This is a genomic window from Pseudomonas sp. W2-17, assembly GCF_041060445.1.
In the GTDB taxonomy this organism is placed as follows: domain Bacteria; phylum Pseudomonadota; class Gammaproteobacteria; order Pseudomonadales; family Pseudomonadaceae; genus Aquipseudomonas.
In genome coordinates, this window is the sequence record NZ_JAUFNS010000012.1 from 1 (window position 1) to 56,012 (window position 56,012).

General features: G+C 61.5%; 55 protein-coding genes (1 of these 55 running past the window's edge). 36 read left to right on the top strand and 19 right to left on the bottom strand.

Features of this window, described 5'->3' with window-relative positions; translation table 11 throughout:
- Positions 1-655 precede the first annotated feature (655 nt).
- Positions 656-946 (top strand): hypothetical protein, encoded by a 291-nt coding sequence (locus QWI20_RS16075; RefSeq protein ID WP_369306294.1) that lies wholly within the window; start codon positions 656-658, stop codon positions 944-946.
- Here QWI20_RS16075 and QWI20_RS16080 read toward each other — a convergent pair.
- Positions 943-1,515, bottom strand: coding sequence for a TetR/AcrR family transcriptional regulator (locus tag QWI20_RS16080; protein ID WP_369306295.1), 573 nt, complete (start codon positions 1,513-1,515; stop codon positions 943-945). The genes QWI20_RS16075 and QWI20_RS16080 overlap by 4 nt on opposite strands.
- A 93-nt stretch (positions 1,516-1,608) precedes the next feature.
- Between QWI20_RS16080 and QWI20_RS16085 the strand changes: the two genes are divergently transcribed.
- Both QWI20_RS16085 and QWI20_RS16090 read left to right on the top strand, forming a co-directional pair.
- Entirely contained in the window at positions 1,609-2,349 is a 741-nt protein-coding gene (locus QWI20_RS16085; RefSeq protein WP_369306296.1) for an SDR family oxidoreductase, read from the top strand.
- A 64-nt stretch (positions 2,350-2,413) separates the two neighbouring features.
- On the top strand, positions 2,414-3,007 hold the full coding sequence (locus QWI20_RS16090; RefSeq protein WP_369306297.1) for a 2-hydroxychromene-2-carboxylate isomerase: 594 nt from the start codon (positions 2,414-2,416) through the stop codon (positions 3,005-3,007).
- A gap of 43 nt (positions 3,008-3,050) precedes the next feature.
- Here QWI20_RS16090 and QWI20_RS16095 read toward each other — a convergent pair whose 3' ends face one another.
- A complete protein-coding gene (locus tag QWI20_RS16095; RefSeq protein WP_369306298.1) occupies positions 3,051-4,859 on the bottom strand; it encodes an aminopeptidase P family protein in 1,809 nt (602 codons plus the stop codon).
- Between the two features lie 914 nt (positions 4,860-5,773).
- Here QWI20_RS16095 and QWI20_RS16100 point away from each other — a divergent pair.
- The 17 genes from QWI20_RS16100 (at position 5,774) to ssuE (ending at position 25,444) form a co-directional block, all read left to right on the top strand.
- The gene (locus tag QWI20_RS16100; protein WP_369306299.1) at positions 5,774-6,559 is read left to right on the top strand and encodes a hypothetical protein; all 786 of its coding nucleotides are present in this window, start codon (positions 5,774-5,776) and stop codon (positions 6,557-6,559) included.
- Between the two features lie 104 nt (positions 6,560-6,663).
- Entirely contained in the window at positions 6,664-7,785 is a 1,122-nt protein-coding gene (locus QWI20_RS16105) for a DegT/DnrJ/EryC1/StrS family aminotransferase (RefSeq protein WP_369306300.1), read from the top strand.
- Between the two features lie 42 nt (positions 7,786-7,827).
- Positions 7,828-9,342, top strand: a complete 1,515-nt coding sequence (locus tag QWI20_RS16110; RefSeq protein WP_369306301.1) for a lipopolysaccharide biosynthesis protein — start codon at positions 7,828-7,830, stop codon at positions 9,340-9,342.
- A gap of 17 nt (positions 9,343-9,359) precedes the next feature.
- Positions 9,360-10,289 (top strand): glycosyltransferase family 2 protein, encoded by a 930-nt coding sequence (locus QWI20_RS16115; protein ID WP_369306302.1) that lies wholly within the window; start codon positions 9,360-9,362, stop codon positions 10,287-10,289.
- Positions 10,279-10,731, top strand: coding sequence for a low molecular weight protein-tyrosine-phosphatase (locus QWI20_RS16120; protein ID WP_369306303.1), 453 nt, complete (start codon positions 10,279-10,281; stop codon positions 10,729-10,731). Before QWI20_RS16115 ends, QWI20_RS16120 begins: the two co-directional genes overlap by 11 nt.
- Positions 10,732-12,948, top strand: coding sequence for a polysaccharide biosynthesis tyrosine autokinase (locus tag QWI20_RS16125; protein ID WP_369306304.1), 2,217 nt, complete (start codon positions 10,732-10,734; stop codon positions 12,946-12,948). It abuts the gene before it with no gap.
- A gap of 27 nt (positions 12,949-12,975) precedes the next feature.
- Positions 12,976-13,776 (top strand): WbqC family protein, encoded by an 801-nt coding sequence (locus QWI20_RS16130; protein WP_369306305.1) that lies wholly within the window; start codon positions 12,976-12,978, stop codon positions 13,774-13,776.
- 5 nt (positions 13,777-13,781) lie between these two features.
- The gene (rfaH, locus tag QWI20_RS16135) at positions 13,782-14,306 is read left to right on the top strand and encodes a transcription/translation regulatory transformer protein RfaH (RefSeq protein ID WP_192174009.1); all 525 of its coding nucleotides are present in this window, start codon (positions 13,782-13,784) and stop codon (positions 14,304-14,306) included.
- Positions 14,307-14,537: 231 nt separating this feature from the next.
- The gene (locus QWI20_RS16140; protein WP_369306306.1) at positions 14,538-15,539 is read left to right on the top strand and encodes a glycosyltransferase; all 1,002 of its coding nucleotides are present in this window, start codon (positions 14,538-14,540) and stop codon (positions 15,537-15,539) included.
- Complete coding sequence (locus QWI20_RS16145; RefSeq protein ID WP_369306307.1) at positions 15,536-16,789, top strand: glycosyltransferase family 4 protein; 1,254 nt, start codon at positions 15,536-15,538, stop codon at positions 16,787-16,789. The genes QWI20_RS16140 and QWI20_RS16145 overlap by 4 nt, the downstream gene beginning before the upstream one ends.
- A 100-nt stretch (positions 16,790-16,889) precedes the next feature.
- Positions 16,890-18,212, top strand: coding sequence for a hypothetical protein (locus QWI20_RS16150; protein ID WP_369306308.1), 1,323 nt, complete (start codon positions 16,890-16,892; stop codon positions 18,210-18,212).
- A 127-nt stretch (positions 18,213-18,339) separates the two neighbouring features.
- The gene (locus tag QWI20_RS16155; RefSeq protein WP_369306309.1) at positions 18,340-19,461 is read left to right on the top strand and encodes a glycosyltransferase family 4 protein; all 1,122 of its coding nucleotides are present in this window, start codon (positions 18,340-18,342) and stop codon (positions 19,459-19,461) included.
- 9 nt (positions 19,462-19,470) lie between these two features.
- On the top strand, positions 19,471-20,511 hold the full coding sequence (locus tag QWI20_RS16160) for an acyltransferase family protein (RefSeq protein ID WP_369306310.1): 1,041 nt from the start codon (positions 19,471-19,473) through the stop codon (positions 20,509-20,511).
- A gap of 95 nt (positions 20,512-20,606) precedes the next feature.
- The gene (locus QWI20_RS16165; RefSeq protein WP_369306311.1) at positions 20,607-21,830 is read left to right on the top strand and encodes a glycosyltransferase family 4 protein; all 1,224 of its coding nucleotides are present in this window, start codon (positions 20,607-20,609) and stop codon (positions 21,828-21,830) included.
- Between the two features lie 13 nt (positions 21,831-21,843).
- Complete coding sequence (locus tag QWI20_RS16170) at positions 21,844-23,256, top strand: undecaprenyl-phosphate glucose phosphotransferase (protein WP_369306312.1); 1,413 nt, start codon at positions 21,844-21,846, stop codon at positions 23,254-23,256.
- Between the two features lie 166 nt (positions 23,257-23,422).
- Entirely contained in the window at positions 23,423-24,505 is a 1,083-nt protein-coding gene (locus QWI20_RS16175; RefSeq protein WP_369306313.1) for a polysaccharide biosynthesis/export family protein, read from the top strand.
- Positions 24,506-24,862: 357 nt separating this feature from the next.
- The gene (gene ssuE, locus QWI20_RS16180) at positions 24,863-25,444 is read left to right on the top strand and encodes an NADPH-dependent FMN reductase (RefSeq protein WP_369306314.1); all 582 of its coding nucleotides are present in this window, start codon (positions 24,863-24,865) and stop codon (positions 25,442-25,444) included.
- A 10-nt stretch (positions 25,445-25,454) separates the two neighbouring features.
- Here the strand turns inward: ssuE and QWI20_RS16185 are convergent, their stop codons facing one another.
- From QWI20_RS16185 to QWI20_RS16195, 3 genes are all read right to left on the bottom strand, one after another.
- Complete coding sequence (locus QWI20_RS16185; RefSeq protein ID WP_369306315.1) at positions 25,455-25,730, bottom strand: hypothetical protein; 276 nt, start codon at positions 25,728-25,730, stop codon at positions 25,455-25,457.
- 342 nt (positions 25,731-26,072) lie between these two features.
- Positions 26,073-27,443 carry a gluconate:H+ symporter gene (locus QWI20_RS16190; RefSeq protein WP_133776483.1) on the bottom strand — a complete coding sequence of 457 codons (1,371 nt, stop codon included), beginning with the start codon at positions 27,441-27,443 and terminating at the stop codon, positions 26,073-26,075.
- Positions 27,444-27,596: 153 nt separating this feature from the next.
- Positions 27,597-28,520 carry a LysR family transcriptional regulator gene (locus tag QWI20_RS16195; protein WP_369306316.1) on the bottom strand — a complete coding sequence of 308 codons (924 nt, stop codon included), beginning with the start codon at positions 28,518-28,520 and terminating at the stop codon, positions 27,597-27,599.
- A gap of 130 nt (positions 28,521-28,650) precedes the next feature.
- Here QWI20_RS16195 and QWI20_RS16200 point away from each other — a divergent pair, with 130 nt between their 5' ends.
- From QWI20_RS16200 to QWI20_RS16210, 3 genes are all read left to right on the top strand, one after another.
- Positions 28,651-29,352 carry a CoA transferase subunit A gene (locus QWI20_RS16200; protein ID WP_037013408.1) on the top strand — a complete coding sequence of 234 codons (702 nt, stop codon included), beginning with the start codon at positions 28,651-28,653 and terminating at the stop codon, positions 29,350-29,352.
- 92 nt (positions 29,353-29,444) lie between these two features.
- Positions 29,445-30,101, top strand: a complete 657-nt coding sequence (locus QWI20_RS16205; RefSeq protein ID WP_192174022.1) for a CoA transferase subunit B — start codon at positions 29,445-29,447, stop codon at positions 30,099-30,101.
- Between the two features lie 219 nt (positions 30,102-30,320).
- On the top strand, positions 30,321-31,739 hold the full coding sequence (locus QWI20_RS16210; RefSeq protein WP_065986241.1) for a short-chain fatty acid transporter: 1,419 nt from the start codon (positions 30,321-30,323) through the stop codon (positions 31,737-31,739).
- A gap of 226 nt (positions 31,740-31,965) precedes the next feature.
- Here the strand turns inward: QWI20_RS16210 and QWI20_RS16215 are convergent, their stop codons facing one another.
- On the bottom strand, positions 31,966-32,289 hold the full coding sequence (locus tag QWI20_RS16215) for an antibiotic biosynthesis monooxygenase (protein WP_369306411.1): 324 nt from the start codon (positions 32,287-32,289) through the stop codon (positions 31,966-31,968).
- A gap of 7 nt (positions 32,290-32,296) precedes the next feature.
- On the bottom strand, positions 32,297-33,007 hold the full coding sequence (locus QWI20_RS16220; protein ID WP_369306317.1) for a CTP synthase: 711 nt from the start codon (positions 33,005-33,007) through the stop codon (positions 32,297-32,299).
- A gap of 89 nt (positions 33,008-33,096) precedes the next feature.
- Between QWI20_RS16220 and QWI20_RS16225 the strand changes: the two genes are divergently transcribed.
- Positions 33,097-33,975, top strand: a complete 879-nt coding sequence (locus tag QWI20_RS16225) for a LysR family transcriptional regulator (protein ID WP_369306412.1) — start codon at positions 33,097-33,099, stop codon at positions 33,973-33,975.
- A gap of 278 nt (positions 33,976-34,253) precedes the next feature.
- On the opposite strand, the gene QWI20_RS16230 is transcribed toward QWI20_RS16225, so the two are convergent.
- From QWI20_RS16230 to QWI20_RS16245, 4 genes are all read right to left on the bottom strand, one after another.
- Positions 34,254-35,159: an AraC family transcriptional regulator gene (locus QWI20_RS16230; protein ID WP_369306318.1), complete on the bottom strand. Its 906-nt coding sequence runs from the start codon at positions 35,157-35,159 to the stop codon at positions 34,254-34,256.
- A 96-nt stretch (positions 35,160-35,255) separates the two neighbouring features.
- Positions 35,256-35,945, bottom strand: a complete 690-nt coding sequence (locus QWI20_RS16235) for a fumarylacetoacetate hydrolase family protein (protein WP_369306319.1) — start codon at positions 35,943-35,945, stop codon at positions 35,256-35,258.
- Positions 35,946-36,081: 136 nt separating this feature from the next.
- Positions 36,082-36,846, bottom strand: coding sequence for an SDR family oxidoreductase (locus QWI20_RS16240; protein ID WP_369306320.1), 765 nt, complete (start codon positions 36,844-36,846; stop codon positions 36,082-36,084).
- 72 nt (positions 36,847-36,918) lie between these two features.
- A complete protein-coding gene (locus QWI20_RS16245) occupies positions 36,919-37,851 on the bottom strand; it encodes a 2-hydroxyacid dehydrogenase (protein WP_369306321.1) in 933 nt (310 codons plus the stop codon).
- A 367-nt stretch (positions 37,852-38,218) separates the two neighbouring features.
- Between QWI20_RS16245 and QWI20_RS16250 the strand changes: the two genes are divergently transcribed.
- Positions 38,219-39,358: a glycerophosphodiester phosphodiesterase gene (locus QWI20_RS16250; RefSeq protein WP_369306322.1), complete on the top strand. Its 1,140-nt coding sequence runs from the start codon at positions 38,219-38,221 to the stop codon at positions 39,356-39,358.
- A gap of 45 nt (positions 39,359-39,403) precedes the next feature.
- Here the strand turns inward: QWI20_RS16250 and pyrF are convergent, their stop codons facing one another.
- Positions 39,404-40,102, bottom strand: a complete 699-nt coding sequence (pyrF, locus tag QWI20_RS16255; protein WP_163022158.1) for an orotidine-5'-phosphate decarboxylase — start codon at positions 40,100-40,102, stop codon at positions 39,404-39,406.
- A gap of 175 nt (positions 40,103-40,277) precedes the next feature.
- On the opposite strand from pyrF, the gene QWI20_RS16260 reads away from it, so the two are divergent.
- Complete coding sequence (locus QWI20_RS16260) at positions 40,278-40,445, top strand: DUF2897 family protein (protein WP_065986232.1); 168 nt, start codon at positions 40,278-40,280, stop codon at positions 40,443-40,445.
- 116 nt (positions 40,446-40,561) lie between these two features.
- Here the strand turns inward: QWI20_RS16260 and QWI20_RS16265 are convergent, their stop codons facing one another.
- Positions 40,562-41,392 carry a substrate-binding periplasmic protein gene (locus tag QWI20_RS16265; RefSeq protein ID WP_369306323.1) on the bottom strand — a complete coding sequence of 277 codons (831 nt, stop codon included), beginning with the start codon at positions 41,390-41,392 and terminating at the stop codon, positions 40,562-40,564.
- Positions 41,393-41,939: 547 nt separating this feature from the next.
- Here QWI20_RS16265 and QWI20_RS16270 point away from each other — a divergent pair.
- Complete coding sequence (locus QWI20_RS16270) at positions 41,940-42,482, top strand: exonuclease domain-containing protein (RefSeq protein ID WP_369306324.1); 543 nt, start codon at positions 41,940-41,942, stop codon at positions 42,480-42,482.
- A 90-nt stretch (positions 42,483-42,572) separates the two neighbouring features.
- The gene (locus tag QWI20_RS16275) at positions 42,573-42,860 is read left to right on the top strand and encodes a pyrimidine/purine nucleoside phosphorylase (RefSeq protein WP_192174033.1); all 288 of its coding nucleotides are present in this window, start codon (positions 42,573-42,575) and stop codon (positions 42,858-42,860) included.
- A gap of 21 nt (positions 42,861-42,881) precedes the next feature.
- On the opposite strand, the gene QWI20_RS16280 is transcribed toward QWI20_RS16275, so the two are convergent.
- Positions 42,882-44,660, bottom strand: a complete 1,779-nt coding sequence (locus QWI20_RS16280) for an ABC transporter transmembrane domain-containing protein (protein WP_369306325.1) — start codon at positions 44,658-44,660, stop codon at positions 42,882-42,884.
- A gap of 172 nt (positions 44,661-44,832) precedes the next feature.
- Here QWI20_RS16280 and QWI20_RS16285 point away from each other — a divergent pair, with 172 nt between their 5' ends.
- The gene (locus tag QWI20_RS16285; protein ID WP_369306326.1) at positions 44,833-45,009 is read left to right on the top strand and encodes a PA1571 family protein; all 177 of its coding nucleotides are present in this window, start codon (positions 44,833-44,835) and stop codon (positions 45,007-45,009) included.
- A 54-nt stretch (positions 45,010-45,063) separates the two neighbouring features.
- On the opposite strand, the gene pdxB is transcribed toward QWI20_RS16285, so the two are convergent.
- Positions 45,064-46,212: a 4-phosphoerythronate dehydrogenase PdxB gene (pdxB, locus tag QWI20_RS16290; protein WP_369306327.1), complete on the bottom strand. Its 1,149-nt coding sequence runs from the start codon at positions 46,210-46,212 to the stop codon at positions 45,064-45,066.
- Between the two features lie 88 nt (positions 46,213-46,300).
- Positions 46,301-46,555, bottom strand: a complete 255-nt coding sequence (tusA, locus tag QWI20_RS16295) for a sulfurtransferase TusA (protein WP_369306413.1) — start codon at positions 46,553-46,555, stop codon at positions 46,301-46,303.
- A gap of 231 nt (positions 46,556-46,786) precedes the next feature.
- On the opposite strand from tusA, the gene QWI20_RS16300 reads away from it, so the two are divergent.
- From QWI20_RS16300 to QWI20_RS16325, 6 genes are read left to right on the top strand one after another with little or no spacing between them, the layout of a single operon-like run.
- Positions 46,787-49,729: a monovalent cation/H+ antiporter subunit A gene (locus tag QWI20_RS16300; protein WP_369306328.1), complete on the top strand. Its 2,943-nt coding sequence runs from the start codon at positions 46,787-46,789 to the stop codon at positions 49,727-49,729.
- Positions 49,729-50,073, top strand: coding sequence for a Na+/H+ antiporter subunit C (locus QWI20_RS16305; protein ID WP_065986226.1), 345 nt, complete (start codon positions 49,729-49,731; stop codon positions 50,071-50,073). The genes QWI20_RS16300 and QWI20_RS16305 overlap by 1 nt, the downstream gene beginning before the upstream one ends.
- Positions 50,070-51,749: a monovalent cation/H+ antiporter subunit D gene (locus QWI20_RS16310; protein WP_369306329.1), complete on the top strand. Its 1,680-nt coding sequence runs from the start codon at positions 50,070-50,072 to the stop codon at positions 51,747-51,749. Before QWI20_RS16305 ends, QWI20_RS16310 begins: the two co-directional genes overlap by 4 nt.
- Positions 51,746-52,234 (top strand): Na+/H+ antiporter subunit E, encoded by a 489-nt coding sequence (locus QWI20_RS16315; RefSeq protein ID WP_369306330.1) that lies wholly within the window; start codon positions 51,746-51,748, stop codon positions 52,232-52,234. The genes QWI20_RS16310 and QWI20_RS16315 overlap by 4 nt, the downstream gene beginning before the upstream one ends.
- Entirely contained in the window at positions 52,231-52,509 is a 279-nt protein-coding gene (locus QWI20_RS16320; protein WP_192174041.1) for a K+/H+ antiporter subunit F, read from the top strand. Before QWI20_RS16315 ends, QWI20_RS16320 begins: the two co-directional genes overlap by 4 nt.
- Positions 52,506-52,871, top strand: coding sequence for a Na+/H+ antiporter subunit G (locus QWI20_RS16325; RefSeq protein ID WP_369306331.1), 366 nt, complete (start codon positions 52,506-52,508; stop codon positions 52,869-52,871). The genes QWI20_RS16320 and QWI20_RS16325 overlap by 4 nt, the downstream gene beginning before the upstream one ends.
- A 105-nt stretch (positions 52,872-52,976) precedes the next feature.
- Here QWI20_RS16325 and QWI20_RS16330 read toward each other — a convergent pair whose 3' ends face one another.
- On the bottom strand, positions 52,977-53,444 hold the full coding sequence (locus QWI20_RS16330; RefSeq protein WP_192174043.1) for a hypothetical protein: 468 nt from the start codon (positions 53,442-53,444) through the stop codon (positions 52,977-52,979).
- A gap of 404 nt (positions 53,445-53,848) precedes the next feature.
- Between QWI20_RS16330 and QWI20_RS16335 the strand changes: the two genes are divergently transcribed.
- Entirely contained in the window at positions 53,849-54,085 is a 237-nt protein-coding gene (locus QWI20_RS16335) for a DUF2789 family protein (protein ID WP_369306332.1), read from the top strand.
- Between the two features lie 97 nt (positions 54,086-54,182).
- Here the strand turns inward: QWI20_RS16335 and QWI20_RS16340 are convergent, their stop codons facing one another.
- Together QWI20_RS16340 and QWI20_RS16345 are read right to left on the bottom strand one after the other, a co-directional pair.
- Positions 54,183-55,646 (bottom strand): DUF2235 domain-containing protein, encoded by a 1,464-nt coding sequence (locus QWI20_RS16340; RefSeq protein WP_369306333.1) that lies wholly within the window; start codon positions 55,644-55,646, stop codon positions 54,183-54,185.
- A 250-nt stretch (positions 55,647-55,896) separates the two neighbouring features.
- On the bottom strand, positions 55,897-56,012 hold the end of the coding sequence (locus tag QWI20_RS16345) for a methyl-accepting chemotaxis protein (protein WP_369306334.1). Its footprint extends 1,507 nt past the window's final position; 116 of the gene's 1,623 nt are visible here — the last part of the coding sequence; its start codon lies beyond the right edge, outside the window; its stop codon occupies positions 55,897-55,899.

A 56,012-nucleotide genomic window follows, 5' to 3' on the forward strand; every position in this document is an offset into this window, starting at 1 on the left:
TCAGTTGTTAAAGAGCGGGTGGTTAAGATCTTTCGTCTCAACCGAGGCGCGCATTCTACAGCGTCTCTTGTTTCTGTCAAGCGGTTATTTTAAGAAGTTTTCAAAGTTTCCTCATCAACTTCAACCACTTGCGCTTCGTTCGACTTGACGTCTCACATCAGCGGGAGGCGAATTCTACAGCGTTACAACCTGCTGTCAACTGCCTTTTTCACCGCTGTCGATTCAAACATCTGAACCGAAGCATTCCTCGCTGCTTACTTCGTCCAACTCGTTGATTATCAAGGAGTTTTCCGTTTCGTCTGCGCCGGAAGTGGGGCGAATTATAGACAGATCCAGAGGGGCGTCAAGCACTTATTTCAACAGGCTGAATAATCACTGTTATTTGGCACCTTTGCTGCTTAACAGGCCTCTATCCATAGGTTCTTATAGGAGCGCGCGCTTCTTTAACCGCGCTCTATAGGGATTCAGGCAACACCCGCTCGCACAGCCATCGGCGTGATACACGATGTCACTGGCATTTGTCTCACTATTGAGCGATGTTTAGCCGGCGCGCCTTGACATGGTGCCGCCCCTCCACATGGACGTGACCGTTGGTGGCAGCATGCGAATTCTGGATAGTCACTGACCGCAACGTGTTGGTCAGGTAAGGATATGAATGAAGTACTTTTTAATGGCACTGGCAGCATTGGCGGTCGCTGGATGCGCAGCGACGTCTAAACCGGTCATGGGTAAACGTGGTATCCACATCAATTGCTCGGGCCTGTCGTCCTCGTGGGAGCAGTGCTATGAGATGGCGACCAACTCCTGTGTGTCCAAGCAATTTAGGGTGATCGCCAAATCCGGGGACGGCGCCGAAGACACGGGGGGCTATCCGCTCGGTCTGAATCCGGCCGGCTATACCAGCCGCAGCATGATCATCATCTGCAAGAGGCCGACTAACCCCTAGTCGGCTACCGACAGCGCATCCACCTGCTGACACAGCAGGTCGTGGCTGGCGTCCACCACGCGTTGCTGGAGCTCGGGCGTCGCCATCATTCGCGCGACCGTCAGAGCACCAACGCACTGAGCAATGGCTGCCCACGCCAGATCTTCGTCCCCAAGCACTTCAGCCCACGCCTTTTGTAATTCGCACAAGCAGTGCTCGGCGCGCAGGCGAGCCGGTCCTTCTGCGCGGGCAATTTCGGCGCCCAATGCAGGAATGACACATCCACCTGCAGGATTCTGTACATGCGCCAGTGTCAGGTAATGCCGCAGGCACTGCTTGATTCGGTCCCTGGTCAGCGACTCATCGACACCGAGTAACGCCAGGCTGCGGGTCAACTCGCGCTCAACCACCGCCTGAAACAAAGCATCCTTCGAAGAGAAGTGACTATAAAAAGCCCCTCCGGTGAGCCCAACGGCTTTCATCAGACTGTCCACTCCCATGGGCGCGAAGCCTTTCTCCTTCACCAGAGCGGCGCTGCTGTCGAGCATGGCGCGCCGGGTTTGCTCTTTATGGTCGACCGAGTAGCGCATTGTTTCCCTCTTTACTTGAGTGAGTGCCTTGACGCCCTCACGACCCTAGCATAACGTCCGTTAAGTAAACGATCGTTTAATAAAGGTATCGTGATGACCCTTACATCGAATAACAAGAAGGTCGTTCTGGTTGTGGGTGCGGGCGACGCAACAGGAGGCGCGATTGCCAAACGCTTCGCCCGGGAGGGTTACGTGGCGTGTGTCACTCGCAGGAGCGCCGACAAACTTCAGCCTCTAGTGGACTCGATTCGGCAGAGCGGCGGCGAAGCCCACGGGTTCGCCTCGGACGCGCGCAAGGAAGATGACGTGGTGGCGCTGATTGAGCGGATCGAAAATGAGATCGGCCCTATCGAAGCGTTCGTTTTCAATATCGGCGCCAACGTGCCGTGCAGCATTCTCGAAGAGACCGCGCGCAAGTACTTCAAGATTTGGGAGATGGCGTGCTTCTCCGGATTTCTGAATGCCAGGGAAGTTGCCCTTCGTATGGCCAAACGCAAACGCGGCACCCTTCTGTTTACCGGGGCGACTGCAGGGGTACGCGGCGCTGCCAATTTCGCGGCCTTCGCCGGCGCCAAGCACGGGCTACGAGCACTGGCGCAAAGCATGGCCCGTGAACTGGGGCCGATGAACATCCACGTGGCTCATGTGGTGGTGGATGGCGCGATTGACACTGACTTCATCCGCACGCAGTTTCCCGAACGCTACGCGCTGAAGGATGAGGACGGCATTCTCGACCCTGAACACATTGCAGAAAATTACTGGTATCTGCACAGCCAGCCCCGGGACGCATGGACGTTCGAGCTGGACCTGCGCCCCTGGAACGAACGCTGGTAAGCCCCGGCATCAGAGAATCACATGGGCGCACCTCCGCATCCATATAAGAAGAAGGAATGCAACGATGAGCCAAAGCGTGGAGTTTTACTTCGATGTGGGTAGCCCGACCAGTTACCTGGCCTACACCCAGTTGCGGAAGATCTGCGACCAGACGTCAGCGACCCTGATCTATCGGCCCATCTTGCTGGGCGCAGTGTTCAAGGCGACAGGCAATGCATCGCCCAACGACGTGCCTGCCAAAGCGCGTTACTCCATCAAGGATCTGGCACGCTTCGCCAAGCGCTATCAGGTTCCCCTCACCTTCAACCCCCACTTCCCGATCAACACGCTGGGCCTGATGCGCGCGTTGACTGCTGCGCAAATTCTTCAGCCACAACGGTTCATTGAATTGCTGGAAATCACTTTCAGGGCGATGTGGGTAGAAGCGCTGGACTTGAACGACCCTGGGGTGTTGTCAGCAGCCCTCACAAGGTTTGGCTTTGATCCGGCAGAAATCCTTGGCTGGGTCAGCAACCCCAGCGTCAAGGACCAGCTGAAAAGCAACACCGAAGCGGCGGTTGCACGAGGCGTGTTTGGCGCCCCGAGCATGTTCGTCGACGACGAGCTCTATTTCGGTCAGGACCGACTCGATTTTGTCCGGGAAGCGCTCACCGAGTAACCGCCTGTAATACCACCGCCCAACAGGACGGTGGCGTTCAGGGTCAAACCGCCGCTGTCCGGCCTTCCAGCCAAGCCAACGCGACGCCCTCCACGAGTGGACTGAGGCGCTGCCTGACCTGGGCGTGGTATTCGTTCAGCCATTCACGCTCGTCTTGGGTCAGCAGACCGATTTCCAGGCAGCGCGTGTCTATCGGACACAGCGTGAGGGTCTCGAACTTCAGAAACTCGCCGAACTCGGTCTTGCCCGCCGCCTGATTGATCACCAGGTTTTCAATGCGCACGCCCCACTGCCCCGGCCGATACGTCCCCGGCTCGATCGACGTGATCATCCCCGGCTGCATCGCGGTTTGCGGCGTGGCGGCGGCTTGATACGCAATCACCTGCGGGCCTTCGTGCACGTTCAGGAAATAGCCGACGCCGTGACCGGTGCCGTGGCCGTAGTTGACGCCCTCGGCCCAGATCGGTGCGCGAGCGATGGAGTCGAGCAGTGGCGAAAGAATGCCGCGCGGAAAGTGCGCACGGGACAACGCGATGACGCCCTTCAGAACGCGCGTGCAGTCACGTTTCTGTTCAGCGGTCGGCGTGCCGATGGGCACCATGCGGGTGATATCGGTCGTGCCGCCCAGGTATTGACCGCCGGAGTCGATCAGCAGCAAGCCATCGCCTTCGATTTGCGCGTGCTCTTCTTCGGTGGCGCGGTAATGAGGCATCGCCCCGTTACCATTGAAGCCGGCAATGGTGGCGAAACTCTGGGACACGTAGCCCGGCCGACGGGCCCGCGCCGCGCTGAGTTTCTCGTCGATGGTCAGCTCGCTGACGGGATTTTTGCCCAGCGCTGAATCCAGCCAGGCAAAGAACTCGCACAGCGCCGCGCCATCCTGCTCCATCGCCTGGCGGATGTGCTGGGTATCAGCAGCGCTTTTCTGCGATTTGAACAGGGTCGTCGGGTTCAAGCCTTCGACCAGCGTCACTTCGCTGTCGAGATAGTCCAGCAGGCCACAGGTGACCCGCGCCGGATCCACCAGCAACCGCGCGTCCTTGGGCACGTTGCGCAGCGCAGTGCCGATGCGGGTGTATTCATGCAGGGTGATGCCGTCTTGCTCCAGGGTGCTACGCAGTCCGGCGTCGACTTTCTCGGATGCGACAAACAGGTTGATGCTGTTCGGGCCGATCAGGGCGAAGGAGATGAACACCGGGTTGTAGGAGACGTCGGCGCCACGCAGGTTAAACAGCCAGGCGATGTCGTCCAGGGTCGCGAGAAAATGCCAATCCGCGTCGCGCTCGGCCATCACCGTGCGCAATCGAGTGAGTTTGTCGGTACGGCTTTCGGTGGCGTGGGGCGCGGCGTGCTCATAGATTGCCTGGGTCGGCAACGCAGGGCGGTCGTTCCACAACTCCGTCAGAGGGTCGAGGTCGGTGCGAAGGCGCGCGCCTTTTTCGTACAGATTGGCAGCCAGCGTGCGCGACGACGCCACGGCCAACACCGCGCCATCCACCGCGACGACGGAATCCGCCTTGGCCTGCTCGGCGAGCCATTCAAGTGGGCCGGTCTGGCCGGGCTGCACCTTGACCAGCTCGATGCCGCTGCCTGCCAGCTCCTTGCTCGCCTGCTCCCAGTAACGGCTGTCTGCCCAGAGGCCGGCGAAGTCCTGGGTGATGATCAAGGTGCCGACGGAACCGTGGAAGCCGGACAGCCACTGCCGCCCTTGCCAGTAACCCGGCAGATATTCAGAGAGATGAGGGTCGGCCGACGGCACCAGCCAGGCGTCGATGCGCTCACGGCTCATCAGGGCGCGCGCCTGCGCGAGGCGTTGCATCGCCACTCCAGTGGTTTTCGACTGCGTATTCATTGAATCTCCTGGTGACCCGAATTGTTTGCATCGCAGACCCGGATAATGGAGCAGCGATCAAGGCTGAGCAACCGCAGCGCCGCATCCACCCTTGACCGCAGTAATGACGCACCGGGGCCACTGCATGGCGCACTGATGAAGTCTTCGGTCATATCAACCACCTCACGCGAGTCGATGTATATATAACCGAACACAGTTCTATCTATAAAACTGCAACACTGCTGTGATCGCTTAATTACAAACTTACCTCTCACTTGATTAGTTACCCTCCGCCCAAGTACGCGCGTATGACGGGATTCAATAATCGAGCGCCATAAAACCGTTACCCCCCGTCCGCGCCCAAGTTCTGACGTTGGAAAAACGTCTTCCCAGTTATTTTCGACAGCCAAATGGGCGGTCTCCGGCTGTGCCTAAAAAGCGTCGCGCACCACGACAGGGCAATGATGTTTTATTGACTCCCTTTAAAATCAATCACTTAGGTGTGCCAACGATCCGCTTATCAAAAAATTAACAGAATGATGGCGAAATAATTTGACAGAAACTCTGCCTCCGCCGATATATAGGCACGTCCAATGTTTTCCTGTTTTTGCAGTGCGGCCCTAGAGCCGTGCGCCGAGAGCATTCCGACTTAATTACCCTGACACTGCCCAAAAAGTTGACGATTCAAACGGTGTGAAATCAGCGCCGGTGGGCAGTTTTTGGTTCAAAGAAAGGTTTTTTCGAATTACTGAATGTGCTCGGTGGGGCGGTAGCTTTGCCCAACGCTTTTGTCAGCCAGTGCTGAATGAAGTCACCGTTTGAATGCACGCCTAATTAGTACAACGGCAGGATCTGCAGATTCGGGCGGTAGCGTGCCTGAAGCGCAATTCACCCCGCTGCCCTGCACTCCTCACTCTCTACGAGGGCCTGATGCAATGCCTTTATCTTTCGACATGGATGAGCAGCTGGTTCAGCGACTGGCTGACGAAATCGATACCCACGGCTTTGCAAAACTGAACGCGGCCGTGCCTGACACGGACCTGCAGCAGTTGCGGGCCTGGACTGACGAACAGGCGCAGAAACACCAGGGCGAATATTTTGCCTACCACGGTGAAGCGGCACTGAGCGAAAGCCTGCTGGCGAGTTACTGGTCCGACCCGCGTTTCAAGACTCTGCTCGGTCGCCTCTATAAGCATGCGGCCCGCCGCGACGCTGCCAGTGACCGCATTTTCCCGGTGCTGCGTTGCGTGCAGGGCAATCAGGGCAAGCGCGAATCCAACAGTTTCCACTACGACGCCAGCCTGGTGACCGCGCTGATCCCGGTGTTCATCCCCAGCGAAGGCGAAGGACGCGGCGATCTGATGCTGTTTCCGAACATCCGCCGGGTGCGCTCATGGGTGTTGTTCAACGTGATCGAGAAGGCCCTGCTGCAGAACAAGATCACCCGCGGCTGGATCATCAAAGGCATGCAGCGCGACTGGCTCAAGCCGTATGTCCTGCGCCTGGAGCCGGGCAGCGTTTATTTCTTCTGGGGCTATCGCAGCCTGCACGCCAATCAGGCCTGCCGACCGGACGTGAAGCGCGCCACCGCCCTCTTCCACTTCGGCGACCCCCATGCAGGCAGCCTGGCCACCCGGTTGATCCTGAAAATCAATCAGGGCCGTGCGCGACGGATGAGTGGCAAGGCAGGCAGCCCGCCGCCGGCATCCACCCCCAATTGATTTCGCTCGAACCTGGCGTTGGCGGTCTGGCCTCAGACCGGCGCAACCGCGTCACTGCCCAGAAAGCATTTTTTAAAAGCTTTGCATCTGAAATGGAGAATTCGATGATCAACGTCACCAAGACTTACCTGGGCGATATCGACAAGTTCAAGGGCTACGTCGAGGGCATTTATGCGCGCGGCTGGCTCACCAACCACGGGCCGCTGGTGTGCGAGCTCGAACAACGGTTGAAAGACTACCTGGGCGTCAAGCACGTCATTCTCACCAACAACGGCACCCTCGCCCTGCAAGTCGCCTATCGCGCGCTGGGTTTGAGCGGCAGCGCAGTGACTACGCCGTTCAGCTTCGTGGCCACCAGTAGTTCATTGCAGTGGGAAGGCATTCGCCCGATCTTCGCTGACATCGACGCGCAGACCTGGAACATCTCGCCCGACCACATCGAGAGCCGCATCGTCTCCGACACCACCGCCATCGTCGGCACCCATGTGTTCGGCAACCCGTGCGCCGTTGAGCGCATCGAAGAAATCGCCCGTCGCCGCAATCTGAAAGTCGTGTACGACGGCGCCCATGCCTTCGCCGTGCGGCACGCCGGCCAGTCGGTGCTCAACTGGGGCGACATCAGCACACTGAGTTTTCACGCCACCAAGCTGTTTCACACCATCGAAGGTGGCGCGATTATCACCAACGATGACGAAACAGCGCGCCGGGTTCACCTGCTGTGCAACTTCGGCATCGTTGACGTCGACAAGATCGACGGCATCGGCATCAACGCCAAGCTCAACGAATTCTCCGCCGCGATGGGCCTGTGCATTCTCGACGACATCGAGAACATTCTTCAGGAACGCGCTGAAATCGCTGACCGCTACACTACCCGTCTGGGCGATTACGTCGACCTGCAGCGGCCGGAAAGCAACAGCGAACTCAACCACAGCTATTACCCGATCGCCCTGCGCGACGAACAACAACTTCTGCGTTTGCGTTCGGCACTGAACACCAACGGGATCAACCCGCGCCGCTACTTCTATCCGTCGCTGGACACCCTTGAATACCTGCAGCCGCAAGCGGCACAAACCGCCTCGCGTTCATTGAGCGAGCGCGTGCTGTGCCTGCCGATTTACCCGGGCCTGCTGCGCGACGATCAGGACCGCGTCATTCAGACGGTGATCGCCGAAACCAGCACCGCTCACTCGCCGTACCGTGTGCCGTCCCTCGCGCAGGTCATGTAACGCCATCGCGCCATTTACCCCGTTTCGCCGGAAGGACTTTCGATGCCAACCAAGCGCTCAGTCATACGCAACACTGCGTTGAGCTATGCAGGCCAGGCCTACACGCTGCTTGTGGGGATCCTGATCATGCCGTTCTACCTCGGCCACATGGGCGCCGAGGCATATGGGCTGATCGGGTTCTTCTCGGTGCTGCAAGCCTGGCTGCAATTGCTGGACGCAGGGTTGTCGCCGAGTCTGGTCAGGGCGGTGGCGCATCGACAAGGCAGCGATGGACTGGACCGCTACACCGGTCGCCTGCTGCGTTCGTTCGAGATCATCTTCCTGCCACTGGCGGGTTTCTGCTGCGTAGCGATGTATGCCGGCAGCGAATGGATTGCCGTTCACTGGCTCAATGCCCAGGAGCTGTCGACGCAGACCGTGGTGCAGTGCATCGCGCTGATGGGCATCGTCATCGCCCTGCGCTTGTTTTCGACGCTCTATAAAAGCGGGATTCAAGGCCTTGAGCAGCATGCATGGCTGAACATCGCCAACGTGATCATCGCCACGCTGCGCTACTTCGGCGGGCTGCTGCTGGTGAGCACGATCTCCAACGACCCGGTGCATTTCTTCGAATTCCAGGCGCTGGTGGGCTTGATCGAAGCCTTGATCTTCGCCGCCCGTGCCTATCAGCAGATGCCGAGGCCGTCGCCGCTGACCGGTTTCGACTGGGATCTGGTCAAGCCGATCATCCCGTTCGCGGCCAGCATGTCCGGCACCGCGGTGCTGTGGATCGTGCTGACCCAGATCGACAAGGTGCTGCTCTCCGAACTGCTGCCGCTTAATGAATACGGTTATTTCTCGCTGGTGGCACTGATCACCACCGGGATCATGATGCTCTCCAACCCGCTGGCGCAGACGCTACTGCCGCGCCTCACGGTGTTGATGGCCGAAGGGCGCCGGGATGACATGCATCAGCTGTACCTGGCGGCCAACCGGTTTGTGTGCACGTTCCTGTTTCCCCTCGCGGCGCTGATCGCGCTGCACGCCGACGAGATGGTGTTTGCCTGGTCGGGCGACCGCGCTGCCGCCGACTGGAGCCGGACGATCCTGCCGTGGTACTCGCTGGGCAGCGCCATCATGGCGGTCAGCACGTTCCAGTTTTACCTGCAATACGCCTACGGGCGGATGCACCTGCATGTGTGGTACAGCGTGGTTTCGACGCTGATCACGGTGCCGGTGATGTTTCTGGCAATTCGCGGGTATGGCGCTTACGGCGCGGCGATCGCCTGGTTCGTGTTGCGCGTCGTGTCCTTCGCCATCTGGCCGGTCATCGTGCACCAGCGCCTGGCACCGGGCATTCACGGCCAATGGCTGCGCGACATCATCCGCATCAGCGTGATGACCGGCGTCGGTCTGGCGATCACCGAGCCCTTGCTGCGCCTGATCGCCAATGACAACCGCATCAGCGTCTTCCTGGGTCTGGCCGTCTGCGGCCTGCTCACGCTGCTGATTGTGGCCGCCAGCTACAAGCCGCTGGTGATGAAGATTTCCGTTCTGTTCAGCAAACCCAGTGTTTAACTCCGAGTACCCAAGCCATGGATGCTATTAGCAATAAGACGAGCTCTTCGCCGTCCGCCGCGCCCTTGGTCAGCATCGTCTGTCCAGCCTACAACCAGGAAGCCTACATCGCGCAGACGCTGGAAGGCTTTCTGATGCAGCAAACCACGTTCGCCTTCGAAATCCTGGTGAACGACGATGCCTCCACAGACGGCACCGCCCGCATCATTGCCGATTACGTCAAGCGCTTCCCGACGCTGATCCGCCCCTTCTATCACGAAACAAATCAGTACTCGCAGAACAACCCGCCGGTGCCGCATCTGTTCGGCGAAGCCCGGGGCCGCTACATCGCCTACTGCGAAGGCGATGATTACTGGACTGACCCTCGCAAGCTGCAGATCCAGGTGGATTTTCTGGAGAACAACCCGGATTACGTGCTGACCTACCACGACGCGATCCCCTTCGACATCAGCGGCCAATACCCGATCCAGCTGCAAGGCAAGCTGCGCGGAGATGCCACGGCGCTGGAGCTGCAAATGGCGCGGCCGGTGTCGACGCTGACCACGGTGTTCCGCAACGTCTTCGATTCGTTGCCGCCCGAGCTGCGCGCCGCGCCGCTCAACGATCTGGTCTGGTGGTCACTGCTCGGAGCCTATGGCAAGGGCAAATTCATGGGTGAGCTCAAGCCGGCCATGTACCGGTTGCACCCCGGCGGTGTGTTTTCGATGCGCTCCAACAAACGCAAATTGCACATGGCGCTGCAGACCTCGGGCGCCCTGGCCAACTACTACAACCGCCTCGGTAATCAGGAACTCTATGAGCATTTCCTGATGGAGCTGGTCGAGTACTCGCTGTCGGCGATCACCCCGAAGCGCAAGATGCAGACGCTCCTGGCGGTCGGGCAGAACTTCAGCTCCAACATCAGCAAGAGACTGATGACGACCCTCAGCAAAGGTCATGTTCAATAACGTACTGGTGGTCTGCGTCGGCAATATCTGTCGCAGCCCCATGGCCGAAGCCCTGTTCCGACAGCGCGTGCCGAACGCGCGCATCCAGATCTCGTCGGCCGGCACCCACGCCATGCTCAGTTCCACTATGGACCCGCTGGCCCAGGCCGTGCTGCAGGTCAACGGCGTCCTCGCCCACAAACATCGGAGCCGTCAGATCGATCGGCAGATGCTCCACGAAGCAGAGCTGATTCTGGTCATGGAGCATCGTCAGACCCAGAGCGTCCTCAAGCTGGCCCCCGAGGTACGCGGCAAGACGTTTCTGATTGGCAAATGGCAACAAGCGCTGGAAATCGCCGATCCCTATCGGCGCCCGAAACTAGCCTTTGAACAGACCTACGAGCAGCTTTCGCGTTGTGTCGACGACTGGCTTCCTTATCTTCAGTCAGGAGATCCAAGATAAATGACCGCTATGAACCGTACTTCTCTGGACGAGGTCCAGGACTCCCGGATCGATTTGGCGACTATCTTGCGCACACTTTTCGATCACAAAGGATTGATTGCGTCGATTGTCGGCATCTGCGTCCTGCTCGGCGCCACCTACGCCATTCTGGCCACGCCGATCTTCCAGGCCAACGCGATGATTCAGATCGAGCCGCGCAAAGTCGGCATCGAGGGCCGCACCGAAGTCTCCAGCAAGCCGCTGTCGGTTTCCCAGGCGACCACCGAAATCGAGCTGATCAAATCCCGCGCAGTGCTGGGCAAGGTCGTCGATGACCTGAAGCTCTACATCGTGCAGAAGCCCAAATACATCCCGGGGCTGGGCAGCTACATGGCGCGTCGGTTCAAGCCGGAGCGTGAAGGCGCGCTGGCCGATCCGATGTTCGGCCTGAACAGCTACGCCTGGGGCGGCGAGAAAATCGACATTTTCCAGCTGGAGGTGCCGGACGCATTGCTGGGCGAAAAGATGACCATGGTGGCGGGCAAGCCTGGCACCTTCACCCTGTATGACGAAGACCGCAACAAGCTGCTCAGCGGCCCGGTCGGTCAGACCATCGAAGGCAGCGGCATCACCCTTCAGGTGGCTGCGCTCAATGCCCGTCCGGGCACCGAGTTCACCGTGGTGCGTCAACGCACCCTGACCGCCGCGCTGGATTATCAGGACCGTCTTAAAATCATGGAAGCGGGCAAGGATTCCGGGATCGTCTACCTGTCGATTCAGGACCCGGACCCGGCACTGGCCAAGCGCATCCTCAACGAAGTCAGCCGCCTGTACGTGCGCCAGAACGTCGAGCGCAGTTCGGCTGAAGCCGCCCAGCGCCTGGAATTCCTGCGTTCGCAATTGCCTGCCGTGCGCAAGCAGCTGGAACAGTCGGAAATCGCGCTGAACAATTTCCAGATGGGCGCCAAGTCGGTTGACCTGAGCGTGGAGACCAAATCGGTTCTGGATCAGGTGGTCAAGCTGGAAGGCACCCTGTCGGACCTGAAAATGAAGCGCGTCGACGTCGAGCGTCTGTACACGCCGGAGCATCCGACCTACCGCGCCCTGATGACGCAGATCGGCCAGGTTGAATCCCAGAAAGCCGCGCTGCTGAAGAAGATCGAAGCCCTGCCGGCCACGCAACAAGAGTTGCTGCGTCTGAACCGTGACATGCAGGTCACCTCGCAGACCTACACCCTGTTGCTGGACAAGAGCCAGGAGCAGGACATTCTGCGCGCCGGCAGCATCGGCAACGTCCGCATCATCGACAACGCCGACGCCAACGTCGAAGAGCCGGTCAAGCCGATGCGCAAAATCATCGTACTGGTCGCTGCCCTGATCGGCCTGCTGCTGGCCGTTGCCACTGTGTTCGTGCGCCAGGCGTTCTATCGCGGCGTGGACAACCCGGAAGTCATCGAAAACCTCGGCATGCCGGTGTACGCGTCGCTGCCGTATTCGCGACTGCAGGAGCGCATGGAAAAGGCCGCCCAGAGCCGTTCGGCGAGCAAGGAGCCACGCCTGCTGAGCGTTAGCGCGCCGACGGAACTGGCGATCGAATCATTGCGCAGCCTGCGCACCAGCCTGCACTTCGCCATGCTCGAAGCCCGCAACAACGTGCTGATGATTTCCAGCCCGACGCCGGGCGTGGGCAAGTCGTTCGTCTCCAGCAACCTGGCGGTGATCATTGCCCAGACCGGCAAACGCGTGCTGCTGATCGACGCCGACATGCGCAAAGGCTACCTGCACAAGATGTTCAACCTGACACCCAAGCACGGTTTGTCGGACACCCTCGCTGCGCGTCTGGGCAGCAAGGAAGTCATCAACCACACCGAAGTGCGCAACCTGGATTTCATCTCCTGCGGTTACGCGGCGCCGAACCCGTCCGAGCTGTTGATGCACGACAACTTCAACAAAATGATCAGCGAGCTGTCGCCGCTGTATGACCTGGTGATCATCGACACCCCGCCGATTCTGGCCGTGACCGATGCCACGCTGGTCGGCCGCCAGTCCGGCACCTGCCTGCTGGTGACCCGCTTCGGCCTGAGCACCGCCAAGGAAATCGAAGCGTGCAAACGCCGCCTGATGCACAACGGCATTCTGATCAAGGGTGCGATCTTCAACGGTGTCCTGCGCAAGGCGTCGACCGCCGACTACGACTGCGCCGCGTACGGTTACGACTACACCACGGTCCGCAAGTAAATCGACACGCACGCCAAGGAGACACACATGGCCAGGACCCTTGCAGTGATGCAGCCCTATCTGTTCCCGTACCTGGGTTACTTTCAGCTCATTGCTGCCGCAGACGTCTTCGTCCTGGGAGACGATCTGCAGTATGTGCGGTCCGGCTGGGTCAATCGCAACCGCATCCTGCACAACGACGAAGCGAAGCTGATCAGCTTTCCGTTGAAGAAAGACCGCTTTCAGTTGCAGATCAATCAGCGCCAACTGTGTGATCATTTCAGCGATGAAGCGCCGCGGCTGATCGATCTGCTCGCCGAGAGTTATCGAGAGGCGCCCTGCTTCGCCCAGGTCATGCCGTTGCTGGAGCGGTTGATCCGTTTCCCGCAGCAGAACATCGCGCTGTATGCCGAACACGCCATCCGTGAAATCTGTGCTTATCTGCACATCGTGACGCCGATCCTGCGCAGCTCGGACCTGATATTGGGTAGCGCTGTGGACAAGCAGGAGCGCATTATCCGCATCGCTCACACGTTCGAAGCCACGACGTTCATCACCCCGGAAGGCGGATCGGTCATCTATGACCGTGATCACTTCGCCCGCAACGGCTTGCTGGTGCGGTTCTTCCGGATGAACCCGGTGGTGTACCGGCAATTCCGGCAACCTTTCGTCGCCAATCTGTCGATCATCGATGTGCTGATGTTCAACTGCGTCGAGCATGTGCAGCAGATGTTGACCGAATACGGGCTGGACAAGAATCCACCCAGCGCGCGGCCGGGCATGATGCACGGGCTGGCGCAAAAACCTGACGTTGTCCTGACCGGGTCGCACCGGATCGCAGTGGAGTGAAGTGTATGTCTGAAGTCGTCAATAGCGCCTGTGGCTCCGCGCGCTGGTACCTGATCCAGACCAAACCCCGCCAGGAAGCACGTGCGGCAGAACACCTGCAACGTCAGCAGTTCGAGTGCTACCGCCCGGTCAAGCACGGCGAGAAAAAACGCGGCTCACGGGCGCCGGCCGAAGAGGAGCTGTTCCCCGGTTACCTGTTCATCCACATGGACCAGGCCAGCGACAACTGGTACCCGATCCGCTCGACCCGCGGCGTGGCGCGCATCGTCACCTTCGGCGGCATGCCCGTCCCTGTGCAGGATGCGCTGATCGAGCAGATCCGTCAGCGTCTGCTGGCGCCGCCGGCCAGGGTCACCTTTCAAGAAGGGGAAACGGTGCGGATCACGGCCGAGGGCTTCAACGACGTCGAAGCGATCTTCCTCGCCGCCGACGGTGATGAACGCGCGGTGATTCTGCTCAACCTGCTGCAACGTGAGCAAAAGGTCACCCTGCCGGTCAGCAGCCTGTCGCGGATGCAAGCGCAGGCATGAGCCAACTATTCAGCAGATGAGCTGCCGTCTGTGGGAGCGAGCTTGCTCGCGAATAGGTCAGTACATCCGCTAAATATTCAGCGGCTGAAATGCCGTCTTCGCGAGCAAGCTCGCTCCCACAGGTACGGTGTTTGCCTTGCGGCACCGCGTCTGGCCACAAACCCCTGATTTGCTTTCCAGTGCCGTGTTTCTCGCGCGGCGCTCTTGACCCCCCTTCGCCCGGAACTCGCCATGACCCAGAAAACCACACTGGTGACGCTCACCTATGGTGATCGTTTCAACTACCTGCACACGCTGGTCAGACGCTCGCTGGAAAGCCCGCTGATCGATCGCGTGATCATCGTCAGCAACGCGTCCACCGCACCGCTGGATAACCTGCGCCGCACCTGGCCGAATCAGGTCAGCGTGATCTACATGCACGAGAACACTGGTTCCGCGCGGGGCTATTCGGTGGGGATTCAGGCCGCACTGGATGCCGGGGCCGAACACATCTGGCTGATGGACGACGACAACGCGCCGACCATCAACGCCATCGCCACGCTGCATCAGGTGCTCGAAGAACGTAAACGCGTCGACGGCGAAGACAAGGCCGCCGTGCTGGGCTTTCGTCCGACCCATCAGGCGGACATCGCCGCGGGCGTGCCGAACCGCTTCGCCATTCAGCGCCGTTCGAGTTTCTTCGGTTTTCACATCGCGCAGTTGCCGTACAAGATCTGGCGCCGGCTGCCGTGGGGCGCGCCGCAAAGCCCGCACCGCAAACTGCCTATGGTGCAATTGCCGTTCGCCACGTACGGCGGCCTGCTCGCCCACCGCACTCTGTATCGCCGCATCGGCCTGCCGCTGGACGCGTTGATGCTCTACGCCGACGACAGCGAATACACCTTTCGCATCACGGCCGGTGGCGGCCGGATCTTTCTGGTGCCGGACGCCTTGCTCGACGATCTGGAAAGCTCGTGGAACATCAAGGCGCGCACCAACAACATCTACGAGAGCTTCCTGCTCGGTGGCTCGGACTTGCGCGCCTACTACGGCGCGCGCAATCAGGCCTGGTTCGACAAAAACGTCTGGGCCAATTCGTCGCTGCTGTATGGCCTCAACCGCTGGGTGTTCTTCCGCCTGCTGCGGCTGATCGCCAAGCGACGCGGTGCCGAGGAGCGCCTTGGCCTGATCGAACAAGCCATCCGTGACGGTGAGTCCGGGGTACTGGGTCTGAATCAGTCGTATCCACTATGAAAATACTGTTCATCAGCAGCCTGTATGCCCCTCACATTGGAGGCGGCGCGGAAATCATTCTTCAGCGTACCGTCGAAGGCCTGCAGCAGCGCGGCTGTGAAGTCAGCGTGCTGGTGACCGGCCCCGACGCGGGCCTGAGCGTTGAAGCGGTGAACGGCGTCAAGGTCTACCGCGCCGGCCTGCGCAACTTCTACTGGCATTTCGGTGCGCAACGGCCTGGCCGGCTGGCACGCCTGGGCTGGCATCTGCGCGACCGCTACAACGGCGCGATGCGCGGCTACGTGAAACAGGTCATCGGCAGCGAGCAGCCGCAACTGGTGGTCTGCCACAACCTGGCCGGCTGGTCGGTGTCCGTCTGGGACGAGATCACCGCTGCAAGACTGCCGATCGTGCAGGTGCTGCATGACATGTACCTGATGTGCCCGAGCAGCAACATGTTCAAACGCGGCCAGTGCTGCCAGCAGCAATGCGGCAGTTGCCAGACCTTTCGCAAGGGCCACGACGCGCGCTCGGGCCAGGTCGCGGCGGTGGTCGGGGTCAGCCGCTTCATTCTGGACAAGCTGCAGCAGCGCGGTTACTTCAGCGCCGCCAGCCCGTACGTCGTGCACAACGCCAGCCCGTTCACGCCGCCGACCGCCTCGCCCCATCAGCGGCGGCAAGCGGATCTGGCGACGAAAAAAGCGCCGTTGCGCTTCGGCTACATGGGCACGCTGTCCCATCAGAAAGGCGTGGCCTGGCTGATCGAGCAATTTCAGCGACTGCCCTTCGACGCCACGCTGCAGATCGCAGGGCGTGGCCAGACGGATGACGAAGCCACGTTCAAGGCGCTGGCGACATCGTCGAAGATCAGTTTCGTCGGTTACCAGAAGCCCGAAGCGTTCTACCGCCAGATCGACGTCGCCGTGGTGCCTTCGCTGTGGAACGAGCCCTTTGGCATGGTCGCCGTCGAGGCCTGCGCCCACTCGGTGCCGGTGATTGCCAGCCGCATGGGCGGTTTGCCGGAAATCATTCAGGACCCGCTCAACGGTTTGCTGTGTGACCCGCAGGACCCCGACTCACTGGGCCAGGCGATGTTGCGCTTGCACCAGAACCCGGAATTGCTGGCGCGTCTGAGCGGCCAGGCGCGGGTCAGCGTGGCGTCGTTACTGAACCTGGAGTTGATGCTCGACAGTTACCAAAGCATTTTTGCCCAGACGCTGCTGGACGACACCGCCCAGCGCAACCGGCATGCCCTGCCCCACCCGGTCTGAACACATCGGCATGCCTGCACGCGATGCCGACATTACCGCCGACGGCCCGAGACCTACCTGAGCAAGCGCTCCGGACCGTGCCTCTTCACTGAGACAAGCCATGCTCATCCCTTACCTGACCCGGTTACGACGACCCTCGGCGGTCCTGCTGCTGGGCTTGCTGATCAGTTGCATCACGCGGGCGGACGAAGCATTCATCATCGGCGTCGACACGCACTTGATGAACAAACCCGGCACCTCCGCCCGCGCGTTGCAGCTGCTCAAAGCGGCGGGTGTCGACTCGGTGCGCGACGATGCTTATTGGTCCAGCGCCGAGCCCCGACGAGGTGTGTTGAAAATCGAGCCATCGTGGCAGTCGTTCCTGAGCGCCGCCCAGGAAAACCGCCTGCGACCGTTGCTGGTGCTGGGCTACGGCAACCCGTTTTACGAGAACTACGCCAAACCGCGGAAACCCTCGGTGCGCGACGCTTACGGCAACTACGCCAGCTTCGTCACCCGCCAGCTCACCGACAGCGTGGACTTCTACGAGATCTGGAACGAGTGGGACAAGGAGAACCCGGTCGATCCGGGGTTCGCCAGGGACTACAGCCTGCTCATCGAACAAACGGCCAAGCGTATTCGCGCCAACCAGCGACCGATGGTGATTCTGGCCGGCGCCGTCACCAGTCAGGGGATGGACCTGGGGTTTGCCGACCGGCTGGTGGAATCGGGCGTGCTTAACCACGTCGACGGGTTGTCGCTTCATCCGTATGTGTATTGCCGTTCGGATGAGCGCAACACCCCGGAAAACTGGATTGCCTGGCTGCGACGGATCAGCGAGGACCTGAAGGATAAAAACCGCGACAACGGCCCGGTGCCGCTGTACCTCACCGAAATGGGCTGGCCTAGCAACGACGGGCGCTGCGGCAGTGATGAGAAGACCCAGGCGGCGTTTCTGGCACGCAGTTTCTTCCTGGCGCAGACGATGCCCAACGTCAAGGGCATGTGGTGGAACGGCCTGCTCAACGACGGCCCCGACGGCACCGATCCGGAGCAGAACTTCGGCCTGCTCAATCAGGACCTGAGCATCAAGCAGGCCTACCTGACGCTGAAGGCCATCAGCCCGACGCTGCATCAATTCCGTTACGACGCTGAAAAGAGTCGCGAAATCGACTCGCAATACCTGCTGCGGTTCGCCAAGGGTTCGGAGCAGATCATGGTCGCCTGGACCGCCGGGCTGCCGCGTTCCATCAAGGTCGACGCCAGCAGCGTGCTGCGCGGCAACGTGCAATACATCGACACCCGCCAGCCGCAACGCGGCCAGGTCGACAGCGGTATCCCGTGGAACTGCAACGACGGGCGTTGCTCGGCGCAAGTGCCGATCGATGACTTCCCGAAAATAATAAGCCTGGGCACCCGCCCGGCACTGTTTGCCTTGCCCTGAATGCTGCCTTTTTTATTCCGGTCCGCCTTTCGAGCGCCCCTTCATTCAGGGCGCTGATGGCCCTTTCACTCAGGGCGCCGATGGCTCCTGCGCACGACCCCTTTATCTCTTCTACAGGTCGACCACAATGATTGTGATCAATGCACGTTTTCTGACCCAGGAATTGCGTGGCGTTCAACGCTTCGCCGAACAGATCTGCCTGGCCCTCAAGCAACTGCGCGATGACGTCGTGTTTGTTGCCCCCCACGGCATTCAGATGCACGAAAGCGCCAAGGCCCTCGACGTGCAATGCATCGGCCGTCACAGCGGCCACCTGTGGGAACAACTGGACCTGCCGCTGTACCTGCGCCGTCAGGGCAACCCGCTGCTGATTTCCCTGTGCAGCACCGCGCCGCTGTTGTACGGCAATCAGATCGCGACCCACCACGACGTCACCTATGTCCGTCACCCGGAAAGCTACACGCGCACCTTTCGCCTGCTTTACCGGACCATGACGCCGATCATGCTGTCGCGGATCAAGTCGCTGCTGACGGTGAGCGCCTTCTCCAAGGGTGAAATCTCGCAGTTCTACAGATTCCCGGAGAAGAAAATCTTCGTGGTGCCCAACGCCGTGAGCGGTGCGTTTCAACCGGGTCCGCCTGTTAAAGAGCAACAGGACTACCTGCTGGCGGTGTCGTCGCCCAGCGCGCACAAGAATTTCAGCCGGATGATTCAGGCGTTCCTGCTGCTGCGCGGCCACGATGATCTGCAACTGCGCATCGTCGGTGGCGCCAGCGGGATCTTCAGCGACGACAACCTGCAACGTCTGGCCAGTCGTGACCCGCGCATCCGCTTTCTGGGGCGCCTGAGCGACGACGAACTGATCAGCCAGTACCAGGGCGCAACGGCCTTTGTGTTTCCGTCGCTGTATGAAGGCTTCGGCATTCCGCCCCTGGAAGCCCAGGCCTGTGGTTGCCCGGTGCTGGCGGCGAACGCGGCGTCTATTCCCGAAGTGCTGCAGGCCAGCGCGCTGTATTTCGATCCGCTGGACATTGACCACATGGCCGCCGCCATGGAACGCATTCTGACGGACATGCCGCTGCGCCAGTCCCTGCGCCGACGGGGGCTGAACAACGTGGCGCGGTTTTCCTGGGAAGAATCGGCGCGACAGGTTTCTCAACGCATCGACGCGCTGCAGAGTCCGGTCAGAGACCGGCGCAGCAGCCAGGGCAGCGATGCCCTGGGTCGCGAATCTTCCAGCAAGCTCTGAGGCACTGCCATGAAACGCCTTGCCTATCTCGACGCGTTGCGCGGCATCGCTGCCTTGATGGTGGTCTTCACCCATTTGTATGCACCGGTCATCGGTCACGTCTGGGTGCTGGATTACCTGATCGACCCCGGCAAATTGGGGGTGCTGTGGTTTTTCATGATCAGCGGCGTGGTGATTCCCTACAGCCTCAAGCCGGTGCCCGACGGCGCCCGACGCTTTCTGATCTCACGCTTCATGCGCTTGTACCCGGCCTACTGGCTGTCACTGGTGCTGTTTGTGCTGATGCTTCAGTTGACCGGCGCGCCGCTGCCTTCCTGGCCGCAGATCGTCGCCAACCTGACCATGGTGCAAGCGGCACTGGGCTTCGACGACGTGGTCGGCCTGTACTGGACGCTGTTTATTGAACTGGTGTTCTACGGCCTGTGCCTGGCGTTGTTCATCGCTGGCAAGCTGTACGACCTGGCCTTCCGGGCGCGCTGTTCGCTGGTGTTTCTGCTCGCCGCGCTGGCGATGAGCATTGCCCGCGCGCTGACCGAACACAAACTGCCGGTGGCGCTGCCCCTGGCGTTGTCGCTGATGTTTTTCGGCTCGGTGTGGCGTCAGTGGTTGCTGGCTGAACACAGCCCGGCGCTGACGCGGAACCTGAAGATGCTGTTCGTGGCCTTCGCCGTGCTGTTGCCGCCGACGCTGATCATGGCGTACAGCAAGGACATGGGCACCGGCGAAACCTGGGGCCGTTACTGCTTCACCTACGCGGTGGCCATCGTCAGCTTCGTGCTGCTGACCCGCAGTGTGCGCCTGAACCACCCGGCGCTGGTCTGGCTGGGCGCAGTGAGTTACTCGCTGTACCTGCTGCACCCGTCCATGGGCATGCTCAGCGAATTTCTGCTGCGCGGCACCGACGCTCCGGGCCTGCTGGTGGCGCTGGTCGCGACGGTCCTGACCCTGGGCGCTGCCCATTTGTGCTTCCGCTACATCGAACACCCGTTCATCCAGCTCGGAAAACGCCTCAATAACCGCAAAGCCGAGACGCAGCCTGTCAGCGTCTGATTTAGCGCCTGCGCACATGGAAAGGCATGGGATGGCCCTCGCGAGCCTGGCTCGACGTGCCGGACGTCCCTCAGCCGTTAATGCAGAGAATTCCAATGAAAATTGCAATCGTCCACGACTGGTTGGTGACATACGCCGGTGCCGAAAGGGTTTTGGCATCGCTGATCAACATCTGGCCCGAGGCGGATCTGTTCTCCGTCATCGATTTCCTCAGCGACGAGGACCGCGCGCGACTGGGCGGCAAGGTCGCGAAGACCACGTTCATCCAGCGCCTGCCCAAGGCCAAGACCAAATACCAGCGCTACCTGCCGCTGATGCCGATGGCCATCGAGCAACTGGACCTGTCCGGTTACGACCTGATCATCAGCAGCAGTCACGCCGTGGCCAAAGGCGTCCTGTGCGGCCCGGACCAGTTGCACGTCAGCTACGTGCACTCGCCGATCCGCTACGCCTGGGACCTGCAGCATCAGTACCTCAAAGAGGCGAACCTGAGCACCGGCCTGAAAGGCAAAGTGGCGCGGATGATCCTGCATTACATGCGCATGTGGGATCAGCGCACCGCAGCCGGCGTCGATGACTTCATCGCCAACTCGCACTTCATCGGCGCGCGTATCACCAAGGCCTACCGTCGCGAATCCACGGTGATCTACCCGCCGGTGGACACCCGCGGTTTCGCGCTGCAGGAACAGAAGCAGGATTACTATTTCACCGCCTCGCGCATGGTCCCGTACAAGCGCATGCCGATGATTATCGAAGCCTTCGCGGCGATGCCGAACAAGCGTCTGGTGGTGATCGGCGACGGTCCGGAAATGGACAAGGCCAAGGCCGCTGCGGCCAACGCGCCGAACGTCACGCTGCTGGGTTATCAGCCGTTCGCGGTGTTGCAGGAACACATGAGCAACGCCAAGGCGTTCGTGTTTGCCGCCGAAGAAGATTTCGGCATCAGCCCGGTGGAAGCCCAGGCCTGCGGCACGCCGGTCATCGCGTTTGCCAAGGGTGGCGTGGTGGAAACGGTCTGCGGTCTGGATCATCCGCAGCCGACCGGCGTGCTCTACCCGGAGCAGAGTGTGGCGTCGCTGATGGCCGCCATCGAAACGTTCGAGATCAACGGTTCACGCATCACCGCGCAAGCCTGTCGGACCAACGCCGAGCGCTTCAGCGAAGTCCGCTTCGAACTGGAAATGCGCCAGTTCGTCGAGACCCGCCTGAGTGCTGCCCGTCAAACCCGCCAGCCCGCGCACAACCGGCCGATGCAGATCGCGCCGACGCTGGTCAGCAGCGACCTCTCCGCCCGCGTTGTTCCGATTAAATCCGTCTGAGCGAGCCCAGCCTATGCGCACTCCATTACGGGGCATCCTGCATGCCCATTCATCGTCGCTGTCCGTCGCTCACCGGCTGCTCGATCTGGCGGTCATCGCGGTCGGCGGTTACGGCGTCAACCTGCTCACCGGCACGCCGATGAGCAGCGAAGCCTGGATGCAGATTCTGCTGGCGGCGGTGGCCTTTCACTGGCTGGCCGAATACCACCAGCTGTACGGCTCGTGGCGTGGCGAGCGCATTGTGCGCGAGCTGCTGAAGGTCGCCAATTACTGGGGCCTGGCCTTCGTGCTGCTGCTGTTTGTCGATTACCTGCTGTTGCAGCCCGACGATCTGGCGGACGACAGCCAGATGGCCTGGTTTGCCGCCGTGCTGGTGGCGCTATGTGGTTATCGTCTGGCGATTCGCAGCGTGCTGCACGCGTTGCGCGCCCAGGGTTTCAATACCCGTCGCGTGGCGATCGTCGGCACCGGCCATTGCGGCGAACGCCTGGCGATGTCCATCGAACGCGCGCCGTGGATGGGCCTGAACCTGCTGGGCTTCTATGACGAAGCGCCGCAGCAGATTGACCTGGCGCGCATCGGCCGACGCATTCCGGTGCTGGGCGATCTGGATCAACTGATTCAGGACGCCCGCGACGGCAAGATCGACAAGGTCTACATCACCCTTGAACTGGGCGCGCAGGCGCGTTTGCAGGAACTGATCAAAGGCCTGAGCGATACCACCGCGTCGGTCTACGTGATCCCTGACGTGTTCATGTTCGAGTTGCTGCATGCCCGCAGCGAGAGCATCAACGGCCTGCCGAGCATCAGCATTTTCGATTCGCCCATGGACGGCGCCTGGAGCGTGGTCAAGCGTCTGGAAGACATCGTGCTGTCGAGCATCATCCTGACCATGATCGCCCTGCCGCTGATGCTCATCGCCCTGGCGATCAAGCTCACCTCCCCCGGCCCTGTGCTGTTCCGTCAGCGCCGTTATGGCCTGGACGGGCGGCCGATCATGGTCTGGAAATTCCGCAGCATGAGCGTGCAGGAAAACGGCTCGGTGGTGACCCAGGCCACGCGCAACGACAGCCGCATCACGCCGCTGGGCGCGTTCCTGCGCCGTACCTCGCTGGACGAACTGCCACAGTTCTTCAATGTGCTGCGCGGCGAGATGTCCGTCGTCGGCCCGCGCCCCCACGCCGTGGCGCACAACGAGCAATACCGCAAGCAGGTGTCGGGTTACATGCTGCGGCACAAGGTCAAGCCGGGCATCACCGGCTGGGCCCAGATCAACGGCTGGCGCGGCGAGACCGACACGCTGGACAAAATGCAGAAACGCGTCGAATTCGACCTGCAGTACATCGAGCACTGGTCAGTCTGGCTGGACCTGAAAATCATCCTGCTGACGCTCTTCAAAGGCTTCGTCAACAAGAACGCCTTCTAAAAAGAAAATCTGCCAAAAACAACAAACATGGCCAAGGGCTAGTAAGCTCGGCGGGAGGTGCACGGGTGCATGAGCGAATGTGATCCGATGTTCGGTGTAAGTAAGGGATGCAAAGAAATCACTGCGGTGCCAGTACGCACCTATTAGGATTAGAAGGAACATTCATATGAAAGTAACGTTAGCGGTCGTGCTGCTTTCCAGTCTGGTGTTGCAAGGCTGCGCATTCGCCCCCGGTCAGTACATGTCTTACAGCGATGTCACCGACAACGACCCCGACGGTCCCCAGGTCACGCTGATCAACATCACCCCTGCCACCCTTGCGCAGCAGCAGAAAACGGCGGACGCCGCGGCCAAACCGCTGCCCCCGGAACTGTTGAATTACAAGACGCCCGAATACGTCGTCGGCCCGGGTGACGCCTTGCTGGTGACCGTTTTCGAACACCCTGAACTGACCGCGCCCGGCTCCCAAGAACAACTGGACGCCAACAGCCGCGAAGTGCTGAACGATGGCACCGTGTTCTTCCCGTACGTGGGCCGTATTCAAGCCGCCGGCAAGACTGTTTCGCAGATCCGCGACCAACTGCGCATGGGTCTGGCACCGCAGTACACCGAAGTGAAAGTCGACGTCAAAGTGCTGCGTTACAACAGCCAGCGCGTCCTGCTCTCGGGCGCCTTCAAATCGGCAGGCCCGCAACCGATCACCAACATTCCGCTGAGTCTGGTTCAGGCCATCAGCCAGGCCGGTCTTGACTTGACCGACGCCAACCTCGCCGGCCTGACCCTGCGTCGCGACGGCAAGGATTACGTGATCGACGTTGACTCGCTGAACCGCAAGGACTCGCAGATCAGCAAGATTTTCCTGAAAGACGGCGACTACCTGCACCTCAACAGCAACTCGAAGAACAAGATCTACGTGCTGGGCGAAGTCCAGCGCCCGCAAGTGATCTCGTTCAGCACCACCAGCGTGAGCTTGCTGGAAGCGCTCGGCACCTCCGGCGGCCTGAGCCCTGACGCAGCCGATGGCGATGCGGTGTATGTCATTCGTGCACAGGACGCCACCCACGGGGCGACGGTTTATCACCTCGCTGCGAAGAAGCCGACCAGTTATGCGCTGGCGAAAGGCTTCGAGCTGGCGGCCCAGGACGTGGTGTTTGTCGGCCCGGCCAACATCACCCGCTGGAGCCGTTACGTGAGCCAGTTGCTGGGTTCGAACAACATCATCCAGACCGGTGCGATGTTCAGGAATTGATGGGGCAGGCAGCTTCAAGGGGCAAGTTTGAAGCTGCAAGCTGACAGCAGAGCAACAGAGAAATCCCCGCAGTGGTCCGACTGCGGGGATTTTTTTTGGCTTGAATTTGGCAGCGGCAAGTGTTGCTGAGGCAACACCGGATCAACAACTACGTGCGCCTGGATCAACAGCCTGGGGTGTTTGACAGTATTGCAACTGAGGCTGATCGCCGGATTCACGGGGAGAGCGGACCATTGAGGGGGCTGGCACACATGCTGCTTCACTCCTTCAAAGGGTCTTCACGCCCATTACTTCGCGTTGATCGCGAGCCTGCACGGTGCCTGGCACCTCGGGTGACTGACCCCAAGGAAACAACACATGTTGGTAGTTTCGATTTCAGGTAGCCCTTCCACCCGATCGCGCTCGGGCGTGGTGCTGCAACATGCAGCGCAGTGGCTCAAGGACCGTGGCGTGGAAGTGAACGGTGTGCGCATTCAGGATTTCAACGCCGAAGACCTGCTCTACGCTCGATTCGACAGCCCACAGGTGGTGGCTTTCATCGACGCAGTGGCGAAGGCGGATGGCTTGCTGATCGGCACGCCGGTGTACAAGGCGTCGTTTTCGGGGGCGTTGAAGACGCTGCTCGACCTGCTCCCGGAGCGTTCACTGCACGGCAAAGTGGTCTTGCCGATTGCCACGGGCGGGAGCATTGCGCACATGCTGGCGGTGGATTACGCGTTGAAACCGGTGCTGTCGGCACTGAAATGCCAGGAAGTGCTGCACGGGGTGTTCGCCATCGACAGCCAGATCAGCTACGGCGAGAACGCATTGGGCGGTGATCTGGATGAACTGCTGACCCAGCGACTGCATGACGGCCTGGATCACTTTTTACTGGGCCTTCAACACCGGACCCATGCGCGTCACAAGGAAGCGGGTGGACACTTGAAGCTGGCGTTGTAGGTTTTCCGGCTCAACCCTGACGTGCTTTCGAAGCGACGCTGACTTCGGCGTTGTATTCGCCACGGTTATCGAACGCGTGGGCGCGTTGCAGTTGTGGCTGTTCCATCAGTTGCGCCTTGCGGGCCTGGAATTCGTCGTAGGACAAGCCGCGACGATTGAGGTCTTCGAGGGCCAGCTGGTGGGTTTCCTCAGAGCTATAGGGGCGCAGTTCGGGATGATTGCCAGCGGCACAACCGGCGAGAACGGAGGCGGAGAGTAACAGGGAGAGGGCAAGAAGACGGTTCATTGGGAGCCTCCATTCGGCTCGTTTCTGGAATGAAGCCAAGGCTACGCGCCGAGGCTTTCCAGCAGAAATCAGTCGTCTTGATAGTGGCTATCGGGGTTGGCGCGTATGCGGGGTTGCCCCGGTGCATCTGCCTGCATAGAACCTGCGGGCTCTGATCATAATCACACCGAAGATGTACCTGAAGACGGAGATCTTGTGGGAGCGAGCTTGCTCGCGAATGCATTATGCCTGCGACGAATCAATCGCCTGAGACGCCACCTTCGCGAGCAAGCTCACTCCCACATCTACGGCGTTCGCACGACGGGGATCTCCCACAGGGATCTGCGTGAGACCGGAAAATCGTCACACCAGAAAGTGCCACAACAGCGACGTGCCGATCAGCCCGACCACCGAGACAATCGTCTGCAGCACCGACCACACCCAAATCGTCTGCTTCAGTTGCAGGCCGAAGTACTCGCGGACCATCCAGAACCCTGCGTCGTTGACGTGGCAGAAGAACACCGAGCCTGCCCCGATCACCAGCGCCACCAGCGACGCTTCCACCGGCGCCAGCCCGGCCATCATCGGTGCAAGAATGCCCGCCGTGGTAGTGGTCGCGACGGTGGCTGAACCAGTGGCCTGACGCAGCGCGACCGCAATCAACCACGCCAGCAGCAGGTACGGCATGTGCGCGCCTTCTGCCACTTTGCTGATGGTCTGGCTGACGCCGGCGTCCAGCAACGTTTGCTTCAGGCCGCCGCCGGCACCGATGGTCAACAGCAACACGGCAATCGGCGCCAGGCTTTTACGCAGCGTGCCGCCGACTTGTTCGCGGGAAATACCGTTGGCCCAGCCCAGACACACCGTTGCGGCCAGCACCGCAATGCCCAACGCCACCAGCGGCTCACCGAGGAATTTCAACGTCAGCGCGATGTTGCTTTCCGGCTCCATGGCGATTTTCGCCAGGGTGCTGCCAAGCATCAGGATCACCGGCAGCAGAATGATCAGCAACGAGATACCGAAGCTCGGTTGGCGGGAGGCAGTGGGTTTGGCCGAGAACAGCTCGCCCAGCTCTGCCGGTTCCTCGATGTGCATGCGCTTGGACAGCCAGTTGCCGTACAGAGGACCGGCCAGAATCACCGCCGGCACCGCCACGCAGAAACCCAGCAACATGGTCAGGCCCAGATCGGCGTGCAAGGCGCTGACGGCGATCAGCGGCCCTGGGTGCGGCGGCATCAGCGCGTGCAGCGTGGTCATGCCGGCCAGCGCCGGAATCGCGATTTTCAGCAGCGGCTGATTCGACTGGCGGGCCATGACGAAGATGATCGGCACCATCATCACCAGACCTACTTCGAAAAACAGCGGCAGGCCGATGACCATCGCCACCAGGGCCATGACCCACGGCAGCATCTTGCCCTTGCCCAGCCCCAACAACGTCGAGGCAATGCGATCCGCCGCGCCGGACTCGGCCATCAACGCACCGAGCATGGCACCGAGGGCAATGATGATCCCGGCCTCACCGAGAATCCCGCCCGCGCCCTTGCTGAACGCCTTCGCCACTGCCTCCGCTGGCAACCCCGCACCTATCCCTGCGATGAATGTGCCCACCAGAATCGACAGAAACGGCGGGAGCTTGGTCGCGCTGATCAGCACAATGATGGTGGCAATGGCGATCAGGCAGCAGATGATCAGGCGAGTGTCATGAAACACCCAGGCAGCAGATGACAGATCCAACGCGGAACCCCTTATCGGTCGGTTTTTATTTCAGGACGGATTGAAACAATATGTTTCAGCCGGCCGAACCATACCGGATGCGGCATTGCGTCGCAGTTAAATTTTCACAGGCTCTGGCCGTTTCGCCACCGGTCGCCCACCTGGAACGCGATATCACCCTGTGGGAGCAAGCTTGCTCCCTGAAGCGGGATTTGAGTCACGTGCGCATTCGATCAACACCTCGCGCAAACCCTGGGCAGCAGCTGACAATTGGTGGTCCGCCTGAGTCATCAAACCGATGCGTCGCTCGATGCGCGGCCCCTCCAGGGCAATGCAGTGGGCGCCGAGTTCTTCCATCTGCGCGATGCACAGCGACGGCACCGCGCTGACGCCCAGGCCGTTGGCGACCATGCGGCCCACCGTCGACAGCTGATGGCTTTCAAACGCCACCGACAGTTTGCCGTGCTGGCTCTGCAGGTCCTGCTCCAGCAGCAAGCGCACAGCGGACGGGCGTTGCAAGGTGATGAAGTCGTGACGCAGCAGCTCGTCCCAACTCACTTCGCTGCGCGCGGCCAATGGCGAATCCTTGGGCACCACGGCGACGAAGCGATCCATGTAGAACGGCGTGAAAATCAGGTTAGTGCCCGATTCAGGTTCGAAACCAATGCCCAGCTCCACGCGCCGATGCCCGACCATTTCCACCACCTGCTCATTGATCACGTCGTGCACCGCCACGTTCACCCGTGGGTAGCGCTCGCGAAACACCTTCAGCGCGATCGGCAGCAGATTGCCTGCGTAGGACGGCATCGCCGCCACCGAGACTTTGCCCATTTGCAGGGTGAAACGCTGGCGCAGCAGCTCTTCGGTGTTGTCCCAGTCAGCGAGCAACTGCCGGGCGAGCGGCAGCAAGGCCTCGCCCTCGGGCGTCAGGCTGACGTTGCGCGTGGTGCGGGTCAGCAATTGCCCGCCCAGGTCTTCCTCCAGCGCCTTGATGGTCAGACTCAACGCCGGTTGCGAGAGATGCAGTCGTTCTCCGGCCTGAGCGAAACTCAGGCACTGCGCCACTGCCAGAAACGCCCGAAGCTGTTTCACATTCATATATTTGGATTACTTATCAATCGATCAAAACAACAAAATTAACAAATCAGTGCCTGCGAGAGAAGATGCGGCCAACGCTCTCCGATGCTTAGATTGTCGGACACAACTACAAATAAGGCGGGATCTCACCATGGCTGGACTCGACAAACGCGTGGCAACCTACGCTGAAGCCCTCGCCGGGCTAACCGACAACATGACCGTGCTGTCGGGCGGCTTCGGACTCTGCGGCATCCCTGAAAACCTCATCGCTGAAATCAAACGCATGGGCGTGAAAGGCCTGACAGTGGTGTCCAACAACTGCGGCGTCGACGGCTTTGGCCTCGGCATCCTCTTGGAAGACCGGCAGATCCGCAAAATGGTCGCGTCCTACGTCGGTGAAAATGCCCTGTTCGAGCGCCAGTTGCTCAGCGGCGAGCTGGAAGTCGAGCTAACACCCCAGGGCACCCTGGCCGAAAAAATGCGCGCTGGCGGCGCCGGCATCCCCGCCTTCTACACCGCCACCGGTTACGGCACGCCCGTCGCGGAAGGCAAGGAAACCCGCCAGTTCAACGGCCGCAACGTGATTCTCGAAGAAGCCATCACCGGTGACTTCGCCATCGTCAAAGGCTGGAAGGCTGACCACTTCGGCAACGTGGTCTACCGTCATACCGCGCAGAACTTCAATCCGGTGGTGGCCACGGCCGGCAAGATCACCGTGGTGGAGGTCGAAGAAATCGTCGAGCCCGGCGTGTTGTTGCCCACCGAAATCCACACCCCCGGCATTTATGTCGATCGCGTGATCCTGGGCACGTTCGAGAAGCGCATCGAGCAGCGAACCGTCAGAAAAGCCTGACATCAGCGTCGTACTCGAACCGAGCTCCCCCCTTTGTATCTCCGGCGCTGAGGCTTCCCACAGGCCGGACAGAATAAAAGAGACCCAAGACCATGGCACTCTCCCGCGAACAAATGGCACAGCGCGTTGCGCGCGAACTGCAAGACGGCTTCTACGTAAACCTGGGCATCGGCATTCCGACTTTGGTTGCCAACTACGTCCCGGACGGCATCGACGTAATGCTGCAATCGGAAAACGGCCTGCTCGGCATGGGCGCCTTTCCCACCGAAGAAACCATCGACGCCGACATGATCAACGCCGGCAAACAGACCGTGACGGCGCGCAAGGGCGCTTCGATTTTCTCCTCGGCCGAGTCCTTCGCCATGATCCGTGGCGGCCACGTCGACCTGACCGTGCTCGGCGCGTTCGAAGTGGACGTCGAAGGCAACATCGCCTCGTGGATGATCCCCGGCAAGCTGGTCAAGGGCATGGGCGGCGCGATGGATCTGGTGGCCGGCGCCGACAACATCATCGTCACCATGACTCATGCGTCCAAGGACGGCGAATCCAAGTTGCTCTCACGCTGCAGCCTGCCGCTGACCGGCGCCGGCTGCATCAAGAAAGTGCTGACCGACCTCGCGTACCTTGAGATCGAAAACGGCGCCTTCGTGCTGCGCGAAACCGCACCGGGCGTGACCGTCGACGAAATCATCGCCAAGACCGCCGGCAAATTGATCGTGCCGGATGACGTGGTCGAAATGACGTTCTGATGGACCCGGCAACGGCGCGGTTCTGCAGGATCCGCGTCATGCCTCACGTTTTCGCCGCAGCATAAGCATTGGCTGCACCCGCACCTTTGGTCAGACCGCCCTGCCCCTTCAGCGATGAAGGGGCTTTGCTGTATCTGAGCCGGTGCTTTTTTGCGTCACCGCCAACACTTGAAACTGCCGTCCAAAAAACCTGAACAATAACTAAAAGAGGTAACACACGTGGCCGCCGACATCGAAGAAAGCCGCTCCGCCCGCTTTGCCCTGCGTTGCGCCAAATGGGCGGAACGCTGGTTCCCGGACTCGTGGGTGTTCGCCGCCCTGGCCGTGGTCATCGTCACGCTTGCCACGCTGGTCATCGGTGCCAAACCCGCCGACACCGCCAAAGCCTTTGGTGACGGTTTCTGGAGCCTGATCCCCTTCACCATGCAAATGGCCTTCGTGGTCATCGGCGGTTACGTCGTCGCCAGTTCGCCACCAGCGGTCAAGCTGATCGACCGCCTGGCGCGCCTCCCGAAAAACGGCCGCTCGGCCGTGGCCTGGGTCGCGCTGATCAGCATGGTGGCCTCCTTGCTCAACTGGGGACTGTCGCTGGTATTCGGCGGTTTGCTGGTGCGGGCCCTCGCCCGGCGGACCGATCTGAAAATGGACTACCGCGCCGCCGGTGCCGCCGCTTATCTGGGCCTGGGCGCGGTTTGGGCCCTGGGCCTGTCGTCGTCCGCCGCTCAGTTGCAAGCCAACCCCGCCAGCCTGCCGCCGTCAATCCTGGCGATCACCGGAGTGATTCCGTTCACCCAGACCATCTTCCTCTGGCAGTCCGGCGTGATGCTGCTGGCCCTGGTGGTGGTCTCGATCATTGTCGCCTACGCCACGGCGCCCGGCCCGGCCAACGCACGCGATGCCAAGGAATGCGGGATTGACCCGAGCTTTAGCCTGCCACCGCTGCCGCCGCGCACTCGCCCGGGCGAATGGCTGGAATACAGCCCGCTGCTGATTATTCTGATGGTCGCGCTGGCGTCCGGCTGGTTGTACAACGAGTTCAGCACCAAGCCCGCGATCACCGCGATTTCCGGCCTGAACACCTACAACTTCCTGTTCATCATGGTCGGCGCGCTGCTGCACTGGCGTCCGCGCAGTTTCCTCGATGCCGTGGCTCGCGCCGTGCCGACCACCACCGGCGTGCTGATCCAGTTTCCGTTGTACGGCTCGATTGCCGCGTTGCTGACCACGGTCAAGGGCGGTGATGCGCAAACCGTCGCGCACCACATCTCGACGTTCTTCACCAGCATCGCGTCCCACGACACCTATGCGTTGCTGATGGGCGTGTACTCGGCGATTCTCGGATTCTTCATTCCGTCCGGCGGCGGCAAATGGATCATCGAAGCGCCGTACGTGATGCAGGTCGCCAACGACCTCAAATACCACCTCGGCTGGGCGGTGCAGATCTACAACGCCGCCGAAGCCCTGCCGAACCTGATCAACCCGTTTTACATGCTGCCGCTGCTGGGCGTGCTCGGGCTGAAAGCGCGGGATTTGATCGGTTTCTCGTTCGTGCAGTTGCTGGTGCATACGCCGCTGGTGTTGTTCCTGTTGTGGGTGCTGGGCACGACGCTGGCGTACATCCCGCCGGTCATGCCTTGATTGGATAGTAGGACCGGCTTTAGCCGGGAATTTGAGCTGCGCGCGCCGCAGATTCCCGGGGTTGTCGCAATCTAATGTGGGAGCGAGCTTGCTCGCGAAGGGGGCCAGTACATCCGCTGGATCATTTGGCGGATGGAAGACAGTCTTCGCGAGCAAGCTCACTCCCACAGGCACCGTGTTTGCCGCGTGACATCGCGGTGCCAAAACGACAGGTTCAGAGTGCGCGTCAACACCCGAAACTGTATTCCCGCTCCACCCTGGAAACCCGCGTGGTGCACCGCCGATACCAGGTCGAACGGCCACGCTCGCGGATTTCCCGGTGTTGCGGATGTTCCTTCCAGGCCAGGATCGCGGCTTCATCCGCCCAGTAAGACACGGTGATCCCCAGCCCATCGTCGCTGCGTGCCGATTCCACGCCGAGGAACCCCGGCTGCTGACGAACGAGCTCAAGCATCCGCCGGGCCGCGTCGTCATATTCCTGTGCCTCGAGTTCAGTGCGAACCGATGTGAAGATCACTGCGTAATACGGCACGCCAAAGGTGTTTGCCATCGTCATGTCAAATCAACTCCGCCGCGCAGGCCAGCACAAACGCCTTCACCAACGGCGGGGTGCTGCCCTCCATCGCCGCGCGTTCCGGTTGAAACAACGTCGCGACGAAGAATGGATGACCGTCGAGCTCCATCGCGCGGACCTCGTCGTCTTCGTCATAGCCCGATACTTTCAGCGGGCCGGCAAACACGTCGGCCTCCAGCTCCTTGCGCAAACCGTAGCGGCAGCGGTAGCGCTCGCGGGTTTCCAGTGCGCCGTACGCGGCGGCAATTCGCGAACCCGGGCGCAGGCGAATCGGTGCGAAGGCTTCGACCAGCGAACAACTCAACGGCGTGATGATTGCGTTCTCCGATTCCGGCGCGGTTTCGGCGTGCTCGGCATCGGTCCAGCCCAGACAATTGCGCGCGTACTCCAGCAACGCATGCTGAAAGCCGCCGCACGTCCCGAGAAAGGGAACCTGCCGCTCCCGGGCGAAGCGAATCGCCGTCAGCGCGCCGTCCATGTCGCGATAAGGGCTGGCCGGCACGCACCAGACGCCGTCGAACGCCTGCAGGCTCGCGCCATCCCCGATGTCCGTCGTCGGCACCCATGTGGCCTGCACGCTGAGCCCCGTTTCGTTCGCCACCCTGTCCAGCGCCACGGGTATGGCCTGATGTGCCGGCACGCTTGGGTCGTAGTCACCTACCAATGCAATCCGGATGTTCTGCCGCTGAGTCATGTGTGCTCCCTGATATCAAAACGCTTTGCGTGAGGTCCGGAGGCGACTATAAGCTTGTGGCCCTGCAATCAGAATGGGCGTCCGGGCAAGTGATCAATGCAGCTGCGCACTATCGAATCAACCATGCCGACCTCACCCTCATCCTCGCGCTGGTCCGTGGTCGGACGCTGGCCAAGGCCGCCGAACTGCTGAAAGTCGATGTCTCGACGGTGTTCCGCGCGGTGCGTCGGATGGAAAAGTCGGTGGGCACGGCGCTCTTCGACAAGAGCCGCGCCGGCTACGTACCGACCAGCGCAGCACTGGCGCTTGCTCAACAGGCCGAGAGCGCCGAGAACGCTTTGGCGCTGGCGCAATTGAGTCTCGAGCAGGGCCGGCAAGTCGTCAGCGGCACCGTGCGCCTGACCTGCACCGAAGCCGTTCTGCAAAGCCTGTTGCTTCCCGCCTTGAGCCGCTTCATGCCGGACTACCCGGGCCTGCGCCTGGAACTGAACACGTCCAGCACCTTCGCCAACCTGAGCCGCCGCGACGCCGACATTGCCCTGCGTCTGACCAACACGCCGCCCGAGCATCTGGTCGGCACTCGCCTGGGCACGGTTGGATATCGGGTCTGTTCCAGCGAGGCCTACGCGCGACGCTGCGGTGATCTGGCCCTCGACGACATGGACTGGATCGCCCCCGACGATTTCCTCCCCGATCACCCGACCGTGATGTGGCGCCGGCAGCATCTGCCCGGCGTGAACCTCGCCTACCGCTGCAGCTCCATGCTTGCTGTGGCCCAATTGGTGCGCGCAGGCATGGGCGTGGCAGCGCTGCCGGATTTTATGGTTCGGGACAGCGAGGTTCAGCCTATGAGCGAGCCGCTCGCAGGCCATGACACCGGGCTGTGGCTGCTGACCCGGCCGGATTGTCGGGCGCTGCGCTCGGTGTCGACGTTATTCAGTGAGCTGATCAGGGCGATTGAGCTGTAGGCCGACAGCACCGGAATGATGCCAGCTGTGCCGACGCCTTCCCGGCTGAAGCCGGTCCCACTAAGTACGCGGTGTTCGGGAGGCCTGCGTTCAGCCAGGAAAGAAGCCAGCACATTGAGATTGATCGGGCACGACGCTTTCAGTGGGACCGGCTTCAGCCGGGAAGAGGCCGGTTCAGTCGCTATCACTTTCTCGCTAAAACGGGGACAGATTAATTTACGGTGAAGCGCTGTAAATAAATCAGTCCCCTTTAAAAGCCAACAACTCGTCAACCCCGCTCAACCACCCCGCCGCTCCCGGCGAAACTGCCCCGGCGGCATGCCGTGGGCTTTGCGAAAGCGTCGCGAAAAATACGCTTCGTCGGTAAACCCGCAGATCTCGGCGATGTGGCTCAGGGGTTTGCTGCTGTTCATCAAATGCGTGCGCGCCAGCCGCATGCGCCGCTCCAGGACCAGTTCGGAAAAGCTGTTGCCGGTTTCCTTGCGCAGCAGGTGGGTCAGGTAATTGGGCGACAGAAAGGCCGCCGCCGCGGCATCGGTGAGGGTCATGGCCGGATCGGCGATGTGCTCGCGGATGTAGTCGATCACCCGGCTCATCGCATCGCGCCGTCCACGCCGCTCGGCCTTGTTCGCCGACAGCGCCAGCAACTGCGCTTCGTAGCGATTGCACACCGCGCCGATCAATTGCAGCAGACAGCCCCGCAGAATGGCGCTGGAGCCCAACTGCCTGCCGCGATCCATCTCGCGCATCTGCATCAGCAGCGCGGTCACGTCGGCGAAGTCGGCGTCATCAAGGGTGAAATCCAGATGCTCCTGAAAACGGAACGGCGCCAGCTCAGGCGCCTCGGCGACGGGCACGTCTTCAAGGTCCATCGGATCGCACTGCAGGTGCTGCAGGAGAAATTCCTGAGAAAAGTTGATGACGACAAAATTGCCGTCTTCCGGGTGCGGAATCACATGCAGGCGATGGGGCAGGATGAACGCCAGGGTGTTGCGGGGAAACGGCCTGACCGCGCCACCGATGTGCTGCACGGTGTCGCCGCCGAGGTTGATCTGGATCTGGAAATAATCATGACGATGGGGCGCCGTGAGCGCCGGTCGGGCGGACTTGTCACGGATGTAGAAATCCATGCGGTCGCTGCGCTGCTGCATGCCATAGGTCTGGATGCGGGAGGGATGGGCCATCGCTGAAACACCTGAAATCGCGGGTTCGGACTGCCGCCATGGTAGGGCAACGGCGGCAGCCGAACCAAAGGTTTCTCAGGCGGGCGTAACGTGGGATCAGCCGATCGTCACATTCAGCTCGGCAATGCCTTCGATCCCGGCGGTGACCACATCGCCGCGCTGCAACGCACCCACTCCGGCCGGCGTGCCGGTGTAGATCAGGTCGCCCGCCTTGAGGCCCACCGATTGCGACAGGTGCGCGATCACGTCCCTGACCGCCCAGATCTGATCAGACAGATCGCCACGCTGACGGCGCTCGCCATTGACGTCCAGCCAGATCGCGCCGGCTTCCGGATGGCCGATCTCGCTGACCGGGCGCAGCGGCGTGGCGGGCGCGGAGGCGTCGAACGCTTTGGCCCACTCCCATGGCCGGCCCATTTTCTTGGCCTGCGCTTGCAAGTCGCGGCGCGTGAGGTCCAGGCCGACGCCGTAGCCCCAGACATGGGTCAAGGCGTCCTGCGGGTCGATATTCACGCCGTCCTTGCCGATCGCCACGACCAGTTCGATCTCGTGGTGCAGGTCATCGGTGAGCGGCGGGTAGGCAATCCGGCCTTCGGCGGGCACCACGGCATCGGCCGGCTTCATGAAGAAGAAAGGCGGCTCGCGGTCAGGGTCATGGCCCATTTCCCGGGCGTGATCGGAGTAATTGCGGCCGACGCAGAACACCCGGCGAATCGGAAAACGGCTGGCCGTCCCGGCGACGGCCAGGGAGGGTGTGACAACGGGGGCGATAACAAACTCGGTCATGGCGGTGTCCTCGATTGAAGGTGGCTCGGCATGGATTGAGTGTGGCGGTTGATCACTCAGCCGGGTTGGACAGATCGCATCTGGTTTTGGACAAAACAACGCAGCTCAACGCAACACAACGAACCGAGCCGACAGATCAGCCACGCCCCACAAACGGCATATTACTGGCCATGACGGTCATGTTCAGCACGTTGGCCGACAGTGGCAGCCCGGCCATGTAACTCACCGCTTCGGCGACGTGCTGCACGTTCATGGTTGGCTCGACCTGCAACTCACCGTTGGGCTGCAAAACGCCTTTGGTCATGCGATCAGTCATTTCGGTGAGGGCATTGCCGATGTCGATCTGACCGCAGGCAATGTTGAACTGCCGACCGTCCAGCGCGGTGCTTTTGGTCAGGCCCAATACCGCATGCTTGCTCGATGTGTAAGGCGAGCTGAACAGCCGTGGCGTGTGCGCCGAAATCGAGCCGTTATTGATGATTCGTCCGCCCTGGGGCACCTGACGTCGCATCAGGCCGAAGGCGGCGCGCACGCACAAAAACATTCCGGTGACGTTGGTGTCGATGACGTTCTTCCACTGCTCCACCGACAGCTCATCCATCGGTACAGCGGGTGCGCCGATGCCGGCGTTATTGAACGAAACGTCCAGCCGCCCGAATGTGCGTTCAATGGTCGCGAACAGCGCTTCGACGCTGGCCGGATCGCGCACATCCGTCGGCACCGCCAGCGCCTGCTGCCCGGCAGCCTCGGCCTGATCGACCAGCGCCTGCAACGGCTCGGGCCGACGCCCGGCCAGCACCACGGCAAAGCCGTCAGCCAGCAGTTGCAGCGCCACGGCACGGCCAATGCCGCTGCCGGCGCCCGTCACCAGAGCGACTTTCAATACAGAAGATGAAGACATGCGCGATTCCTTTTTTGTTAGAGGGTTTTATTGGAGAGCGGTCTGGAATAGATAACGCCGCACCCACCGCGATCAGCTGTGAACAGGGGTCAGCACCGGCTTGCCCGCATAAAACGCCAGCAGGTTGTCGGCGACCATTTGCACCGTGTCGCGCGATGCTTCCGGCGACAATCCTGCCAGATGCGCCGTGAGGACCACGTTGTTCAAGGCTTTCAGCGCATCGGGGACGTGGGGCTCGTCGTCGAATACGTCCAGCGCCGCACCGGCAAGACGGCCGTGCTGAAGCGCGTCGATCAGCGCATCGGTGTCGACGACGCTGGCCCTGGCGATATTGACGAGGAAGCCCTCGGCGCCCAGCGCTTCGATGGCGGCCTTGTCGATCAGGTGCCGCGTCGACCCGCCGCCCGGCGTCGCCACCACCAGAAAGTCCGACGCTTCGGCCAGCGCCAGCGGGGTCGCGCAATAGTTGAAATCCACGCCCGCGCGGGGTGAGCGGCTGTGGTAATGGATGACCATGTCAAACCCCAGCGCACGTTTGGCGATGGCCATGCCGACCGAACCAAGGCCGAGAATGCCCAGGCGTTTGCCAGCGAACGAAGGCCGTGTGACCTTGCGCCATTCGTTGCGGCGCACCGACGCGTCGGCCTGGGGAATGTCGCGGACCGCTGCCAGCAGCAAGGCCATCGCGTGGTCCGCCACCGTCGGGGCGTTCACCCCCGCTCCATTGGTCACCACAATGCCCCGCGCCTCGGCGGCTTCGAGGTCGACGCGCTCGTAGCCCGCGCCAATCACACAGATGATCCCAAGGTTCGGCAGCGCGGCCATTTCCTCGGCAGTGAACCCCAGAGGCCCGCGGGTCAGCACCGCATCAATCTCCTCACCGCCATTCGCCACCGCCTCGGCACGCATCGCCGGCGTCGGCGCCAGAATCAGGCGAAAGCCGCTGCTTTCCAGAATCGGCAAATACATGTTCACGCTTTCAACCAGCACCAACACCGTTTTCATCATCCCTCCGCCAAGCGAAATTCGAGGTGCTGACAGTAGCGCGAGTGAGAGCGGTTGGGCAGGGGCGAACATGGAAATCCATAGTTATGACGCTGCGCATTAGCCCGGCAGACCCATTAACGTCACACGGAACGCCGACACTTTAAGGCACCCAATACCGGATCAACGGACCAGCTGTGGCCTCAACTATTTCCATCAAACCGACAGCAATTCCCCCCAAAACGACAACCCCGGTTGCCCGCCATGCCCGTTGCTGTTTAAGGTTTGAACCCTGCGACACCTGATTTTTCACAACAAAACGATCTGCCACGCGGTGCGGCAACGGCTGCGCCATGAACGGACATGCACAAAAAGGAACGTCAGAACCATGTTGAAAGGATTATCCAGAACGTTGAGCGGCGCCGCGATTGCCGGTGTGTTGTTGTCATCCGCCGTGGCCCTGGCGGCCACTGACACCGGCAAGGAACCGGGTCGGGCGCTGGCGGCGAAGATCGGCGTGCCATGGCCGGCGGTCATCGCCCATCGCGGTGCATCGTTCAATGCGCCAGAGGAGACCGTCCCGTCCTACACGCTGGCCCGCGAGCTGGGCGCGGACTACCTGGAGATGGACATCCAGCGCACCAAGGATGGCGTGCTCATCGCCCTGCATGACAACACGCTGGAGCGCACCACCAACATCGCCGAGGTCTACCCGCAGCGGGCCAAAGACCCGCTGAACACCTTCACGCTGGAAGAAATCAAGCGTCTGGACGCCGGCTCGTGGTTCAACAAGGCCTACCCCGATCGCGCCCGCGCCACCTACGCCGGGCTGAAAATCCTGACGCTGGACGAGGTCATCGACATCGCCGAAGGCGGCAAGAACAAGCCCGGTCTGTACATCGAAACCAAGGTGCCGGCGCAGTTTCCGGGCATTGAAGAGGATTTGAAGAAGAAGCTCGATCAGCGTGGTTGGCTGAGCCAGCGCCCTGCCGCCGAGAAAGGCTATGTCAATGTCGCTCACATGCCAGGCCGCGTAGTGCTGCAGACCTTTGAAAAACCAAGCCTGGAATTGCTGCAGAAGAGCATGCCCGACACGCCAAAAGTCTTGCTGCTGTGGCTGGGTGATGGCTACATCGAAACGGCTTCGGGCAAGACCTTCAAGGATTCGGGCGCCAAGGACAAGGCCAGCTTCTACGCCAGCCAGCAGGTGAAATCGAAAGAGGAATTTGCCGCCTGGATGGACTGGGCCAAAGCCCACGGCGCGGTGGGGACCGGGCCATCGTCGGCGCTGAAGAATGGAGGAGACCAGAGCTACATGGACCTGGTGCAGCCGTGGATGAACAAGATGGCCCATGATCGCGGGCTGATCGTTCACCCGTACACCGTGGATGACCCGGTGGATTTCAAGGCGCTGAGCGAACGCGGCGCGGACGGGTTCTTTACCAACCGGGCTTCGGAATTGCTGAAGTTCTACGGCCGGCCATCGAAGGAAAGCATGGACTCAATCCTGAAACGCAGCGGTTTTTGAGCCAGAACCGCCGGCATTTGCCGGCGATTCAACTGCAAGAGCGGATCAAGCCAGCTCTGCAACCACCGCCGCCAACGCTTTCGCCGGATCGGCCGCCTGGCTGATCGGGCGGCCGATGACCAAGTAATCAGAACCCGCATCCAGCGCCTGACGCGGCGTCAGAATGCGACGCTGATCGTCCAGCGCGCTGCCGGCCGGACGAATGCCAGGGGTCACCAATTGCAGTGAAGGGTGCGCTGCTTTCAGGGCCTGAGCTTCCAGCGCGGAACACACCAGACCGTCCATCCCGGCTTTCTCAGCCAGTGCCGCCAACCGAAGCACTTGCTCCTGGGGCTCGATGTCCAGACCGATCCCGGCCAGATCCTCGCGTTCCATGCTGGTCAGCACGGTCACGCCGATCAAGAGCGGCTTGGGGCCGGTGCGCTGATCCAGCACGTCACGGCAAGCCGCCATCATGCGCAGGCCGCCGGAGCAGTGCACATTGACCATCCACACGCCCATTTCAGCGGCGGCCTTGACCGCCATCGCCGTGGTGTTGGGAATGTCATGGAATTTGAGGTCCAGGAACACTTCGAAGCCCTTGGCGTTGAGGGTTTCGACAATGTCCGATGCGCAGCTGGTGAACAGCTCCTTGCCCACTTTGACCCGGCACAGCTTAGGGTCCAGCTGATCAGCCAGATTCAACGCGGCTTCGCGGGTCGGGAAATCCAGGGCGACGATGATGGGGGTCTGGCAGGCGGACATGAGCGGGTTCTCTGGCAAGTCGAAATCGGCGCGCATTGTAGCCGAACATCCCGCAGGGCGGGACCCGGCAATCGGTAAATGCCTGCCCGACCCGCGCCAGGCGTTGTGCATCTCGTACAATTGAACCACTGGACAGCGCCGCTGCTCCAAGCCTTATCACAAGAAGGAGAGCGTTATGCCCTGGTATGCCTGGTTAATTCTGGTCGTTGCAATCGGCTCGATCGTCGGCGGTCTGCTGATGCTCAAAGATTCAGCGAAGAAACTGCCCCTCACCGATGAACAACTCAAGCGTGTTCACGAGCGCAATGCCGAGATGGACGCAAAAGAAGCGCGAGACCGCTGAACCGCCCTGCCCACCGATGCCGCTGAAGCACGTTGCGGGAGCGCGTTTTCAGCGCTCCCCCATCGCACCCGCCTTAGCACCCGCTGCGCGTTGCCGGCAGGTAATAGGTGCCTTCGTCAGTCGCTCTTCGCACCTTCGCCCTGAGCCACCGCGTGGTGAGTGGCCTGCGGCGTTACGGCGATACGAAACGGCTGAAAGATCTTGAACATCTCCCCGTTCTCCCGGAGTTTCTTCAGCAGTTCGCTGAATCGTTCGCCGCTGATGGGTGCGTCCGGGCGCAACAACGCGTAGTGCCGATACACCTGATCCACGCGGTCCGACACCAGAAACTGATCGGCGTCCTGCGGGTTGTTCGCCATGAACGTGCTCAGGTAGGAGCGCGTGACCAGTGCGATGTCCGCGCGGTCACGCAGCACCATCAGCAGGTTGCTGTCGTGGGAATAGGTCAGCGTGGCGTTGTAATTGTCGGCGAGAAATTTAGGGTCGGCGTCGAAACGCGCGAACGCGTAGTGATAACCGCTGAACAGCGCAAGGCGCTTGCCGTGCAGCTCCTCGAAATACGTCTGGGTCCTGCCCTGCAAGCGGTGCGCCACGAAAACCTCGGCGTCTTCCAGCCCCATGTCGACGTCTTCGTGGGGAATGCCTTTCCAGCCCCAGTCGGGGTTTTCGAAAATGGCCATGTCAAAGCGCGCCTGCTGGAAATCACGAAACCGGCGCGGGATAGACGTGGGCACCGCTTCAAAGCGGTAGTCGTTCTGCATCGCGTTCAGTGCGCTGATCATCTGCGGCAAGAGCCCGGTGTCTTCACCGCGCTCGGGGCGGATCGTGTACGGCGGGAAATGCGCTGCACCAATGCGCACGATCTGCGTCGCACCGGCCTGCCAGGCCCACAGCGTGGTGGTCGTGAACAGCAGGGTTTTAAAAGCCATCCGCATCGGCGTGGACATCAAGACAAGGACCTCAGGCGAAACGGAGTACGTAAGCTATGCGTTCGCGATCAATTAGACAACGGTCAAACGGAAGCTAAATCGCCTCTGTCGTTCCAACTCTCGCCCTCCTTGCGCCTTGCTGCCCCCTTTCCCTTTCGGCCCACATCCCGGCTGAGTGCGCGCGATGTCTTTGCAGGACCGGCTTTAGCCGGGAAGAGCCCCGACTGAGTGCCACCCGTTTTGTAGAGTGTCGCCCGATGCTTTCCCGGCTAAAGCCGGTCCCACCATAAAGCGCTGAAGCTGTCCTTGTCCTTTGCGTTATCGACCGCGCTGCGCTTTATATGAGGAGCGGATCCGCATGCAATTTATGCCGAGGCGCGTCTGCCAGGCAAGGGCTGTCCCGGCCATTTGCCAGTCAGGCGCTACAAAAGAAGAGGGCCTTGCAAACCTTCCCGCCTGCCGCGAGTCCCAATCATGGATCATCCGCGCCGGGCAATTGGACGTGACGGCCGTGATGTGGCTACGCTCCATGGCGCTGCCGCAGGTTATGAAACAGGAGTTCGAGATGCCCTACTGGCTGGTGATAGACCTGGAGGCCACCACTGAAGAGGGCGGATGGCCGGTGGCGGAAATGGAAATCATCGAAATCGGTGCGTCGCTGGTCAATCAGGACGGGCGCGAAATCGACCATTTCGAACGCTTCGTGCGGCCCGCGCGCCGACCGTTGCTCACGCCCTTCTGCCGGGAGCTGACGCACATCCAGCAGAGCTTTATCGACAGTGCCTTGACGCTGCCGGCCGTATGGCCACAGTTTGAACGCTGGATCGCTCAACACCGCGAGCGACTGGTCGCCTGGTCCAGTTGGGGCGATTACGATCGTCAGCAGCTGCAACAGGACTGGCGTCAGCACCAGCTCACCAGCGAACTCGCCACCCTGCCCCACATCAACCTGAAACAACGCTTCGCCAAAGCCCGTCACCTGCAAAAACCCTGCGGCCTGAACGCCGCGCTGCAACTGGCCGGGATGCATTTCAACGGCCAGCAACACCGGGCACTGTCGGACGCGCGCAATACCGCACGTTTGTTACCGCTGGTGATTCCCGGCTGAAGCCTGACGCATCTCTCAAAGCGGATGACGGCCTTTTGTACGTTCGGCATACTGTCCGGCCTTTTCCAGCCCTTCCCAAGGAGATCAGCCATGTTCAAGGTCAACGAGTATTTCGACGGTACCGTCAAATCCATTGCCTTCAAGCAAGCAGCAGGCGACGCGACCATCGGCGTCATGGCTTCCGGAAAATACAACTTCGGCACCAGCGACCGCGAAATCATGCATGTGATCTCGGGCTCCCTGAAAGTGCTGCTGCCGGGCGCCAACGACTGGGAAACCTTCAACGCCGGCGAGAGTTTCAAAATCCCGGCCAACGTCAAATTCGATGTCGAAGCGACCGAAGAAACCGCCTACCTCTGCGAATACCGTAAAGACTGATGCGCAGATTCAGGTCGGCACTCAGCCGACCTGCTCCACCCCGGCATTGAACTGCAAGGCCGCCAGCCGCGCGTACAGCGGATTGCTGGCAATCAGCTCGCGGTGGGTTCCTACCGCGACCAGTTTCCCCTGATCCATGACCGCAATCCGGTCCGCGTTCTGCACCGTCGCCAGTCGGTGGGCGATCACCAGGGTCGTGCGACCCTTCATCAACGTCGGCAATGCCTGTTGAATCAGATACTCACTCTGGGCATCCAGTGCGCTGGTGGCTTCGTCGAGCAACAGAATCGGCGCATCGGCCAGCAACGCTCGCGCGATGGCCAGCCGCTGACGCTGCCCGCCCGACAAGCCCAGGCCGCCGTCGCCCAAGTGGGTTTGATAACCCTGGGGCAGCAGCTGAATGAATTCATGGGCATGGGCAATCCGCGCCGCCGCCTCCACTTGCTCGACGCTGGCCGCCGGGTTGCCGTAGCGAATGTTGTCCTCCACCGAGCCGAAAAACAGCGCAGGGGTCTGCGACACCCAGGCGAAGCAGCGGCGCAGGTCAAGCGGATCGAGGCGTTCGGCGGGGATGCCTTCAATCAGCACCCGCCCTTGTTGCGGGTCGTAGAAACGCAGCAGCAAGTCGAACAGCGTTGACTTGCCCGCGCCGGAAGGCCCGACCAGCGCCAGGGTTTCCCCCGCTTCGACGGTCAGGCTCAAGCCGTCCAAAGCATTGCGCTCCGGCCGTGAGGGGTAGGCGAAACTGAGGTTTTCCAGCGCCAGGCGACCGCTGATGCGTTCGGGCAGCGTGAGCAGATCACTGGCAGGCGCAGTGATTTCGCTGCGCGCCTGCAGCAATTCGGTGATGCGCTCTGCCGCGCCCGCTGCCCGTTGCATCTCACCGATGACCTCGCTGAGGGTGCCGAACGCGCTGCCGACGATCAGGCTGTAGAACACGAACGCCGCCAGCTCGCCGCCGGAGATGCGGCCGGCAATCACGTCCATGCCGCCGACCCAGAGCATCACGCCGACCGCGCCCAGCACCAGCACGATCACCAGGGTGATCAGCCACGAGCGCTGCAGAATCCGCTTGCGCGCCGTCTCGAAGGCGTCTTCGGCGGTCTGTGCAAAACGCTGCCGATCCTGCTCCTGATGGTTGTAGGCCTGCACGGTTTTGATCTGCCCCAGGGCCTCGGACACGTAGCTGCCGACATCCGCCACGCGGTCCTGGCTCTCCCGGGACAGGCTGCGCACGCGCCGGCCGAAAATCAGAATTGGCGCGATCACCAGGGGCAGTGCGACGACCACAATGCTGGTGAGCTTGGGGTTGGTGAAGAACAGCAAAATGATCCCGCCGATGACCATCAGCGCGTTGCGCAGGAACATCGACAGCGACGAGCCGATCACCGATTGCAGCAGCGTGGTGTCGGCGGTCAGGCGCGACTGGATTTCCGAGCTGCGGTTGTTCTCGTAGAAACCGGGATGCAGGCTGACCAGATGGTCGAACACCTGCTTGCGCAGATCGGCGACCACCCGTTCGCCGATCCAGGAGACCAGATAGAAGCGGGCGAAGGTGCCGATGGCGAGGGCGACCACCAGCCCCATGAACAGGCCAATGGTTTCGTTGAGCAGCGTCGGCGAACGGGTCATGAAACCCTGATCGACCATCAGCCGGATGCCCTGCCCCATTGACAGGGTGATGGCGGCGGTGACCACCAGCGCGAGCAACGCACCGATGGCCTGCTTGCGGTACGGCGCGATCATGCGCAGGGCAAGACGAATGGCATGCCGCTGACGGCCGGAAAAGACTGAAGCCATGGAGGACACCCGGAAGACGAATCAGCCGCAGAGCCTACACCTCCCTCCCCGCGCACGCTCGTCAGCTTTCGCTGAACTCCGCGGGCCGTCGCCAGTCAAGACATGCTGTCACGGCGCGGTCATGCCGGCGTGATTACTATCGACGCGTACTTACCTTATGAGGAGACAGGCCATGAGCTTGCAAAGCAGCAGCAATCAAGAACCCGTGTTCCGCCCTCAACCCGAGCTGCAACTGGGCGGCGCGATTCTCGACAGAAACGGGCAGGAAATCCTGATTACTGAAGAAATGGTTCAGGCGGCCTGCCAGGAATGCGAGAAGTACTGGGTGCAGCCCGACAAACAAGATTGATGTGCAGATTTGATTCCAACCCGGCCATGGCGCCGGGTTTTTTATGGACGCCGATCAGTCACCCACAACCGTCGCACCCAAGGCCTCGACGATCTGACGCAAGGCCGCCGACTCGCCGTTGATGCGCACCTGCAGGCTGTCGATTTCCCGGCGGGGCGGGTAATGCTTGCGCAGGGCGTCGAAGGCCAGGCGTTGGCTCTGGGCATCGCCCACCAGACTGCGGCGGAAATCCGCGTCGTCGCGGCGAGGATCGTAAACGCCGCGACACAGCGCGTTCAGTGCCCAGACCGGGTCGGTGGCAGCGTCCAGCGTGACCTGCGCCAGCCAAGGCTTGGGCAGCAAATCTTCAAGCCTGATGCTCGCCGGTTGGCCGAGGTGCGCGCACAGGGCCTGATAGATCTGCGCCGTGCCGCGCTGTCGGCCGTCGAGGCTGTAGCCAGCGATGTGCGGCGTGCCAATGACGCACAGCTCGGCCAGTTCGACGTCGACCGCCGGTTCTTTCTCCCAGACATCCAGCACCGCTTGCAGGTCTTCGCGTTCCAGCAGCACCTGGCGCAGGGCGGCGTTATCGACCACCGGGCCGCGCGCTGCGTTGATCAGCCAGGCGCCCGACTTGAGCTGCTGCAGCCGGGCGCGGTCGAACAGGTGCCAGGTGGGCGTGTCGCCCGCTTTATCCAGCGGCGTGTGCAGGCTGATCACATCGCAGCGGGCGATGATCTCGTCGAGGCTGACGTAATCGCCGCCTTCACTCGCCTGACGCGGCGGGTCGCAGACCAGAACATTCCAGCCCAGGCCGCGCAAAACCTTGATCAAGCGGCCGCCGACCTGCCCCGCCCCCACGACGCCGTAAGTGCGACTGGCAAGCTCGACGCCTTCGATTTCCGCCAGCGTCAGCAGACTGCCCAGCACGTAGTCCACCACGCCACGGGCGTTGCAGCCCGGGGCGCTGGACCATTGAATGCCGGCTTCCTTGAAGTAGTCGAGGTCGAGGTGATCGGTGCCGATGGTGCAGGTGCCAACAAAGCGCACCGGCGTGCCTTCGAGTAAGCCGCTGTCAACGCGGGTCACCGAGCGCACCAGCAGAATATCGGCGTCGGCGACGGCAGCGCGGTCGAGCGTGCGGCCCGGATAACGCTGGATGTCACCGATGCCTGCGAAGAAGGCGTCGAGCAGGGGAATGTTTTCGTCGGCAACTATGCGCATGTCAGGGCTCCTGGAGTGGCCGCAGTGTAGGCGCCAGCGCCCTGCCGAGCCAGCGCGATGCGAAAAGCGTCAGCCGGTACGCAGCCAATCAGTCGAGCTTCTTGCGGATCCAGTAGAGGAACTCGCCGTCGCCCGCCTGTTTGTCCACCAGCTCGTGGCCGAGGAACACACAGAATTTGGGGATATCACGCTGGGTGGAGGGATCGGTGGCGATCACCTTGAGCAGGCCGCCGGGGGCCAGGTCACGCACCTTCTGGTGCAGCATCATGACCGGCTCGGGGCAATTGAGGCCGGTGGCGTCGAGCACGGCATCGACAGCGGGGCTTTCAATGGAATCAGACATAGGGGCAGTGGAATCAGACATGAGGGCGCTCCGGAAACAGGCCGGCATTGTCGCTTAATTGATGAGGCACGCCAAATCAGGCGGTCGGATGTGCGGTGCAATCCTGTCCGTCAATAGCCATGGACTACGCTGCTGCCTACAAACTTTGTAGGATTCTGCGACATCTTGGCGTTTGGTCATCCCGGACCCTGCACGTATGATCCTTGACATTTCTCCGCAGATTAGAAACCTATGTCCCTGATAGTTCTACTGCTTCTGCCTTTCATCGGCAGCTGTCTGGCGGCACTTTTGCCGCACAACGCACGCAACAGTGAATCCATCCTCGCCGGCCTGATCGCCCTGATCGGCGCGGTGCAGGTGGCATTGTGGTATCCGCAAATTGCCCACGGCGGGGTCATCAGAGAAGAGTTTTTCTGGCTGCCCAGTCTGGGCCTGAATTTCGTCCTGCGTCTGGACGGCTTTGCCTGGCTGTTCTCGATGCTGGTGCTGGGCATCGGCGCCCTGGTGTCGCTGTATGCGCGTTATTACATGTCGCCGGACGACCCGGTGCCGCGCTTCTTCTCATTCTTTCTGGCGTTCATGGGCGCCATGCTCGGGCTGGTCATGTCCGGCAACCTCATTCAGATCGTGTTCTTCTGGGAGCTGACCAGCGTCTTCTCCTTCCTGCTGATCGGCTACTGGCACCACCGCGCCGACGCCAGGCGCGGCGCTTACATGGCGCTGATGGTCACTGGCGCCGGCGGCCTCGCGCTGCTGGTGGGGATGATGCTGCTCGGGCACGTCGTCGGCAGTTATGACCTGGACCGCGTGCTGGCCTCGGGCGATGCGATTCGCGCCCACGCGCTGTACCCGGTGCTGCTGACGCTGATTCTGATCGGCGCGCTGAGCAAGAGCGCGCAATTCCCTTTCCATTTCTGGCTGCCCCACGCCATGGCGGCACCGACGCCGGTGTCGGCGTATCTGCACTCGGCGACCATGGTCAAGGCCGGCGTGTTCCTGCTCGCGCGCCTGTGGCCGTCGCTCTCGGGCAGCGAACAGTGGTTCTGGATCGTCAGCGGCGCAGGGGCCGCCACGCTGGTGATCGGCGCCTATTCGGCCATGTTTCAAAACGACCTCAAGGGCCTGCTGGCCTATTCCACCATCAGCCACCTGGGGCTGATCACCCTGCTGCTGGGCCTGAACAGCCCACTGGCCGCCGTCGCGGCGGTGTTTCACATGCTCAACCACGCGACGTTCAAGGCGTCGCTGTTCATGGCGGCGGGGATCATCGACCACGAAAGCGGCACCCGCGACATCCGCAAGCTCAGCGGGCTGATCAAGCTGATGCCCTACACCGCGACGCTGGCGATGGTCGCCAGCGCGTCAATGGCCGGGGTGCCGCTGCTGAATGGCTTCCTGTCCAAAGAAATGTTCTTCGCGGAAACGGTGTTCATCACCTCAACCGACTGGGTGGAGATCGCCCTGCCGGTGATCGCCACGATCGCCGGGATCTTCAGCGTGGCCTATTCCCTGCGCTTCACTGTCGATGTGTTCTTCGGCCCGAAAGCCACGCGCCTGCCCCATACGCCCCACGAGCCACCGCGCTGGATGCGCCTGCCGGTGGAATTGCTGGTGCTGGCCTGCCTGATCGTCGGCATTTTTCCCACGCACTCCGTCGGCCCGTTGCTGGCCGCCGCAGCGCAGCCAGTGGTCGGGGGGGAACTGCCCGAATACAGCCTGGCGATCTGGCACGGGTTGAACGCGCCGATGATCATGAGCCTGATCGCCATGGCCGGCGGTATCGTTCTGTATCTGCTGCTGCGCGGGCCGATCAAGCGCAAGCAGGTGAACGGGCCGCCGCTGATCTGGCGCCTGAACGGCAAGCGCATGTTCGAGCGCGTGCTGGTGCTGAAGATGCGCGGCGCACGCCGACTGGTGGGGCTGTTGACCACGCGTCGTTTGCAGGCGCAGCTGTTTCTGATGGTGCTGGCCGCGCTGGTCGCCGGCTTCGTGCCGATGTACGAGAGCGGGCTGAGCTGGGGCGATCGACCGAAGATCCCGGGTTCCGGGGTGTTTGTGATGCTCTGGCTGATTGCGATTGCCTGCGCCATCGGTGCCGCGTGGCAAGCCAAGTACCACCGACTGGCGGCCGTGACCATGGTCAGCGTCTGCGGGTTGATGACCTGCGTGACCTTCGTCTGGTTCTCCGCGCCGGACCTGGCGCTGACCCAGCTGGCGGTGGAAGTCGTCACCACGGTGTTGATCCTGCTGGGCCTGCGCTGGCTGCCGCGACGCAACGAAAACATGCCGCCACCTTCTCAGGCGCGACGCCGGGCCAAGGTGCGGCGGATCCGCGATTTCGTCCTCGCCGTGGCGGTGGGTGGCGGCATGGCGGTGTTGTCCTACGCCATGCTGACGCGGCCGACGCCGAACGCCATTTCCGAGTTTTACCTGAGCCGCGCCCTGGCCCAGGGCGGCGGCACCAATGCCGTCAACGTCATGCTCGTGGACTTCCGTGGCTTCGACACCTTTGGCGAAATCACCGTCCTGGCCGTGGTGGCGCTGACGGTCTTTGCGCTGCTGCGTCGCTTCCGTCCGCCGAAGGAAAGCATCGCCCTGCCGGCACAACAGCGCTTGCTGGCCCGTGACGTGGTCACCGATCTGGTCAATCCGCGCCACGCTACCGACACGGCACTGGGCTTCATGATGGTGCCGGCGGTGCTGGTGCGCCTGCTGTTGCCGGTGGCCTTCGTGGTGTCGATGTACCTGTTCATGCGCGGGCATAACCAGCCGGGCGGCGGTTTCGTGGCCGGGCTGGTGATGTCGGTGGCGTTCATCCTGCAATACATGGTCGCCGGCACCCAGTGGGTCGAGGCCAACATGAGCCTGCGGCCGTTGCGCTGGATGGGCACCGGTCTGTTCTTCGCGCTGGCCACGGGACTGGGTTCGATGGCCCTGGGTTATCCGTTCATGACCACCCACACCGCCCATCTCGACCTGCCGATACTGGGCGACCTGCACATCGCCAGCGCGCTGTTTTTCGACATCGGCGTGTACGCGGTGGTGGTCGGCTCGACCCTGCTGATCCTCACGGCGCTGGCTCACCAGTCGGTGCGCAGCCATCGCCCGACCTCGCTGCCGCAGCCCATTGAACCGGTCCCGGCCGACAGCCCGATTTCACAAGGAGCCATCTGATGGAAGAAGTCATTGCCATTGCCATCGGCGTGCTCGCCGCCTCCGGCGTGTGGCTGATCCTGCGTCCACGGACCTTCCAGGTCGTCATGGGCCTGTGCCTGCTGTCCTACGGCGTCAATCTGTTCATCTTCAGCATGGGCAGTCTGTTCATCGGCAAGGAGCCGATCATCAAGGACGGCGTGCCCCAGGACTTGCTCAACTACACCGATCCCCTGCCCCAGGCGCTGGTGTTGACGGCCATCGTCATCAGTTTCGCCATGACCGCGCTGTTTCTGGTGGTGCTGCTGGCGTCGCGCGGCTTGACCGGCAACGACCATGTCGACGGTCGGGAGCTGGGTGAATGAGTGTGATGAATCAACTGATCGTCGCCCCGATCCTGCTGCCGGTGCTGACCGCTGCGCTGATGCTGTGGCTCGGCGAGAAACATCGCCCGCTGAAAGCGCGCATCAACCTGTTCTCCACCGGGCTCGGTCTGGCCATCGCCATCACGCTGATGATCTGGGTACAGAAAACCGGCACCACCGGCTCCATCGGTGTGTACCTGCCGGGCAACTGGGAGGCGCCGTTCGGTATCGTGCTGGTGGTCGATCACCTGTCGGCGCTGATGCTGGTGCTGACCGGCATCGTCGCCTTCTGCGCCCTGCTCTTCGCCCTGGCCCGCTGGGATCGCGCGGGCGCCAGTTTCCACGCGCTGTTTCAGATTCAGCTGATGGGGTTGTATGGCGCCTTTCTCACCGCCGACCTGTTCAACCTGTTCGTGTTTTTCGAGGTGTTGCTGGCGGCGTCCTATGGCCTGATGCTGCACGGTTCGGGACGGGCGCGGGTGTCGGCGGGCCTGCATTACATCACCATCAACCTGCTGGCCTCGTCGCTGTTTCTGATCGGCGCGGCGTTGATCTATGGCGTGACCGGCACGCTGAACCTGGCCGACCTGGCGGTGAAAATTCCTCAGGTGCCGGAGGACGATCTGGGCTTGCTGCACGCGGGCGCGGCCATTCTGGCGGTCGCGTTTCTGGCCAAGGCCGGTATGTGGCCGCTGAATTTCTGGCTGGTGCCGGCCTATTCCGCCGCCAGCGCGCCGGTGGCGGCGCTGTTCGCGATCATGACCAAGGTCGGCTTCTACACCTTGCTGCGGTTGTGGACGCTGCTGTTTTCCGGTCAGGCCGGCGCGTCGGCGTTCTTCGGCGGGGACTGGCTGATCTGGGGCGGCATGGCCACCGTCAGCGTGGCGGCGATTTCCGTGGTCGCTGCCCAGCGCCTGGAGCGCATGGCCAGTCTGAGCATTCTGGTGTCGGCGGGGATTCTGCTCTCGGCGGTCGGTTTCGCGCAGCCGAGCCTGACCGCCGGGGCGCTGTTCTATCTGGTCAGCTCAACCCTGGCGCTGAGTGCGCTGTTTCTGCTGGCGGAGTTGATCGAACGCTCACGCTCGGCCAACGACATCGCCCTCGACGAGGACGCCGACCAGTTGCCCAAGGCGCTGGAGTCGTTGCACCCAGTGCCGGGGACCAATCTGGATGACGAGCAGAAAGCCGTGGTCGGCCACGTCATCCCCTGGACCATGGCGTTTCTGGGCTTGAGTTTCATTGCCTGCGCGCTGTTGATCATCGGCATGCCGCCGCTGTCGGGCTTTCTTGGCAAGCTGACGCTGATCAGCGCCCTGCTCAATCCGCTGGGCCTTGATGTGGCGAAGGACGAAGCCATTCGTGGCGACAGCTGGACGCTGGTGGCGCTGCTGATTATTTCCGGGCTGACGTCGCTGTTTGCCTTCGTGCGTGTCGGCATCAAGCGTTTCTGGACGCCCCAGGAACATGCGGCACCGCTGCTGCGGCTCAACGAATGCCTGCCGATTGCCTTGCTGGTGGGCTGCGCCATCGTCCTGACGTTCAAGGCCCAGGCGCTGTTGCATTACACCCAGGACACCGCCCAGGCGCTGCACGACCCGCAGCAATACGTGCTGTCGGTCAAGGCAGCCAGGCCGGTACCGGGGCCTGCTTCGGCGACAGCGGAGGTGCAGCCATGAAGCGCCTCTTTCCTGCGCCGCTGTTGTCGCTGTCGCTGTGGGGGTTGTGGCTGGTGCTCAACCTGTCCCTGAGTCCGGGCAATCTGCTGCTGGGGGCTCTGCTCGGCTTTTTCGCGCCGTACATTTTCGCGCCGCTGCGCCCTTCGCCCGCGCGAATTCGCAAACCCGGCGTCGCCTTGGGCTTGTTCCTGGTGGTGGGTCGCGATGTGGTGGTGTCCAATCTGGCGGTCGCCTGGGGCGTGCTCCGAGCGGGTCGCCGTCCGCCACGCTCGGCGTTCGTCAAAGTCCCGCTGGACCTGCACGACGCCCATGGACTCGCCGCGCTGGCGATGATCTGCACGGTGGTGCCGGGAACGGTCTGGTCCGAACTGGCGCTGGATCGCAGCGTGCTGCTGATGCATGTGTTCGATCTGGACGACGAAGCGGCCTTCATCGAGCACTTCAAAAGCACGTACGAACGGCCCCTGATGGAGATTTTCCAATGAGCGCCCTGCTCACAAACGCGATCCTGTTTACGCTGTCGGTGTTCGCCATCGCCATGGTCCTGACCCTGATTCGCCTGTTCAAAGGCCCGTCGGCGCAGGACCGTGTATTGGCGCTGGACTACCTGTACATCCTGGCGATGCTGATGATGCTGGTGCTGGGCATTCGCTACGCCAGTGATACCTACTTCGAAGCGGCGCTGCTGATCGCGCTGTTCGGCTTCGTCGGCTCATTCGCGCTGGCCAAATTTCTGTTGCGCGGTGAGGTGATCGAATGAATTCGTTGCAGGTTCTGCCGTTCTGGGTGGAAGTCTTGACCGCCGCGCTGCTGGTGCTGAGCAGCCTGTTCGGCCTGATCGGCGCGCTGGGTCTGCTGCGCATGAAGGATTTTTTCCAGCGCATGCACCCGCCCGCATTGGCCTCGACCCTCGGCGCGTGGTGCGTGGCGCTGGCCTCGATCATCTACTTCTCGGCGCTGAAGGACGGCCCCGTACTGCACGCGTGGCTGATCCCGATCCTGCTCGCGATTACCGTGCCGGTGACGACCTTGCTGCTGGCGCGCACCGGGCTGTTTCGCAAGCGCATGGCCGGTGACGACGTGCCACCCGAGGTCAGCGACGGCAGGCAGCAGGGGCATTGAGCCTGGGCTGAAGGTTTTTTCCAGGCGCAGACGGGCCCGCTACCCATCGCTTGGGCGTGGGGGATGTGGGCGCGATCCGTGTGCAGGCGTGTTGAAGCGCTGTGCTTACTCGCTGGCTTTGAACGTCAGCTCGCCCTTGCGCCATTTGGCGGCTTTGGCGGTGGCGGCTTTGAGGACTTTGCTCAGGCCGGTTTGAATCTGTTCGTGGGCGGCGAACACCATGAAGATGCTGTGGGACTCTTTAAAGACGATGCCGTGGCCTTCAGGCACTTCGACAAACGCGTATTCGCCCAGGCCGTAGATGGTCATCTTGATGTCGCGGAAGCGGATTTCGAACTTGCCGCCTTCGCGGCTGGGCAATACGGCGGCTCGGAAGTGGTCACCCACCTTCAGTTCCAGCCCGGGCTTATCATCGACCACCAGTGCGGTTTCGGTGTCGATCTCCGACATGTAAATGCCTTCAGGGGATTGTTCGATGACATAAACAAATCGCGCCTGGAACAGCTTTACCAACTTCGCGCGCACGTCTCCGAGCACGAATAATGCGTGGGTATCCAGATTACCTACTGCCAATGTACAAACTCCCAACCTGATAGGAACCCGCCCGGACAGCGGACCGGGCGGGAAAGAAACGAGAAATGGTGCGTCCTGAAGCCGGACGCTGGCGTGAGCATGGATTCTACCGGCAGTGAGTCTATACGGGATATATCCCTTTCGTCCGGTGTGATGAGGTTTTTGTCAGACGATGTTCAGTGGGACTGGCTTTAGCCGGGAAGAGGCCTGATCGGGCACCTTCAACTCTGCAGCGTGACACCTGACGCTTTCCCGGCTGAAGCCGGTCCCACTAAAAGCACGCGAGTGTCAGTGGCCCTTCGGGCAATCAGTTAGAACTCTTGCCTGCCCCGCGCACTCCCATGCAACAGAAGGTTACTCACTGACCACGCCAATCCGGGTCCTTGACCCGTTCGGGAGAAAAAATGGAAATCATGACGCCGTCGCTTGAGCTGTTGTTCGAACAATTGGGGCTGGAGTCCGATCAGGCCAGCATCGACGCGTTCGTCGCCGGGCATCAGCTGCCGGAAGGTGTGAAAGTGTCCGAGGCCGAGTTCTGGTCGCCGCAACAAGGGGCGCTGCTCAAGGAAAAAATCCAGCTGGATGATGACTGGGCACCCATCGTCGATGAGCTGAACGTCTTGCTGCACACCCCGACCTGACCCGTCGCCCGTGCAAAAAAATGGCGGCCTACCAAGGCCGCCATTTTTTTTTGCCGGATCCGCCATCATCGCCACCCGTTGCTTCGATGCGCTTCGCTCACTGTGGATAAGCGGGCTGACCGAGATTGGTGAACATCTGCCGGCCATTGAGCGCAGGGGCATGCACGAACAATCCATCGACCAGCGAGTCGCGTCGGGCATTGTTCCAGTGGGCGGAGCGATGGATGTAGCGCCGATACAACAGGGTTTTTTCGGCGTCACTCAACGCACCGCCCTCCCCTTTGGCGTGGCTGATCAGCTTGGTGGCTATGGGGCGCAACTCCGGTGGCAGGCTTGTTTCCGCTGATTCTTTGATGGGCAGGAACGGCACACCCTCGTCGCATGCGAGCACGTGCATCAGCCGCAGGTAAACAAGGGCAAGGTGGTTGTAGACGCGTCGCTCAAGCTTCACCGTCGCCACCACCGTCTTGACCCCCCGTGAGCTGCTGGCGAACCGTTCGAAACATTCCACGCCCAGCGAGGCGCTGTCATCGGTGGGGTCGAGCAGACGCCCGGCGTCGAGAGTGGACAGCTCGGCGTGGGCCTGCAGCCAGGCATCCGTCGTGTCATAAGGCGTGCTGACGCTGACCAGGCTGCGGCGAGGCCGGAACAGCGAGACCTGCTCCAACTCCTGAGGCTGATAGCCGCCGCCGATGTCCGAATGGCAGCCGGGCAGCACGATTTCCCGTTGCCAGTCGGGCTTGACGCTGTTGAGCACGAAGTTGCGCCGATGCTCATCACCGGCCACCAGATGCAGCACCTGCTGCGCACACCCAGGGGGTAAAAACAGATTGACCCGTTTGTTCACCGTATCCCGAACGCTGCCCAAGTCGGCAATTCCCCCGACGGCCGCGACCGTGTCGAACAGGCCGATGACCTTCAACCGCACACTGCCACTGGCCCATGAAAAGCTGTCCGAAAGCGGCAGCTTGCGGGGGTCGAGAACCGGGTCCAGCGCGCCGCGGGATTTTTTCAGCACTTCATTCGCCAGATGCCGGGCCGACGCCGCCCCCCGACTGAAGCCAAACACGTCCAGCTCCAGCGCCCCGATGACACAACCCGGGTTATCGCTTTCAAACGTCTGAAGCTCATCGGCGAGCTGTTTGATGCCACGCGACACTTTCGCCACCACGCCAGTAGTGCCGCGACCAAAGCCTTGGCCCGACACGCGAGAATCGCGCCCGCCAGAAGTCGTGCCAACGCCACTGACATACACCGCGCCATACACAAACAGGCCGTCTGCATTAACGATGGCCTTGCGCTGTTGTTTATATAACCCGGCCAGTCTCGCGATATTGGTGGGGCTGTTGCTGTAACTGCTGCCAGGGTCAGCGTGTCGACCGCCGCACTCTTTTATATGCACGCCGCCGTAGACTTCCGCCATGGCCTGACAGTCGGCGCCGATCTGGCTATTCACCCGGTTATTGCCGGTCCCGTCGAAGAATACACCGAGGCGGACGGTGACCTGCTGCGCGCCGGCGTGGGAATCGGCCGACGCGTGACTGATAGTTGCTTTTGTCATTTGATTCATCCGTGAGTACTGACATGAGTTCCGAACAGGTGATTACATATTCGGACATATACTCACAGGATGATCGCAGTTAACGTTCCGTCAACCGATGGAACTGCACTTCAGACGCGTCCTACTTCAATATCGGACGGTTGATTAGTCTTCTGGAGCTGCAAGCTACAAGTTGCAAGCTACAAGTGGCCCGCTCTTCGCTTGTAGCTCTTCACTTGAAGCTTGAAGCTCGCAGCTTGCAGCTTGATCCTCAGCTTTTCTCCGGCCTATAACCCAGACGCAGCCCGCCCCAATGTCGGCCCTTGACGACGATGGGCACGGAAAGATCGTGCATCAGTTCGCCGGTGTCGCGGGTGTAGGTCTGCA

What these genes read in the sequence shown, in the direction of transcription:
- QWI20_RS16240 (WP_369306320.1), bottom strand. Translation starts at nt 36,846, where the DNA reads ATGTCTTCATCTTCTGTATTGAAAGTCGCTCTGGTGACGGGCGCCGGC.
- QWI20_RS16195 (WP_369306316.1), bottom strand. Translation starts at nt 28,520, where the DNA reads ATGAATGTGAAACAGCTTCGGGCGTTTCTGGCAGTGGCGCAGTGCCTG.
- QWI20_RS16120 (WP_369306303.1), top strand. Translation starts at nt 10,279, where the DNA reads ATGTTCAATAACGTACTGGTGGTCTGCGTCGGCAATATCTGTCGCAGC.
- QWI20_RS16105 (WP_369306300.1), top strand. Translation starts at nt 6,664, where the DNA reads ATGATCAACGTCACCAAGACTTACCTGGGCGATATCGACAAGTTCAAG.
- QWI20_RS16235 (WP_369306319.1), bottom strand. Translation starts at nt 35,945, where the DNA reads ATGACCGAGTTTGTTATCGCCCCCGTTGTCACACCCTCCCTGGCCGTC.
- QWI20_RS16335 (WP_369306332.1), top strand. Translation starts at nt 53,849, where the DNA reads ATGGAAATCATGACGCCGTCGCTTGAGCTGTTGTTCGAACAATTGGGG.
- QWI20_RS16095 (WP_369306298.1), bottom strand. Translation starts at nt 4,859, where the DNA reads ATGAATACGCAGTCGAAAACCACTGGAGTGGCGATGCAACGCCTCGCG.
- pdxB (WP_369306327.1), bottom strand. Translation starts at nt 46,212, where the DNA reads ATGCGCATAGTTGCCGACGAAAACATTCCCCTGCTCGACGCCTTCTTC.
- QWI20_RS16300 (WP_369306328.1), top strand. Translation starts at nt 46,787, where the DNA reads ATGTCCCTGATAGTTCTACTGCTTCTGCCTTTCATCGGCAGCTGTCTG.
- QWI20_RS16140 (WP_369306306.1), top strand. Translation starts at nt 14,538, where the DNA reads ATGACCCAGAAAACCACACTGGTGACGCTCACCTATGGTGATCGTTTC.
- QWI20_RS16215 (WP_369306411.1), bottom strand. Translation starts at nt 32,289, where the DNA reads ATGGCAAACACCTTTGGCGTGCCGTATTACGCAGTGATCTTCACATCG.
- QWI20_RS16260 (WP_065986232.1), top strand. Translation starts at nt 40,278, where the DNA reads ATGCCCTGGTATGCCTGGTTAATTCTGGTCGTTGCAATCGGCTCGATC.
- QWI20_RS16125 (WP_369306304.1), top strand. Translation starts at nt 10,732, where the DNA reads ATGACCGCTATGAACCGTACTTCTCTGGACGAGGTCCAGGACTCCCGG.
- QWI20_RS16160 (WP_369306310.1), top strand. Translation starts at nt 19,471, where the DNA reads ATGAAACGCCTTGCCTATCTCGACGCGTTGCGCGGCATCGCTGCCTTG.
- QWI20_RS16340 (WP_369306333.1), bottom strand. Translation starts at nt 55,646, where the DNA reads ATGACAAAAGCAACTATCAGTCACGCGTCGGCCGATTCCCACGCCGGC.
- QWI20_RS16115 (WP_369306302.1), top strand. Translation starts at nt 9,360, where the DNA reads ATGGATGCTATTAGCAATAAGACGAGCTCTTCGCCGTCCGCCGCGCCC.
- QWI20_RS16200 (WP_037013408.1), top strand. Translation starts at nt 28,651, where the DNA reads ATGGCTGGACTCGACAAACGCGTGGCAACCTACGCTGAAGCCCTCGCC.
- QWI20_RS16275 (WP_192174033.1), top strand. Translation starts at nt 42,573, where the DNA reads ATGTTCAAGGTCAACGAGTATTTCGACGGTACCGTCAAATCCATTGCC.
- QWI20_RS16310 (WP_369306329.1), top strand. Translation starts at nt 50,070, where the DNA reads ATGAGTGTGATGAATCAACTGATCGTCGCCCCGATCCTGCTGCCGGTG.
- QWI20_RS16145 (WP_369306307.1), top strand. Translation starts at nt 15,536, where the DNA reads ATGAAAATACTGTTCATCAGCAGCCTGTATGCCCCTCACATTGGAGGC.
- QWI20_RS16220 (WP_369306317.1), bottom strand. Translation starts at nt 33,007, where the DNA reads ATGACTCAGCGGCAGAACATCCGGATTGCATTGGTAGGTGACTACGAC.
- QWI20_RS16165 (WP_369306311.1), top strand. Translation starts at nt 20,607, where the DNA reads ATGAAAATTGCAATCGTCCACGACTGGTTGGTGACATACGCCGGTGCC.
- QWI20_RS16315 (WP_369306330.1), top strand. Translation starts at nt 51,746, where the DNA reads ATGAAGCGCCTCTTTCCTGCGCCGCTGTTGTCGCTGTCGCTGTGGGGG.
- QWI20_RS16150 (WP_369306308.1), top strand. Translation starts at nt 16,890, where the DNA reads ATGCTCATCCCTTACCTGACCCGGTTACGACGACCCTCGGCGGTCCTG.
- QWI20_RS16085 (WP_369306296.1), top strand. Translation starts at nt 1,609, where the DNA reads ATGACCCTTACATCGAATAACAAGAAGGTCGTTCTGGTTGTGGGTGCG.
- QWI20_RS16245 (WP_369306321.1), bottom strand. Translation starts at nt 37,851, where the DNA reads ATGAAAACGGTGTTGGTGCTGGTTGAAAGCGTGAACATGTATTTGCCG.
- QWI20_RS16100 (WP_369306299.1), top strand. Translation starts at nt 5,774, where the DNA reads ATGCCTTTATCTTTCGACATGGATGAGCAGCTGGTTCAGCGACTGGCT.
- QWI20_RS16270 (WP_369306324.1), top strand. Translation starts at nt 41,940, where the DNA reads ATGCCCTACTGGCTGGTGATAGACCTGGAGGCCACCACTGAAGAGGGC.
- pyrF (WP_163022158.1), bottom strand. Translation starts at nt 40,102, where the DNA reads ATGTCCGCCTGCCAGACCCCCATCATCGTCGCCCTGGATTTCCCGACC.
- QWI20_RS16090 (WP_369306297.1), top strand. Translation starts at nt 2,414, where the DNA reads ATGAGCCAAAGCGTGGAGTTTTACTTCGATGTGGGTAGCCCGACCAGT.
- QWI20_RS16185 (WP_369306315.1), bottom strand. Translation starts at nt 25,730, where the DNA reads ATGAACCGTCTTCTTGCCCTCTCCCTGTTACTCTCCGCCTCCGTTCTC.
- rfaH (WP_192174009.1), top strand. Translation starts at nt 13,782, where the DNA reads ATGTCTGAAGTCGTCAATAGCGCCTGTGGCTCCGCGCGCTGGTACCTG.
- QWI20_RS16230 (WP_369306318.1), bottom strand. Translation starts at nt 35,159, where the DNA reads ATGGCCCATCCCTCCCGCATCCAGACCTATGGCATGCAGCAGCGCAGC.
- QWI20_RS16285 (WP_369306326.1), top strand. Translation starts at nt 44,833, where the DNA reads ATGAGCTTGCAAAGCAGCAGCAATCAAGAACCCGTGTTCCGCCCTCAA.
- QWI20_RS16280 (WP_369306325.1), bottom strand. Translation starts at nt 44,660, where the DNA reads ATGGCTTCAGTCTTTTCCGGCCGTCAGCGGCATGCCATTCGTCTTGCC.
- QWI20_RS16080 (WP_369306295.1), bottom strand. Translation starts at nt 1,515, where the DNA reads ATGCGCTACTCGGTCGACCATAAAGAGCAAACCCGGCGCGCCATGCTC.
- QWI20_RS16075 (WP_369306294.1), top strand. Translation starts at nt 656, where the DNA reads ATGAAGTACTTTTTAATGGCACTGGCAGCATTGGCGGTCGCTGGATGC.
- QWI20_RS16130 (WP_369306305.1), top strand. Translation starts at nt 12,976, where the DNA reads ATGGCCAGGACCCTTGCAGTGATGCAGCCCTATCTGTTCCCGTACCTG.
- QWI20_RS16175 (WP_369306313.1), top strand. Translation starts at nt 23,423, where the DNA reads ATGAAAGTAACGTTAGCGGTCGTGCTGCTTTCCAGTCTGGTGTTGCAA.
- QWI20_RS16170 (WP_369306312.1), top strand. Translation starts at nt 21,844, where the DNA reads ATGCGCACTCCATTACGGGGCATCCTGCATGCCCATTCATCGTCGCTG.
- ssuE (WP_369306314.1), top strand. Translation starts at nt 24,863, where the DNA reads ATGTTGGTAGTTTCGATTTCAGGTAGCCCTTCCACCCGATCGCGCTCG.
- tusA (WP_369306413.1), bottom strand. Translation starts at nt 46,555, where the DNA reads ATGTCTGATTCCATTGAAAGCCCCGCTGTCGATGCCGTGCTCGACGCC.
- QWI20_RS16110 (WP_369306301.1), top strand. Translation starts at nt 7,828, where the DNA reads ATGCCAACCAAGCGCTCAGTCATACGCAACACTGCGTTGAGCTATGCA.
- QWI20_RS16250 (WP_369306322.1), top strand. Translation starts at nt 38,219, where the DNA reads ATGTTGAAAGGATTATCCAGAACGTTGAGCGGCGCCGCGATTGCCGGT.
- QWI20_RS16205 (WP_192174022.1), top strand. Translation starts at nt 29,445, where the DNA reads ATGGCACTCTCCCGCGAACAAATGGCACAGCGCGTTGCGCGCGAACTG.
- QWI20_RS16155 (WP_369306309.1), top strand. Translation starts at nt 18,340, where the DNA reads ATGATTGTGATCAATGCACGTTTTCTGACCCAGGAATTGCGTGGCGTT.
- QWI20_RS16265 (WP_369306323.1), bottom strand. Translation starts at nt 41,392, where the DNA reads ATGTCCACGCCGATGCGGATGGCTTTTAAAACCCTGCTGTTCACGACC.
- QWI20_RS16305 (WP_065986226.1), top strand. Translation starts at nt 49,729, where the DNA reads ATGGAAGAAGTCATTGCCATTGCCATCGGCGTGCTCGCCGCCTCCGGC.
- QWI20_RS16320 (WP_192174041.1), top strand. Translation starts at nt 52,231, where the DNA reads ATGAGCGCCCTGCTCACAAACGCGATCCTGTTTACGCTGTCGGTGTTC.
- QWI20_RS16325 (WP_369306331.1), top strand. Translation starts at nt 52,506, where the DNA reads ATGAATTCGTTGCAGGTTCTGCCGTTCTGGGTGGAAGTCTTGACCGCC.